Annotated in this window: 55 protein-coding genes and 2 pseudogenes (2 of these 57 cut by a window edge); 28 read left to right on the plus strand and 29 right to left on the minus strand. The window is 70.9% G+C overall.

The window, feature by feature from the left end:
* Positions 1–294, plus strand: the 3' portion of a protein-coding gene (locus OHA65_RS23885; protein WP_327285163.1) for an A24 family peptidase. It extends 432 nt beyond the left edge of the window; 294 of the gene's 726 nt are visible here — the last part of the coding sequence; its start codon lies beyond the left edge, outside the window; its stop codon occupies positions 292–294.
* Between the two features lie 132 nt (positions 295–426).
* Here the strand turns inward: OHA65_RS23885 and mgrA are convergent, their stop codons facing one another.
* The gene (mgrA, locus tag OHA65_RS23890; RefSeq protein WP_327285164.1) at positions 427–1464 is read right to left on the minus strand and encodes an L-glyceraldehyde 3-phosphate reductase; all 1038 of its coding nucleotides are present in this window, start codon (positions 1462–1464) and stop codon (positions 427–429) included.
* Between the two features lie 129 nt (positions 1465–1593).
* Between mgrA and OHA65_RS23895 the strand changes: the two genes are divergently transcribed.
* The 5 genes from OHA65_RS23895 (at position 1594) to OHA65_RS23915 (ending at position 7359) form a co-directional block, all read left to right on the plus strand.
* Positions 1594–2355, plus strand: a complete 762-nt coding sequence (locus OHA65_RS23895) for an isoprenyl transferase (RefSeq protein WP_327285165.1) — start codon at positions 1594–1596, stop codon at positions 2353–2355.
* A 425-nt stretch (positions 2356–2780) separates the two neighbouring features.
* Positions 2781–4097, plus strand: a complete 1317-nt coding sequence (locus tag OHA65_RS23900; RefSeq protein ID WP_327285166.1) for a PhoH family protein — start codon at positions 2781–2783, stop codon at positions 4095–4097.
* Between the two features lie 415 nt (positions 4098–4512).
* Positions 4513–5211: a transglycosylase SLT domain-containing protein gene (locus tag OHA65_RS23905; RefSeq protein WP_327285167.1), complete on the plus strand. Its 699-nt coding sequence runs from the start codon at positions 4513–4515 to the stop codon at positions 5209–5211.
* A 107-nt stretch (positions 5212–5318) separates the two neighbouring features.
* Entirely contained in the window at positions 5319–6692 is a 1374-nt protein-coding gene (locus tag OHA65_RS23910) for an AI-2E family transporter (protein ID WP_328763509.1), read from the plus strand.
* Positions 6676–7359: a hypothetical protein gene (locus tag OHA65_RS23915; protein WP_328763511.1), complete on the plus strand. Its 684-nt coding sequence runs from the start codon at positions 6676–6678 to the stop codon at positions 7357–7359. The genes OHA65_RS23910 and OHA65_RS23915 overlap by 17 nt, the downstream gene beginning before the upstream one ends.
* Before the next feature lie 72 nt (positions 7360–7431).
* Here the strand turns inward: OHA65_RS23915 and OHA65_RS23920 are convergent, their stop codons facing one another.
* The 3 genes from OHA65_RS23920 to OHA65_RS23930 all read right to left on the minus strand — a co-directional run bounded on the left by OHA65_RS23920 (position 7432) and on the right by OHA65_RS23930 (position 9170).
* On the minus strand, positions 7432–7971 hold the full coding sequence (locus OHA65_RS23920) for an alkyl hydroperoxide reductase (protein ID WP_327285171.1): 540 nt from the start codon (positions 7969–7971) through the stop codon (positions 7432–7434).
* A 3-nt stretch (positions 7972–7974) separates the two neighbouring features.
* Positions 7975–8529 (minus strand): peroxiredoxin, encoded by a 555-nt coding sequence (locus tag OHA65_RS23925; RefSeq protein WP_030159560.1) that lies wholly within the window; start codon positions 8527–8529, stop codon positions 7975–7977.
* Positions 8530–8714: 185 nt separating this feature from the next.
* Positions 8715–9170 (minus strand): hypothetical protein, encoded by a 456-nt coding sequence (locus OHA65_RS23930; RefSeq protein WP_327285172.1) that lies wholly within the window; start codon positions 9168–9170, stop codon positions 8715–8717.
* 295 nt (positions 9171–9465) lie between these two features.
* On the opposite strand from OHA65_RS23930, the gene OHA65_RS23935 reads away from it, so the two are divergent.
* Positions 9466–10413 carry a hydrogen peroxide-inducible genes activator gene (locus OHA65_RS23935; protein ID WP_327285173.1) on the plus strand — a complete coding sequence of 316 codons (948 nt, stop codon included), beginning with the start codon at positions 9466–9468 and terminating at the stop codon, positions 10411–10413.
* 139 nt (positions 10414–10552) lie between these two features.
* Here the strand turns inward: OHA65_RS23935 and OHA65_RS23940 are convergent, their stop codons facing one another.
* Together OHA65_RS23940 and OHA65_RS23945 are read right to left on the minus strand one after the other, a co-directional pair.
* Positions 10553–10828: a hypothetical protein gene (locus OHA65_RS23940; protein ID WP_405762384.1), complete on the minus strand. Its 276-nt coding sequence runs from the start codon at positions 10826–10828 to the stop codon at positions 10553–10555.
* Positions 10825–11733 carry an SPFH domain-containing protein gene (locus tag OHA65_RS23945; protein WP_327285175.1) on the minus strand — a complete coding sequence of 303 codons (909 nt, stop codon included), beginning with the start codon at positions 11731–11733 and terminating at the stop codon, positions 10825–10827. The genes OHA65_RS23940 and OHA65_RS23945 overlap by 4 nt, the downstream gene beginning before the upstream one ends.
* Before the next feature lie 233 nt (positions 11734–11966).
* Between OHA65_RS23945 and OHA65_RS23950 the strand changes: the two genes are divergently transcribed.
* On the plus strand, positions 11967–14201 hold the full coding sequence (locus OHA65_RS23950) for a transglycosylase domain-containing protein (protein ID WP_327285176.1): 2235 nt from the start codon (positions 11967–11969) through the stop codon (positions 14199–14201).
* Positions 14202–14287: 86 nt separating this feature from the next.
* Here the strand turns inward: OHA65_RS23950 and OHA65_RS23955 are convergent, their stop codons facing one another.
* From OHA65_RS23955 to OHA65_RS23965, 3 genes are all read right to left on the minus strand, one after another.
* The gene (locus OHA65_RS23955; RefSeq protein WP_329316408.1) at positions 14288–16378 is read right to left on the minus strand and encodes a SpoIIE family protein phosphatase; all 2091 of its coding nucleotides are present in this window, start codon (positions 16376–16378) and stop codon (positions 14288–14290) included.
* Positions 16379–17112: 734 nt separating this feature from the next.
* Entirely contained in the window at positions 17113–17811 is a 699-nt protein-coding gene (locus tag OHA65_RS23960; RefSeq protein WP_328763515.1) for a DUF402 domain-containing protein, read from the minus strand.
* A gap of 103 nt (positions 17812–17914) precedes the next feature.
* Positions 17915–19318: a class II fumarate hydratase gene (locus OHA65_RS23965; RefSeq protein ID WP_327285178.1), complete on the minus strand. Its 1404-nt coding sequence runs from the start codon at positions 19316–19318 to the stop codon at positions 17915–17917.
* A 105-nt stretch (positions 19319–19423) separates the two neighbouring features.
* Here OHA65_RS23965 and OHA65_RS23970 point away from each other — a divergent pair, with 105 nt between their 5' ends.
* Positions 19424–20953, plus strand: coding sequence for a ricin-type beta-trefoil lectin domain protein (locus OHA65_RS23970; protein ID WP_328763518.1), 1530 nt, complete (start codon positions 19424–19426; stop codon positions 20951–20953).
* Between the two features lie 132 nt (positions 20954–21085).
* Here OHA65_RS23970 and OHA65_RS23975 read toward each other — a convergent pair whose 3' ends face one another.
* The 4 genes from OHA65_RS23975 to OHA65_RS23990 all read right to left on the minus strand — a co-directional run bounded on the left by OHA65_RS23975 (position 21086) and on the right by OHA65_RS23990 (position 25405).
* Positions 21086–22960: a DUF4153 domain-containing protein gene (locus OHA65_RS23975; RefSeq protein ID WP_405762386.1), complete on the minus strand. Its 1875-nt coding sequence runs from the start codon at positions 22958–22960 to the stop codon at positions 21086–21088.
* Positions 22961–23081: 121 nt separating this feature from the next.
* Positions 23082–23876, minus strand: coding sequence for a glycerophosphodiester phosphodiesterase (locus tag OHA65_RS23980; RefSeq protein ID WP_405762388.1), 795 nt, complete (start codon positions 23874–23876; stop codon positions 23082–23084).
* Between the two features lie 324 nt (positions 23877–24200).
* Positions 24201–25250, minus strand: coding sequence for a protein-L-isoaspartate(D-aspartate) O-methyltransferase (locus OHA65_RS23985; RefSeq protein WP_329314422.1), 1050 nt, complete (start codon positions 25248–25250; stop codon positions 24201–24203).
* Between the two features lie 5 nt (positions 25251–25255).
* On the minus strand, positions 25256–25405 hold the full coding sequence (locus OHA65_RS23990; protein WP_327285183.1) for a hypothetical protein: 150 nt from the start codon (positions 25403–25405) through the stop codon (positions 25256–25258).
* 793 nt (positions 25406–26198) lie between these two features.
* On the opposite strand from OHA65_RS23990, the gene OHA65_RS23995 reads away from it, so the two are divergent.
* The 3 genes from OHA65_RS23995 to OHA65_RS24005 are packed head-to-tail and all read left to right on the plus strand — an operon-like array spanning position 26199 to position 27803.
* Positions 26199–26453 (plus strand): hypothetical protein, encoded by a 255-nt coding sequence (locus OHA65_RS23995; RefSeq protein WP_327285184.1) that lies wholly within the window; start codon positions 26199–26201, stop codon positions 26451–26453.
* The gene (locus tag OHA65_RS24000; protein ID WP_328763523.1) at positions 26425–26940 is read left to right on the plus strand and encodes a DUF6879 family protein; all 516 of its coding nucleotides are present in this window, start codon (positions 26425–26427) and stop codon (positions 26938–26940) included. The genes OHA65_RS23995 and OHA65_RS24000 overlap by 29 nt, the downstream gene beginning before the upstream one ends.
* 14 nt (positions 26941–26954) lie before the next feature.
* The gene (locus tag OHA65_RS24005; protein WP_327285186.1) at positions 26955–27803 is read left to right on the plus strand and encodes a helix-turn-helix transcriptional regulator; all 849 of its coding nucleotides are present in this window, start codon (positions 26955–26957) and stop codon (positions 27801–27803) included.
* A 92-nt stretch (positions 27804–27895) separates the two neighbouring features.
* Here OHA65_RS24005 and OHA65_RS24010 read toward each other — a convergent pair whose 3' ends face one another.
* Complete coding sequence (locus OHA65_RS24010) at positions 27896–29566, minus strand: fumarate hydratase (protein WP_327285187.1); 1671 nt, start codon at positions 29564–29566, stop codon at positions 27896–27898.
* A gap of 150 nt (positions 29567–29716) precedes the next feature.
* Between OHA65_RS24010 and OHA65_RS24015 the strand changes: the two genes are divergently transcribed.
* The 3 genes from OHA65_RS24015 (at position 29717) to OHA65_RS24025 (ending at position 31669) form a co-directional block, all read left to right on the plus strand.
* A complete protein-coding gene (locus tag OHA65_RS24015; protein ID WP_405762390.1) occupies positions 29717–30403 on the plus strand; it encodes a DUF1707 domain-containing protein in 687 nt (228 codons plus the stop codon).
* A 65-nt stretch (positions 30404–30468) separates the two neighbouring features.
* Positions 30469–31068 carry a TIGR03086 family metal-binding protein gene (locus OHA65_RS24020; protein ID WP_405762392.1) on the plus strand — a complete coding sequence of 200 codons (600 nt, stop codon included), beginning with the start codon at positions 30469–30471 and terminating at the stop codon, positions 31066–31068.
* 202 nt (positions 31069–31270) lie between these two features.
* Entirely contained in the window at positions 31271–31669 is a 399-nt protein-coding gene (locus OHA65_RS24025) for a WhiB family transcriptional regulator (protein WP_371644670.1), read from the plus strand.
* Between the two features lie 86 nt (positions 31670–31755).
* Here OHA65_RS24025 and glpX read toward each other — a convergent pair whose 3' ends face one another.
* Positions 31756–32787, minus strand: coding sequence for a class II fructose-bisphosphatase (gene glpX, locus OHA65_RS24030; protein WP_327285190.1), 1032 nt, complete (start codon positions 32785–32787; stop codon positions 31756–31758).
* A gap of 212 nt (positions 32788–32999) precedes the next feature.
* Between glpX and OHA65_RS24035 the strand changes: the two genes are divergently transcribed.
* On the plus strand, positions 33000–33524 hold the full coding sequence (locus tag OHA65_RS24035; protein WP_327285763.1) for a DUF4245 domain-containing protein: 525 nt from the start codon (positions 33000–33002) through the stop codon (positions 33522–33524).
* Positions 33525–33646: 122 nt separating this feature from the next.
* On the opposite strand, the gene OHA65_RS24040 is transcribed toward OHA65_RS24035, so the two are convergent.
* The 4 genes from OHA65_RS24040 to OHA65_RS24055 form a co-directional block, all read right to left on the minus strand.
* On the minus strand, positions 33647–34237 hold the full coding sequence (locus OHA65_RS24040) for a malonic semialdehyde reductase (protein ID WP_327285191.1): 591 nt from the start codon (positions 34235–34237) through the stop codon (positions 33647–33649).
* 115 nt (positions 34238–34352) lie between these two features.
* Positions 34353–34607: an exodeoxyribonuclease VII small subunit gene (locus OHA65_RS24045; RefSeq protein ID WP_405762394.1), complete on the minus strand. Its 255-nt coding sequence runs from the start codon at positions 34605–34607 to the stop codon at positions 34353–34355.
* A 45-nt stretch (positions 34608–34652) separates the two neighbouring features.
* The gene (gene xseA, locus OHA65_RS24050) at positions 34653–35912 is read right to left on the minus strand and encodes an exodeoxyribonuclease VII large subunit (protein WP_328763528.1); all 1260 of its coding nucleotides are present in this window, start codon (positions 35910–35912) and stop codon (positions 34653–34655) included.
* A 79-nt stretch (positions 35913–35991) separates the two neighbouring features.
* Positions 35992–37440: an APC family permease gene (locus OHA65_RS24055; protein ID WP_328763529.1), complete on the minus strand. Its 1449-nt coding sequence runs from the start codon at positions 37438–37440 to the stop codon at positions 35992–35994.
* 86 nt (positions 37441–37526) lie between these two features.
* On the opposite strand from OHA65_RS24055, the gene OHA65_RS24060 reads away from it, so the two are divergent.
* Complete coding sequence (locus tag OHA65_RS24060) at positions 37527–38531, plus strand: 4-hydroxy-3-methylbut-2-enyl diphosphate reductase (RefSeq protein ID WP_405762396.1); 1005 nt, start codon at positions 37527–37529, stop codon at positions 38529–38531.
* A gap of 33 nt (positions 38532–38564) precedes the next feature.
* Entirely contained in the window at positions 38565–39311 is a 747-nt protein-coding gene (gene ppgK / locus OHA65_RS24065; RefSeq protein WP_327285196.1) for a polyphosphate--glucose phosphotransferase, read from the plus strand.
* 22 nt (positions 39312–39333) lie between these two features.
* Here the strand turns inward: ppgK and OHA65_RS24070 are convergent, their stop codons facing one another.
* Positions 39334–39861, minus strand: a complete 528-nt coding sequence (locus OHA65_RS24070; RefSeq protein WP_327285197.1) for a DUF6542 domain-containing protein — start codon at positions 39859–39861, stop codon at positions 39334–39336.
* Positions 39862–39996: 135 nt separating this feature from the next.
* Between OHA65_RS24070 and ychF the strand changes: the two genes are divergently transcribed.
* Positions 39997–41085 carry a redox-regulated ATPase YchF gene (ychF, locus tag OHA65_RS24075; RefSeq protein WP_327285198.1) on the plus strand — a complete coding sequence of 363 codons (1089 nt, stop codon included), beginning with the start codon at positions 39997–39999 and terminating at the stop codon, positions 41083–41085.
* A gap of 122 nt (positions 41086–41207) precedes the next feature.
* Here ychF and OHA65_RS24080 read toward each other — a convergent pair whose 3' ends face one another.
* The 3 genes from OHA65_RS24080 to OHA65_RS24090 all read right to left on the minus strand — a co-directional run bounded on the left by OHA65_RS24080 (position 41208) and on the right by OHA65_RS24090 (position 42422).
* The gene (locus OHA65_RS24080) at positions 41208–41471 is read right to left on the minus strand and encodes a type II toxin-antitoxin system RelE/ParE family toxin (RefSeq protein ID WP_405762398.1); all 264 of its coding nucleotides are present in this window, start codon (positions 41469–41471) and stop codon (positions 41208–41210) included.
* Positions 41464–41733 carry a type II toxin-antitoxin system Phd/YefM family antitoxin gene (locus OHA65_RS24085; protein ID WP_007266282.1) on the minus strand — a complete coding sequence of 90 codons (270 nt, stop codon included), beginning with the start codon at positions 41731–41733 and terminating at the stop codon, positions 41464–41466. Before OHA65_RS24085 ends, OHA65_RS24080 begins: the two co-directional genes overlap by 8 nt.
* Before the next feature lie 107 nt (positions 41734–41840).
* The gene (locus OHA65_RS24090; protein WP_327285200.1) at positions 41841–42422 is read right to left on the minus strand and encodes a Uma2 family endonuclease; all 582 of its coding nucleotides are present in this window, start codon (positions 42420–42422) and stop codon (positions 41841–41843) included.
* Positions 42423–42529: 107 nt separating this feature from the next.
* Between OHA65_RS24090 and OHA65_RS24095 the strand changes: the two are divergent.
* Positions 42530–42721, plus strand: a pseudogene (locus OHA65_RS24095) (Txe/YoeB family addiction module toxin); the annotation flags it as partial.
* Positions 42722–42890: 169 nt separating this feature from the next.
* Here the strand turns inward: OHA65_RS24095 and OHA65_RS24100 are convergent.
* Positions 42891–43019, minus strand: a pseudogene (locus tag OHA65_RS24100) (type II toxin-antitoxin system prevent-host-death family antitoxin); the annotation flags it as partial.
* A gap of 376 nt (positions 43020–43395) precedes the next feature.
* Between OHA65_RS24100 and OHA65_RS24105 the strand changes: the two are divergent.
* Both OHA65_RS24105 and OHA65_RS24110 read left to right on the plus strand, forming a co-directional pair.
* Positions 43396–43518 (plus strand): hypothetical protein, encoded by a 123-nt coding sequence (locus tag OHA65_RS24105; RefSeq protein WP_327285201.1) that lies wholly within the window; start codon positions 43396–43398, stop codon positions 43516–43518.
* 6 nt (positions 43519–43524) lie between these two features.
* Positions 43525–44091, plus strand: a complete 567-nt coding sequence (locus OHA65_RS24110) for a hypothetical protein (protein ID WP_327285202.1) — start codon at positions 43525–43527, stop codon at positions 44089–44091.
* A 210-nt stretch (positions 44092–44301) separates the two neighbouring features.
* Here the strand turns inward: OHA65_RS24110 and OHA65_RS24115 are convergent, their stop codons facing one another.
* Positions 44302–44916, minus strand: coding sequence for an antibiotic biosynthesis monooxygenase (locus OHA65_RS24115; protein WP_405762400.1), 615 nt, complete (start codon positions 44914–44916; stop codon positions 44302–44304).
* Between the two features lie 485 nt (positions 44917–45401).
* Between OHA65_RS24115 and OHA65_RS24120 the strand changes: the two genes are divergently transcribed.
* Both OHA65_RS24120 and OHA65_RS24125 read left to right on the plus strand, forming a co-directional pair.
* Positions 45402–47840 carry a M36 family metallopeptidase gene (locus tag OHA65_RS24120; protein WP_405762401.1) on the plus strand — a complete coding sequence of 813 codons (2439 nt, stop codon included), beginning with the start codon at positions 45402–45404 and terminating at the stop codon, positions 47838–47840.
* Positions 47833–48246 carry a hypothetical protein gene (locus tag OHA65_RS24125; RefSeq protein ID WP_327285208.1) on the plus strand — a complete coding sequence of 138 codons (414 nt, stop codon included), beginning with the start codon at positions 47833–47835 and terminating at the stop codon, positions 48244–48246. Before OHA65_RS24120 ends, OHA65_RS24125 begins: the two co-directional genes overlap by 8 nt.
* 63 nt (positions 48247–48309) lie before the next feature.
* Here OHA65_RS24125 and OHA65_RS24130 read toward each other — a convergent pair whose 3' ends face one another.
* The 3 genes from OHA65_RS24130 to OHA65_RS24140 form a co-directional block, all read right to left on the minus strand.
* Positions 48310–48489 carry a hypothetical protein gene (locus OHA65_RS24130; RefSeq protein WP_327285209.1) on the minus strand — a complete coding sequence of 60 codons (180 nt, stop codon included), beginning with the start codon at positions 48487–48489 and terminating at the stop codon, positions 48310–48312.
* Between the two features lie 83 nt (positions 48490–48572).
* Complete coding sequence (locus tag OHA65_RS24135; protein ID WP_328763537.1) at positions 48573–49286, minus strand: zf-HC2 domain-containing protein; 714 nt, start codon at positions 49284–49286, stop codon at positions 48573–48575.
* A complete protein-coding gene (locus tag OHA65_RS24140) occupies positions 49283–49852 on the minus strand; it encodes a sigma-70 family RNA polymerase sigma factor (protein WP_327285211.1) in 570 nt (189 codons plus the stop codon). The genes OHA65_RS24135 and OHA65_RS24140 overlap by 4 nt, the downstream gene beginning before the upstream one ends.
* A gap of 161 nt (positions 49853–50013) precedes the next feature.
* On the opposite strand from OHA65_RS24140, the gene OHA65_RS24145 reads away from it, so the two are divergent.
* Positions 50014–50469 (plus strand): cupredoxin domain-containing protein, encoded by a 456-nt coding sequence (locus OHA65_RS24145; protein WP_328763538.1) that lies wholly within the window; start codon positions 50014–50016, stop codon positions 50467–50469.
* Between the two features lie 80 nt (positions 50470–50549).
* A complete protein-coding gene (locus tag OHA65_RS24150) occupies positions 50550–52715 on the plus strand; it encodes a DEAD/DEAH box helicase (RefSeq protein ID WP_328763540.1) in 2166 nt (721 codons plus the stop codon).
* 30 nt (positions 52716–52745) lie between these two features.
* On the opposite strand, the gene OHA65_RS24155 is transcribed toward OHA65_RS24150, so the two are convergent.
* On the minus strand, positions 52746–53732 hold the full coding sequence (locus tag OHA65_RS24155; RefSeq protein ID WP_327285214.1) for an SMP-30/gluconolactonase/LRE family protein: 987 nt from the start codon (positions 53730–53732) through the stop codon (positions 52746–52748).
* A gap of 79 nt (positions 53733–53811) precedes the next feature.
* Between OHA65_RS24155 and OHA65_RS24160 the strand changes: the two genes are divergently transcribed.
* Both OHA65_RS24160 and OHA65_RS24165 read left to right on the plus strand, forming a co-directional pair.
* Positions 53812–54249, plus strand: a complete 438-nt coding sequence (locus OHA65_RS24160) for a MarR family transcriptional regulator (RefSeq protein ID WP_327285215.1) — start codon at positions 53812–53814, stop codon at positions 54247–54249.
* A 164-nt stretch (positions 54250–54413) separates the two neighbouring features.
* On the plus strand, positions 54414–55480 hold the 5' portion of the coding sequence (locus tag OHA65_RS24165) for an alpha/beta hydrolase-fold protein (protein WP_328763542.1). Its footprint extends 37 nt past the window's final position; only the first 1067 of its 1104 coding nucleotides appear in the window; it begins with the start codon at positions 54414–54416; its stop codon lies beyond the right edge, outside the window.

Below are 55480 nucleotides of genomic sequence, written 5' to 3' on the forward strand. Positions count from 1 at the left end.
GCGCTGCTGGGCGGGGTCGCGCTCGGGGCCGCGTACCTGGTGCTCTTCCTGATCAACCCCGCCGGCATGGGCCTCGGGGACGTCAAGCTGGCGCTCGCCCTCGGGGTCACTCTTGGGTGGTACGGATGGGGGGTATGGGCGGTCGGAGCCTTCCTCGGGTTCCTCTACGGGGCCCTGTACGGGCTCGCCCTTGTGCTGCGGGGCCCCGCAGGCGGCCGGACGGCGTTCGCGTTCGGGCCCTTCATGGCGGCCGGAGCCCTCACCGGAGTGCTGCTGGGCGGTTTCGGAGCGTAATCATCTTGCGCCAATGCACGCATCTCGCTTTACGAAGGGTTATGGTGGAACCCCCCCCTCGGGCCGGTCCGTATCCCCCCCCACGGACCGGCCCGTTTTTTGTTTCCACCATCCGCCGGGCAAAGCCGCAGGTCAGCCCCGCTGGGCCCAGATGTTGGTGCCGGGGGTGGACACGGCGAAGGAGTCGATCTCCTTCAGCTCCTCCTCCGAGAGCGGCGCGCCGGCCAATGCCGCCACGTTTTCCTCCAGCTGGGACACGCTCGAAGCGCCGATCAGCGCCGAGGTCATCCGCTCGTCGCGGAGCACCCAGTTCAGCGCCAGCTGCGCCAGTGACTGCCCGCGCCGTCCCGCGATCTCGTTCAGGCCGTGCAGGCGGCGGACCACGTCGTCCGAGAGCAGCATCGGGTTCAGGGACTTGCCCGCGGCGGCCCGCGAGCCCTCCGGGATGCCCTTCAAGTACTTGCCGGTCAGCAGCCCCTGCGCGAGCGGCGCGAAGGAGATGCAGCCCATGCCGGCGTCCTCCAGGGTGTCCAGCAGGCCGTCCTCCTCCGTCCAGCGGTTGATCATGGAGTACGAGGGCTGGTGGATGAGGGGGCGGACGCCCATCTCGCGCAGGATCCGCGCGGCCTCGGCCGTCTGCTCGGCCGTGTAAGAGGAGACGCCCACGTACAGCGCCTTGCCCTGCTGCACCGCGGACGCGAGCGCGCCCATGGTCTCCTCCAGCGGGGTCTCCGGGTCGAAGCGGTGCGAGTAGAAGACGTCGACGTAGTCCACGCCCATCCGCTTCAGCGATGCGTCGAGCGAACTCATCAGGTACTTGCGGCTGCCCCACTCGCCGTAGGGGCCTTCGTGCATGAAGTAGCCGGCCTTGGTGGAGAGGATCAGCTGGTCGCGGTACGGCGCGAAGTCCTGCGCGAAGATCTTGCCGAAGTTGAGCTCGGCCGAGCCGGGGGGCGGGCCGTAGTTGTTCGCCAGGTCGAAGTGGGTCACGCCGAGGTCGAAGGCGCGGCGCAGGATCGCCCGCTGGGTCTCCAGGGACTTGTCGTCACCGAAGTTGTGCCAGAGGCCGAGAGAGATGGCGGGAAGCTTGAGGCCGCTGTGGCCGGTGCGTCGGTACTGCATGGAGTCGTAGCGCGAGGGCTCTGCCCGATAGGGATTGTTATCAGTCACGTTGTCCTCCCTATCACGGACTTGTGACAGACCGAGTTGGGTACCCGATCCCGCCGCGCAGTAATGTGGCGGACTCGGGGGTGGGACCGCATTTCGCACGGGGGCATTGCACGGAGGGGCTGGAAGATCGTGAAGCTGCGCGACCTGGTGTACAGGCTCTACGCACGCCGGGTGGAAGGCCGCCTCGACCATGACGCGGCGCCCAAGCACATCGGCGTGATCCTGGACGGGAACAGGCGCTGGGCGAAGGCGTCCGGCGGCACGACGGAGCAGGGCCACCAGGCGGGGGCCGACAAGATCTCCGAGATGCTGGGCTGGTGCACCGAGACGGACGTCGAGGTCGTCACCCTGTGGATGCTGTCCACGGACAACCTGGACCGGCCGGAAGTCGAGCTCCGCCCGCTGCTCAACATCATCGAGAACACGGTCCGGGGCCTCGCCGCGGACGGCCGCTGGCGCGTCCACCACGTGGGCAACCTCGACATCCTGCCCGCGCAGACCCAGTCCGTGCTCAAGGAGGCCGAGCAGGCCACCCACGACGTGAACGGGATACTGGTCAACGTCGCCGTCGGCTACGGCGGCCGCCAGGAGATCGCCGACGCGGTCCGCTCGCTGCTGCTGGAGCACGCGGAGAAGGGCACGTCCTTCGAGGAGCTCGCCGAGATCCTCGACATCGACCACATCGCCGAGCACCTCTACACGCGCGGCCAGCCCGACCCGGACCTGGTGATCCGCACCAGCGGCGAGCAGCGGCTGTCGGGATTCATGCTGTGGCAGAGCGCCCACTCCGAGTACTACTTCTGCGAAGTGTTCTGGCCGGCCTTCCGCAAGGTCGACTTCCTGCGCGCGCTGCGCGACTACGCGGCGCGCCACCGGCGGTACGGGACCTGATCCCGGGCGGCCCGGCCCCGCCCGCGGGATCCGCCCCCGTCCCCGGGGCCGGCCCCGGACCCCGTCCCCGGGATCTGGCCATGCCCTGACGCCCCCTCGGGAGCCCCCGGGCGTCGCCCCGGGAGCCCCACGGACACCTCTAGCCCTCCGCGCAAGGCCTTCACCAGGGATTCACCGAGCGTCCGTCATATGCCATGGCATGGCCGGGCCTGATCGGGGAATATCCCTTTCAGGTCGATGCCCGATCCACGGGTGTCGAGTCTCAGCGGACGGCATGGGGTCGTCCGCCCGGGAGGCCCTTTGCACCAGGACGCACGTGCCATCGCACGGACGGAGTGGGAGGGCCGGAAATCGGCCCTGGCATGGGTGCCGATGACCGGTCCGGTCTTCATGGCCCGACCTCTTCCGAGGGGGTACGTCCTTCCGTGGTGACCAGCACAAAGCGCCGCCTGCCCGACAGGCGGACCTACGTCCTCGACACCAGCGTCCTGCTGGCAGACCCCAACGCGATCTCCCGCTTCGACGAGCACGAGGTCGTGCTCCCGATCGTGGTGATCACCGAGCTGGAGGCAAAGAGGCACCATCCCGAACTCGGCTACTTCGCCCGCCAGGCCCTGCGCCTGCTCGACGACTTCCGGGTTCGCTACGGTCGCCTCGACGCCCCCATCCCGCTGGGCGATCTGGGCGGCACCCTGCGCGTCGAGCTCAACCACTCCGACCCCGGTGTCCTGCCGGCCGGCTTCCGACTGGGGGACAACGACTCGCGGATCCTCGCGGTCGCCCGCAACCTCCAGGCCGAGGGCTACGACGTCACGGTCGTCTCGAAGGATCTCCCGCTGCGCATCAAGGCCTCCTCCGTGGGGCTGCTCGCCGAGGAGTACCGGGCGGAGCTCGCGATCACCGATGCCGGCTGGACCGGCATGAGCGAGCTCGCGCTGTCCGGAGAGCAGGTCGACCTGCTCTACTCCGAGGAGCGGCTGTACGTACCGGAGGCCGCCGAACTGCCCGTGCACACCGGACTGGTCCTCCAGTCCGAACGCGGCAAGGCCCTGGGCCGGGTCACGCCGGACGGCAACGTGAGGCTCGTTCGGGGCGACCGCGAGGCCTTCGGGCTGCACGGCCGCAGCGCCGAGCAGCGCATCGCCCTCGACCTGCTGCTCGACCCGGAGATCGGCATCATCTCCATGGGCGGCCGGGCCGGCACCGGAAAGTCGGCGCTGGCGTTGTGCGCGGGCCTGGAGGCGGTGCTGGAGCGCAGGCAGCACCAGAAGGTGATGGTCTTCCGGCCGCTGTACGCGGTGGGCGGCCAGGACCTCGGTTACCTGCCCGGGGACGCCAACGAGAAGATGAGCCCCTGGGCGCAGGCGGTCTTCGACACCCTCTCGGCGGTCGCCGGGCGCGAGGTCATCGAGGAGGTGCTGACCCGGGGGATGCTGGAGGTCCTGCCGCTCACGCACATCCGCGGGCGCTCGCTGCACGACGCCTTCGTGATCGTGGACGAGGCGCAGTCGCTGGAGCGCAATGTCCTGCTGACCGTTCTGTCCCGAATCGGGGCCAATTCGAGGGTCGTTCTGACCCACGACGTCGCCCAGCGGGACAACCTGCGGGTCGGCCGGTACGACGGAGTGGTCGCGGTCGTTGAGAAGCTGAAGGGGCATCCGCTCTTCGCCCACGTCACGCTCACCCGCTCCGAGCGCTCCCCGATCGCCGCCCTGGTCACCGAGATGCTCGAATCCCTGTAACCGCGAACGGGGTAAAACCCCCATAGCGGGAAAGTGAGTTGGCGCCGCCCGGCAAAGGCCCGAGAGCTTAGCCGGGCGGCGTCGTGCTGCACAGGGCTTTGGCGAAACCGACCGCGACATGCCAGGTGTGACCTTTCCCACGTAGCGGAGAATTGCCTTGCGGTGTCGGGGTCCGGCAGAGTCTGTTTTCCGTCAGGCCCCGCATACGGCACACCTGTATCTCCCGTGAGGTACGACCGCAGCACCACAACTCCACAGTCGTTCGCCGTATGCCGCCCGAGCACCACGCGGCAACCCCCGCAAGGGAGTTGCCCACGGGCCCGCGCCTCCAGTGATCGCAGTACCACGGAGGCCAGTGTCGAGGGGCACTATTGCGCCCGCCCGGTCACTGCGGACGCTGCTGGAAGGACACCGTGTGAGCCGGATCTCGGTCCGGGGATTCGCAGTGGCTTCGGCCACCGCAGTCACCACCGTTGGCGCAGTCGTGGGCGTTGCCACTGGCGACCCCGCCTCGAACGATCTCGAGACCACCGCGTCCGGGGCGACCCTCCTCACCGACATCCCGGTCGGCGAGCAGGCGCAGGTCCAGAACGCGTCCCTGACGCAGCAGGCCGACGCCATCGCCCAGGGCGCCGACACGGACGCCAAGCGCGTCGCCGAGGAAGCCGCCCGCATCCAGGCCGCCGAGGACGCCAAGTCCAAGAAGGCCGAGGCGCAGAAGGCCGCCGACGAGAAGGCGAAGAAGGACCGCGAGGAGAAGGAGCAGATCGCCAGCCGCTCCGCCACCCGCAGCGCCGGAGACTTCGCCCCCCAGAGCTCCTACACGGTCGCCCAGGTCAAGGACATCGCCCGCCAGATCGTTCCGGCCGGGCAGTTCCAGTGCTTCTCGAACATCATCAACGAGGAGTCCACCTGGAACTACAAGGCCGTCAACTCGTCCTCGGGCGCGTACGGTCTGGTCCAGGCGCTCCCGGGTTCGAAGATGTCCTCGGTCGCCGACGACTGGCGCACCAACCCGGCCACCCAGATCCAGTGGGGCCTCAACTACATGAACAGCCGCTACGGCAGTGCGTGTAGCGCATGGAGCTACCACCAGGCCAACGGCTGGTACTAGGCCAGGCCACCGCTCAACCTCCGGGAGCCCCGCACCGTCATACGGTGCGGGGCTCCTCGCGTGTACGGTCTTTCGAGGTGTGTCCACGGGCGGGGGAGAGGAAAGACATGGCGAAGAGGGCAGGCTGGCTCGGCCGGCTCGGGAACAGGCTGAGCCGCATGGAGGCACGGCTCAACGAGCGGCGTGCCGAGGTCGAGGCGGAGAACGCCGGCGCAGCCCCCGTCCCGGTGACGGCCCCGACCGCGCCGGCGCCCCCGGCGGCCGGCCCTGCGCCCCGCATCTCCGCCGAGCACCCGGACCACCTCCCGTACCCGCCCGCGCCGCGCGGGCGCCCCGACCCGGTGAGCGTCGTCCCGTGGGGGATGCGGGTCGCTGCCGAGGTCAGCTGGCGGCTCCTGCTGCTCGCCGGGATGCTCTGGGTGGTGATGAAGGTGATCAGCGAAGTCCGCCTGGTCGTCCTCGCCTTCGCCGCCGCCCTGCTCGTCACCGCGCTGCTCCAGCCCTTCGTGGTGCGGCTGCGCCGCCTCGGCCTGCCGCGCGGGCTCGCCACCGCCGTCACCGCGATCCTCGGGTTCGTGATCATCGGCCTGGTCGGCTGGTTCGTGGTCTGGCAGGTCATGGAGAACCTCGACGACCTCTCCGCGCGCGTCCGCGACGGCATCAACGAGCTCAAACTCTGGGCACTGGACAGTCCGTTCCACGTGACCGAGAAGCAGATCAACGACATCGCGAAGAACCTCAGCGAGACCATCGGCACCAACACCGAGCAGATCACCTCCGCCGGCCTCCAGGGCGTGACGGTCCTCGTCGAGGTGCTCACCGGGATACTGCTCGCGATGTTCTCGACGCTGTTCCTGCTCTACGACGGCAAGCGCATCTGGACCTGGGTGCAGGGCCTCGTCCCGGCCGCCGCGCGCCCCGGCGTCGCGGGCGCCGGTCCGCGCGCCTGGCGCACGCTGACGGCGTACGTGCGCGGCACGGTGCTCGTCGCGCTCATCGACGCCATCTTCATCGGCCTCGGCATCTACTTCCTCAAGGTGCCGATGGCGGTGCCGCTGGCGGTCTTCATCTTCCTGTTCGCGTTCATCCCGCTCGTCGGCGCGGTGGTCTCCGGCGCCCTCGCGGTGGTCGTCGCCCTGGTGACGCAGGGGCCGTGGACCGCGCTGATGGTGCTGGCCGTGGTGCTGGCGGTGCAGCAGATCGAGGGGCACGTGCTCCAGCCCTTCATCCTGGGCCGGGCGGTACGGGTGCACCCGCTCGCGGTGGTGCTGTCGGTGGCCGCGGGCGGCATGGTCGCGGGCATCGGCGGAGCGGTGGTCGCCGTGCCGCTGGTGGCCGTCACCAACACCGTGGTCGTCTACCTGAGGGCGTACTCGCGGGAGCAGCTCCTCCAGGGCGCCACACCGATCGGGCCCGGCCCGCACGGATCGACGGCGGTCGAGGATGCCTACCGCGAGGCCGGACGTGATCAGCGAGCCTGAGCTCGCAGGGGAGTGGGGCGCCGACCGGCCGTACATGCCGGCGCAGGAGCCCGACGCCCCGCGCGAGCGGCTACGGGGGCCTCGTAGGGCCTGGTTATGGGCGCTCGGCGGGGCCGTACTGGCCTCGGCCGTGTGGGCCGGTGTCCTGACGGTGCAGGATCGTTTCAGCGACCCCGCGCCGCGGATCGCGTACCGGCACGTCGAGGACCTGTGCAAGGTGAAGCTGACCGCGGTGTCCGGGTCCACCGCGCAGCTCACCGGGGACTACGCCCGCCACGAGGAGCACCCCGCGCTCGACTGGGCGTACTGCGCGTACGGCACGCCGTACGTCGACGGCCGCCTGTCGTACGGGGCCGAGGTGTTGGTCCAGCTGCACAAGAAGGCCGATCCCCGCACGGAGTTCGGCGCGGGGCCCACCGGCCTCGGGGGCATCGGCGCCATGGCGAGTTCGGGCGGCGAGGTGGAGCAGGTCCCCGGGCTCGGCGAGCGGGCGTTGCTCACCCACCGGGTCGGCGGTTCACGGCTCGAAGTACTCGACGGGGGCGCCGTCTTCAGCCTCACCGTCCAGTGGTACGGGGGGCCGGAGGCCGCGGACCCGGACGAGGCCGCCGTCCAGGCGGCGATGATCGAAGACGTGCGGGTCCTGATGGCGGCCCTGCGCAAGTGAACGACAGGACCCCCGCGGCTGCGTGGGGCCGCGGGGGTCCTGAGCTCGTACGGCTCTGCGTACGAGGGGGTGCTACTCGGCGGCGAGGGCGGCCTCGGCGTCGAGGGTGACCGCCACGGCCTGGATCACCGAGGCGATCTTGAAGGCCTCCTGGACCGTCTCGCGGTCGACGCCGGCCTTGCGCAGGACCTGCTCGTGCGAGTCCAGGCACTGGCCGCAGCCGTTGATCGCGGAGACGGCGAGCGACCACAGCTCGAAGTCGACCTTCTCCACGCCCGGGTTGCCGATGACGTTCATCCGCAGACCGGCCCGCAGCGTGCCGTACTCCGGGTCGGAGAGCAGGTGGCGGGTGCGGTAGAAGACGTTGTTCATCGCCATGATCGCGGCGGCGGACTTGGCGGCGGCGTACGCCTCCGGCGACAGGGCCGCCTTCGCCTCGGGCTCCAGCTCACGCAGGACGCGCGGGGAGCGGGCGGCGATCGCGCAGGACAGGACGGTGCCCCACAGCTGCTGCTGCGAGAGGGTGTCCTGGTTGCCGATGACCGAGCCGAGGTTCAGCTTCAGGTCCTTGGCGAAGTCCGGTATGGCGGACTTGAGGGAGTCGAGGGACATCCGTCACTCACCGGCCAGCAGCGCGCCGGCGTCCAGGGTGCCCTCGCCCTTGTTCCAGTTGCAGGGGCACAGCTCGTCGGTCTGCAGGGCGTCGAGGACCCGCAGGACCTCCTTGGGGTTACGGCCCACGGAACCGGCGGTCACCATCGTGAACTGGATCTCGTTGTTCTGGTCGACGATGAACACCGCGCGCTGCGCGAAGCCGTCCTCGCCCTGCACGCCACAGGCCTGCATGAGCTCGTGCTTGGAGTCGGCCAGCATCGGGAAGGGCAGGTCACGCAGGTCGGCGTGGTCCTTGCGCCAGGCGTGGTGGACGAACTCGGAGTCGCCGGAGACGCCGAGGATCTGGGCGTCGCGGTCCTGGAACTCCTCGTTCAGCTTGCCGAAGGCGGCGATCTCGGTCGGGCAGACGAAGGTGAAGTCCTTCGGCCAGAAGAACACCACGCGCCACTTGCCCTCGTAGGTCTTGTGGTCGATCTGGGCGAACTCGCTGCCGGCTTCGAGCGAGACGCAAGCGGTCAGATCGTAGGTGGGGAACTTGTCACCGACAGTGAGCACGTGCTCTCCTTGCGAATCGGGAAAGTGGCCCTTTTGGGGCTTTCCTTGAGGGGTTGGACGGTCTCACATGCTGACACAGCCAGCATTGATCGCGGAAATCGCAAAGAGTGGTCGTGCTGATCAGGCTTGCCTATCAATGGGTCGGCGCGTGCAAAGAGCGACGGAGAACGATCTTCGATCGCCAGCTACTTGCAGAACTCCGCCACGGCCTTCGCGGCGCCCTCGTTGTAGCCGTTGAGCCATTCGGGGTCGGGCTGGACGGCGGTCTGCGGTGGAGTGGTCTTGCAGGTGGCCTTGGCGGATTCGTAGCCGAGCTTGTAGCCCTTGTCGTGCTCGGAGGTACCCGACTGTCCCTCCGTCTTGCCGCCGCAGAACGTCTTGGCGCTGCAGACCCCCCTGATCGCTTGGAACCCCTTCTGGAAGCCCTTGTCGTACTGGACCTTCGCGTCCGCACCCGTGTCCGTACCCTCCTTCGCGGGCTCCTTCCCACCCGTGCACGCGACGCCCCGACCGTGTAGTGGCCCTGTGGGAGGCTGGCGACCCGGACGCTGCCGCCGGTGACCTTGGCGGTGCTGCTGTAGCCGCTGTCGCCCGTGACCGCGAGCGTGTCCCCGGTGAACCCACTGCCGTTGATCGCCCAATTGTTCGGTGGGGGGCGTGGCCCTGCACGACCTGGCAGGTGCCGGCCGCGGGTGCCGCTGCCGCGGGGTGGGCCAGCACGGTCGGGCCCAGGACCAGCGGCGAGGCCGCCAGCGGGGCCAGGACGGCGATCCGAACGAGCTTGTTCCTCATGGTCGCCGCCCGGGGCGAAGGCCGTGACCGGGCCTTCCTTGCCCTACCTCCGCTCTCACGCACCGTCCCGAGGCCCGCAGGGCACGGAGGTCGGGGGGAGCCGCCGGAGCTAGTCTGGTGGCGGGTGATCGGAGGTACCTATCAGTGGCTGTCGGCAACAGGGGAGCGAAGCAGGCGACGCTCGCGCAGCTGCGCGCGTTCGCCGCCGTCGCCGAACACCTGCACTTCCGGGACGCCGCCGCGGCCATCGGAATGAGCCAGCCCGCGCTCTCGGGCGCCGTCTCCGCGCTGGAGGAGGCCCTCGGCGTCCAACTGCTGGAGCGCACCACCCGCAAGGTGCTGCTCTCCCCTGCCGGCGAGCGGATCGCCGCCCGGGCCCGGGTGGTCCTCGACGCCATGGGCGGGCTGCTGGAGGAGGCCGAGGCGGTGCGGGCGCCCTTCACCGGGGCCCTGCGGCTCGGAGTGATCCCCACGGTGGCCCCCTACCTGCTGCCGACCGTCCTCGGCCTGTTCCACCGCCGCTACCCTCGGATGGACCTCCAGGTGCACGAGGAACAGACCTCCTCGCTGCTGGACGGGCTGGCCGGCGGCCGGCTCGACCTGCTGCTGCTCGCGGTGCCCCTCGGCGTCCCCGGCGTCACTGAACTACCCGTCTTCGACGAGGACTTCGTACTCCTCGCCCCCCGGGAGCACCCGCTGGCCGGTCGCAAGGACATCCCGCGCGAGGAACTGCGGGGCCTGCAACTGCTGTTGCTCGACGAGGGGCACTGTCTGCGCGACCAGGCCCTGGACATCTGCCGCGAGGCGGGCCGCAGCGACGGGGCGGACGTCACCACGACCGCCGCCGGACTGTCCACCCTCGTACAACTGGTCGCCGGGGGACTGGGGGTGACCCTGTTGCCGCGCACCGCGCTGCGGCTGGAGACCGCCCGCAACGAGTACCTGGCCACCGGGTACTTCGCCGAGCCCGCGCCCTCGCGGCGGATCGCGCTGGCCATGCGGACGGGGACGGCCCGCCAGGAGGAGTTCCGGGCCATCGCCCGCTCACTGCGCGAAGCCGTGCGCCCGCTCCCGGTGTGGCCGGCCGAGTAGGGCGCTCCCGCAGGGGCGGGCGTACGGGCCTGCGCGCACCCGGCGTCACGGCGTAGCAGACCACCCGGTCGCATCAGCAGCCGCCGCCGCAGTAGCGGCAGCGGCAGGCCGAGCGGGCTCACTGCCAGGGCCCGGGCCGTCAGGACTCGGCGGGCGGGACGCGGGGCCGGCCGCGCGGCGGGATCGGGGCGGCCCCGCCCGGCAGGCGGCCGGTCTCGGCCAGGGCCCGCCGCAGCAGGAACTCGATCTGCGCGTTGGCGCTGCGCAGTTCCTCGCCCGCCCAGCGCGCGAGGGCGTCGTACACCTGCGGGTCGAGCCGCAGCAGCACCTGCTTGCGCGCCTGCCGCCCCGCCCGCGGGGCCTTCTCCTGGCCCCGGCCCGGTTGCAGGTCCTGCGGCTCGCCGGCGGGGCTCACTGGTAGAGCGTGCCCGTGTTGACGACCGGCTGGGCGGCCCGGTCCCCGCAGAGGACCACCATCAGGTTCGAGACCATGGCGGCCTTGCGCTCCGGGTCCAGGTCCACGATGTCCTCCTCCGCCAGCCGGGTCAGGGCCAGTTCGACCATGCCGACCGCACCTTCGACGATCTGCTTGCGGGCCGCCACGACCGCGCCCGCCTGCTGGCGCTGGAGCATCGCGGAGGCGATCTCCGGAGCGTACGCCAGGTGCGTGAAGCGGGACTCGATGATCTGGACTCCTGCGGCTTCCACCCGCACGTGCAGTTCGAGCGCGAGCTTCTCGGTGATCTCCTCGGCGTTGCCGCGCAGGGACAGCCCGCCCTCCTCGTGCGCGTCGTACGGGTACTCGATCGCGATGTGCCGGACCGCCGCTTCGGTCTGGGTCTCGACGAACTCGGTGAAGTCCTCCACCTCGAACGTGGCCCGCGCGGTGTCCTCCACCCGCCACACCACGACGGCGGCCAGCTCGATGGGGTTGCCGTACGCGTCGTTGACCTTCAGGACGGCCGTCTCGTGGTTGCGGACCCGGGTGGAGATCTTCTCCCGCGAGGTCAGCGGGTTGACCCAGCGCAGGCCGTCCGTGCGGATCGTCCCCCGGTAGCGGCCGAACAGCTGGACCACGCGGGCCTCGCCCGGGGCCACCGTGTTCAGCCCGCTCATCGAGACCACCGCGAGGACGATCAGCAGGACGCCGGGCGGTATCAGGGACGCGTGCATCACGTCTCCGCCGGCCGTCACGCCGAGGGCGATCAGCGCGGCGCCCACCACCGCCCCCAACAGCCCCAGCAGCAGGGCGAGTCCACCGCCCACGCTGCGCGCGGTGAACTCCCGTACCTCTCCAGAGGGTGCCGCCAGATTCGTCATCTTATGCCCCGATTCGCTTGGTCGCGGCTGGTCGAGCCGCCTAGCAAAGTGATATCACTTTTTCAGGCCGCCGCAACCCTATGGGGCTGCCGCGCGTCGGTTCCCTTGATGTGGGTGCTGATTCTCACGTCCGAAATGACCAGTATTGGCCATGGTTGGCTGACCTTTGTCACAACCTGCGGTGTTAGCTTTCTGAGCTGACGTCGGGGGGGAAATCGAGCGGAGCGGGAGCGATGGGCCGAGCAGAAGCGCGTAAGGCGCAGCAGCGCAGTGCGCGACGGGCGCCGCGCGGGAGCGCCGGAGGGAAGGGGCGCACCGGCAAACGGACCGGCATACGTCGCTTCTTCACCTGGAAGAAGATCCTCGGGGCGTTCTTCGGAATGGTCCTGCTCGGCATGGGCGCACTCGTCGCCCTCTACTTCTACGTGGACGAGCCCGACCCGAACGTCGACGCCCTCACGCAGAGCAACGTCTACAAGTACGCCGACGGCTCGATCATGGCGCGCGACGGCAAGATGAACCGCGAGATCGTCCCGATCGGCCGGGTCCCCAAGGAAGTCCAGACCGGCTTCATCGCCATCGAGAACAAGTCCTTCTACCAGGACCAGGGCGTCGACTTCCTGGGCATCGCGCGCGGCCTGTTCAACACGGTCACCGGCAAGGGCAAGGCCGGCGGTTCGACGATCACCCAGCAGTACGTCAAGAACTTCTACCTGAACCAGGACCAGACGCCGACCCGCAAGCTCAAGGAGCTGGTGATCTCCCTGAAGGTCGACCAGCGCATGGAGAAGCCGGACATCCTCGCGGGTTACCTGAACACCAGCTACTTCGGTCGCGGCGCCTACGGCATCCAGGCCGCCGCGCAGGCCTACTACGGCGTCGACGTCGACAAGCTGACGCTGGAACAGGGCGCGTACCTCGCGGCCGTCCTCCAGGCCCCCAGCGACTACGACTGGGCGACCGCAGGCCCGAACGGCAAGCGGCTGGTCATGGTCCGCTTCAACGGCGTCCTCGACAACATGGTCGAGATGGGTGCTCTGGACCCCGCCAAGCGCAAGGAACTGAAGTTCCAGGAGCCGATCAAGCCCAAGGCGGCCCCCGGAATGGAGGGCCAGAAGGGCTACCTGAAGCAGGCGGCCGACGCCGAGCTGCGCAGGCAGACCGGTATGACCGCCCAGATGCTCCAGGCCGGTGGCTGGGAGATCACCCTCAACATCGACCCCAAGAAGCAGGCCGCGCTGGAGAAGGCCGTCCAGGACGAGCTGGAGTCCAAGCTCGACCGCAAGGACCGGCCCGTCGACGCCGCCGTGCAGGCCGGCGCCACCTCCGTGGACCCGAAGACCGGTGCGGTCGTCGCGATGTACGGCGGCACCGGCCTCGGAGACCACTGGTCGAGCAACGCCCTGCGCCAGGACTTCCAGCCCGGCTCGACGTTCAAGCCGATCGTGCTCGCCTCCGCCCTGGAGACCAAGGCCAAGACGCACGACGGCAAGGCGATCACCCCGAACGCCCTCTACGACGGCACCAGCAAGCGCCCGGTCGTCGGTAGCGACACCCCGTTCGCCCCGCAGAACCAGGACAACGCGAACTACGGCGACCCGCTGCTCACGGTCCAGGCGGCCACCAACTCCTCCGTGAACTCGGTGTACGCCCAGATGATCGTGGACGTGGGCCCGCCGAAGGTGAAGAAGACCGCCCTCCAGCTCGGCATGAAGGACCGCCCGGGTTGGCCGGAGGACAAGCCGGCCATGTCGCTCGGCACGATGAGCGCCAACACCCTGGAGATGGCCGGCGTCTACGCGACCTTCGACGCCCACGGCAAGAGGATCACCCCGACGGTCATCAAGAGCGCCAAGCACGCCGACCGCAGCTTCACCCCCGTCGAGTCCGTCGGCAGCCAGGCCATCACCCGCGAGACCGCCGACACGGTGACCAAGGTGCTCACCGGCGTCGTCCAGGACGGCTCCGGCAAGGCCGTGCGGAGCTCCGCCTACGAGGCCGCCGGCAAGACCGGTACGACCGAGTCCAACGTGGCCGCCTGGTTCACCGCGTACACCCCGGAACTCGTCACCGTCGTCGCGATGTTCGGCGAGGAGCCCGGCACGGCCAAGCAGACCACCCTGACCGGTACCGCGGGTGGTGGCCGAGCGGGTGGTTCCAGCTTCCCGGCCGAGATCTGGAAGGCGTACACGCTGGCAGCGCTGAAGGGCGCGGACACCGGCGAGTTCGACCTCTCCGAGGCGGACATGGGCCCCACGATCGCGCCGAGCCGCAGCAGCTCCCCGTCGAGCTCCCCGTCCTCCAGCGCGCCGTCCACGCCCGTCTCGCCGTCGCAGAACAGCCCGGACCCCGGCAAGAGTTCGCCGAACCCGAGCAAGAGCCCGGACCCGAGCAAGAGCCCTTCGAAGAGCCCGGACCCGAGCAAGAGCCCGGACCCGAGCAAGAGCCCGCCGATCACCCTCCCGTAGGACGATCGAACGGCCCCTGACACACCGCCGCCCCGCAGCATCCGTGCTGCGGGGCGGCGGTGTTGGCGGGCGGGTACCGCGCGGGTTCAGCGCCGGTCGTTCGCCCCCGGCAGCGGGAGCTCGAACCAGACCACCTTGCCGCTGCTCAGTCGGGTGGCGCCCCAGCGGCGGGCCAGCCGGTTGACCAGGAACAGCCCGCGGCCGCCCTCGTCGGTCTCCCGGGCCCGGCGCTGGCGCGGCAGCTGCGGCGAGTCGTCGCCGACCTCGCAGCGCAGTACGTCCGTACGCAGCAGGCGCAGCGTCACGGGCCGCTCCGCGTACCGGACGGCATTGGTGACCACCTCGCTGACCAGGAGCTCCAGCGAGTCCTGGAGCTCCTCCAGGCCCCACCGGGTCAGCGCGCGACGGGCGAACCGGCGGGCCCGGCCCGGAGCGGTCTCCTCCGGGTCCAGGAACCAGTACGCGACGTCACTGGGCGCGATCCCGTCGAAGCGGGCCGCGAGCAGCGCGATGTCGTCGTCCCGGTCACCGGGGCCGAGCATGTCCAGGACGTCGTCGCAGAGCGCCTCCAGCGGCGGCGGGTGGTCCAGGCCGGTCAGCTGGGCGGTGGTGGCGAGCCGCTCGCGCAGCTGCTCGATGCCGGTCCACACGTCGCGCAGCCGGGACTCCACCAGGCCGTCGGTGTACAGCAGCAGGGTGGCCCCGGCGGGGGCGTCCAGCTCGACGGCCTCGAAGTCCACGCCGCCGACGCCGATGGGGGCGCCGGGCGGCACGCGCAGCACCTCGGCCCGGCCGCCCAGGTGCAGGAGCACGGGCGGCGGGTGGCCGGCGTTGGCGATGGTGATCCGGTGCGAGACCGGGTCGTACACCGCGTAAAGGCAGGTGGCCATCCGGTCGGAGCCCAGGCGCTGCGCCTGCTCGTCCAGGTGGTGCAGCACCTCGGCGGGCGGCAGGTCCAGCTGGGCCAGGGTCTGTGCCGTGGTGCGGAGCTGGCCCATGATCGCGGCAGAGGTCATGGAATGGCCCATGACGTCGCCGACGACGAGCGCGACGCGGCTGCCGGGCAGCGGTATCGCGTCGTACCAGTCGCCTCCGACCCGGGCCGTCTCGGCGGCGGGCAGGTAGCGCGAGGCCAGCCTGACCCCTGTGGGTTGGGGCAGGCCGTCGGGCAGCATGGTGCGCTGGAGCTCGTCGGCGATGTACGCCTCGCGGCCGTACAGGACCGCCTTGTCGATGCCGAGGGCGGTGTGCGTGGCCAGCTGGGCGGCGACCAGCAGGTCGTTCTGCTCGAACGCGGGCCGCTCGGGGCTGCGCAGGAACACCGCGGCGCCGATGACGCGGCGGCGGCCCCTCAGCGGCGCGAGGATGGCCCGCTGGCCGCGCGGTACGGGGTGCTCCGAGCCGAGCAGCTCCGGCAGCGCGTCCTTGGCCCCGGCGGCGGACCCGAACACGGGCCGTACGCCGCGCAGCACCTCGGCGAGCGCCCCGCCGGGGCGGATCTCGCACAGCTCGGCCGCGGGCAGGTCACCCTGCGGGCCGACCATCGGCAGCTGGCTGAAGTCGAGCTCGCCGGCGGCCCCCGCGGCCCCGGCGCCCTCCGCTCCGGTCAGGTCGTCGATCGGGCGGAGCCGGTCGGTGCGGCGCAGCCTTAAAACGACCGGACCGACGGGACGCTCGTCGCCCACCGGCAGCGGATCGCGAAGGTAGACGAGGATGGCGTCCGAGAAGGTCGGCACGGTGGCCCGGCACAGGCCGAGCACGATCTCGTCGAGGTCGATGCCGCGGGCGATCCGCCGGGTCGCGGCCCCGACGAACCGCAGCCGGTCGCCCTCGCGCCGGGCCACTCCGCCGTCCGGCGCCGGCCCGCCGGCGCTGCCGGGCGTCGCGTCGGCCGTCCCGGTGTCGATGTCGGTGTCAGTGTCGGCCGTGTCCGGCGCGGCGTCGCGGGTCCGGACCTCGGGCCCGTCCCCATCGGCAGCGGGCGTGGCGGCGGGACCGCTGGGCGCGGCGGTGGGCGCGGCGGCTTCGCCCCGGGCGTCGCGGGTGCGCGCCGTGGGGACCTGCGCTTCGGCCTCGGCCTGTGCGGAGGCGCCGGCCCCGGCCGCGCGGGGGCGTGTCGTGGGGGTGGTCCCGTCCGGGGCGGGCTGCGCGGCGCGGGGGTGTGAGCCGCCCGGTATCGCGGTCGCCTGCCGGTCCTGGCCCTCGGCCGGGCGGTCCTTGCCGCCCCGGGCCTCGTGGGGCCGCCCGGCGGCCGGGTCCTCGTCGGGGGCAGCCGCCGTGTGCGCGGCGTTCCGGGCGGCTTCGCCGTCGCGCCAACGGGACCCGCCCGCCGCGGTGTTACGGGCCGACTCGGCGTCGCGGCCGCGGCGGCCGGCCGAGCCCTGGCTGGCGGCGCGGGAGCGGCCGCGGGCCGGCCGGGGGCTCCCCTCCTGCGGGGCGGGGACGCCCTCGGCGCGCGGGCGCGGCACGTCCGAGCGGACGGGGTCGTCGCCGGGCACGGCCGAACCGCGTACGGCCTCGGCCGCGGGGACGGGGGCCTTGCCGTGGCCCAGCTCGTCCGCACCGCCGCCGTGAGCGGGCACGGCGGGGCCGCCCGGGGCCGGTGTCGCGGCGGCCGCGGTAGGCTGCGGGCCCTCCTGCGAGGTGGGGTACTCCGTCACGCGTGGAATTCCGTCCGTTTGCGCTCGATGTGCGCTGCACTCAACTCGGTCAGTCGCGGTATACCCGCTCAGCGGCGGGGGCACCATCGCCCGCGGTTCCGCGTCCCGCTCGTTACCTCTCGCTCTGCGTTGACCTCCGGTCAAGTCCTGCGTACGGCACGACATTTACGGATGTGCGGTCTGGCGCACCTCCCGCGCGCGACCTGCGGAGGCAGATCTTACGTTTGAACCCCGGGGGCGCATCAAGGGTCTCATGAGGTCATATGCGCCGGAGTGCGGTCCCAGTCCTCCGGCAGGGCCGGAACTCCCCAGGCGGGATCCGGCCGCCAGTCCTGCCAACCGTCGGAGAACGGCGCCCCCCACGCCTTGATCACGTCCACCGCCGCCCGCCCCGCGACCTGCACCCGGTGGGCCTGTTCGGCGTCCATCAGACCGGACCGCTGGGCCTGTGCGAACTCGTCCTCGTCGCGCCACTCCCAGGTGCGGTCCGGGTAGACGGAGATGTCCAGGAAGTGGTCCACCGAGTCGACCCCGCCGGACCACCGGGTCCGCGGCTCCTCAAGGTTCACGTACCAGCTCTTGAACCGCCAGCCGTGCTCCCAGAACAGCCATACCGACCACGGGTCCCCGGGCCGGGCCAGCTTCAGCACGCCGGCGCCGAACCACCGCGCCCGCACGGTGGTGCGCGGCGCGGTGTACCGGGTGGCCAGGGGTTCCTCGTGGACGGGGGTGCCGTCGGCCAGCACCGGCTTGACGCACTCGGTGCCGGGGGCCATCCACACCGCCAGCAGCTCGTCGGTGTCCCGCACCACGGTCACCGGGCGGCAGATGTGGACCGCGCCCTTCAGGTCCGGGGCGTGGTCGCGGTAGCGCCAGAGGACCTGCTCCCCGGGCCGCCAGCGGGTGCCCTGCGCGTCGTCGCCGCCCCCGCGGCCTCCGGTACCTGTCATGCGCAGATCTTAGGGCTGGGGCCCCTGCGCCCGCTGCGGTGCAGGTCACGGAGGTGTGCGGGGACGGGAAACGACCGAATCCGGCCCCTGACCAGAAACGTTTTCAGGGCCTGGTCATCCGCAGGACGTCCAGCGCCTCGTCCAGTTGTTCCAGGGTCAGGTCGCCGCGGTCGACGTAGCCGGACTCCAGCACGACCTCCCTGATCGTCTTCCGCTCGGCGAGGGCCCTCTTGGCGACCTTGGCCGCTTCCTCGTAGCCGATGTACCGGTTCAGCGGGGTCACCACGGAGGGGGAGGACTCGGCGAACTCCCTGGCCCGCGCCTCGTTGGCGGTGATCCCGTCGATGGTGCGGTCGGCCAGCAGGCGGCTCGCGTTACCGAGCAGCCGGATCGATTCCAGCAGGTTCCTGGCCATGACCGGGAGCATCACATTGAGCTCGAAATTGCCTGCCGCGCCCGCGACGGCGACGGTCGTGTCGTTGCCGGTCACCTGTGCGGCGACCATGAGTACGGCCTCCGGGACCACCGGGTTGACCTTCCCGGGCATGATCGAGGAGCCCGGCTGGAGGTCGGGCAGATTGATTTCGGCCAATCCCGTGCGTGGTCCCGAGGCCATCCAGCGCAGATCGTTGGAGATCTTGGTCAGCGAGACGGCGATCGTACGGAGCATCCCCGAGGTCTCCACCAGCGCGTCCCGCGCCCCCTGGGCCTCGAAGTGGTTGCGGGCCTCGGTCAGCGGCAGCCCGGTCGCGGCGGCCACCTCGGCGATCACGGCGGCGGAGAACCCGGGCGGGGTGTTGATCCCGGTGCCCACCGCGGTCCCGCCCAGCGGCAGTTCGGCGAGCCGGGGCAGGGCCGCCCGCAGCCGCTCGATGCCGTAGCGCACCTGGGCGGCGTATCCGCCGAACTCCTGGCCCAGGGTCACCGGAGTGGCGTCCATCAGGTGGGTCCGGCCCGCCTTCACCACCTCCGCGAACTCGGCGGCCTTGCGCTCCAGGGCGGCGGCCAGGTGTTCCAGGGCCGGGATCAGCTCGCGCGTGACGGCGGCGGTCGCGGCGATGTGGATGGAGGACGGGAACACGTCGTTGGAGCTCTGCGAGGCGTTGACGTGGTCGTTGGGGTGGACGCCGCGGCCGAGGCGTTCGCTCGCCAGGGTGGCGATCACCTCGTTGGTGTTCATGTTGGACGAGGTCCCGGACCCGGTCTGGAACACGTCGACGGGGAAGTGCTCGTCCCAGCGGCCCCCGGCCACCTCCGCGGCGGCGGACCGGATCGCTTCGGCCACGTCCTCATCCACCACCCCGAGCTTCGCGTTCACCGTGGCGGCCGCCGCCTTGACGAGTGCGAGCGCTTCGATGTGGGCGCGCTCCAGGCGCTGCCCGGAGACGGGGAAGTTCTCCACCGCGCGCTGGGTCTGAGCTCGCCATTTGGCGTGCGCGGGCACCCGTACCTCGCCCATCGAATCGTGCTCGGTCCGGTAGGGGCCCTGGTTCTGATCATCGGTCATGTTCGTTGCCTCCTCAAAAAGTTGAGCAATTGTCTTGTTCGAAGTGTTCCCAAGTCCCCTACCGGCCAGTAAATACCGTGGGTAACACCGACAGGGGAGGCGTTCATGGCACGTGTACGTACGAGACCCGGACTCAGATCTTCCTTCGCCGCCGTCGCGGCCGTCGCGGCCGCCCTCGGGGGCGTCACCGCCATCACCCCCATGGCCCACGCGGCCACCGGCCCCGCCGCCGCGGCGACCCCGCTCTCGCCCGAGCTGGAGGCCATCCGCGCGGCGGAGGCCGTCAAGATCTACGGCGACGCGGCGATCCGCCCGCTGAACGAGCGCAAGACCGGCCTGATCTCGCTCGGCGACAGCGAGATTTCGGGCGAGGGCGTGGGCAACTACGACCCGGCCACCAACACCCCGAACAACCAGTGCCACCGCTCGCCGGACTCCGCGATCCACCGCACCGGCATCCCGGCGGACCTGACCTTCAACGTCGCGTGCTCCGGCGGCTACACCGGCAACATCCGGATCGGCGGCAGCAAGCAGTACGCCGACGAGCTGGTGCAGAGCGACAGCCTCGCCGTCAAGGCCCGCAACACGAAGATCAAGATGGTGCTGCTCGTCGCCGGCGCCAACGACGACCTCCAGTTCGGCCCGGTCATGACCGACTGCGTGACCCGCTGGGTGCTCAGCCAGGGCACCTGCGAGCCCAAGTACGGTCCGGGCTGGCAGGCGCGCGTCGACGGCCTCAAGCCCAAGGTCGAGTCCACCGTCGCCGACCTCAAGACGGTGATGCGCGACGCGGGCTACGCCGACTCCGACTACAAGCTCGTCGTGATGGGCTACCCCAGCCCCATCGGGCCCGACTTCTACGACAACCCGAACTTCCCCGGCAAGCTCCCCGGAGGCTGCGCCGGCTACGACTCCGACGCCGCCTGGGGCCGCAACTACGCGGTGCCCACCTTCGAGAAGGGCATGCGCGCGGCCGCCCTCGCCTCGGGCGCGACGTACCTGGACAACTCGCGTCTCTTCCAGGGCCACGAGGTGTGCATGGAGGACACCTGGGCCCGCGGCCTCTACCTGGACCTCGGCGACCACTTCCCGTGGGACGAGAACACCGCCCGCCAGTCCTTCCACCCCAACTACCGCGGCCACGGCGCGTTCGCTTCCTGCCTGACCCAGCTCTACAACTCGGGCCTGCGCGAGGGTTCCTGCGCCGACCCGGCGAGCACCGGCACGCCCGTACTCCAAGCCGGCGCCTGGGACGACCTGTACCGGCCCCTGAAGAACGAGGCGACCGGCAACTGCCTCGACGCCAAAGGAGGTTCCAGCGCCAACGAGACGGCCGTCCTGGGCTGGGACTGCCACGGCGGACGCAACCAGGGCTGGTGGTACGACTCGGCGAACAAGTCCGTCCACATCGAGCTCACCCACGACCGCTGCCTGGACGCCCCGGGCGCCAACTACGGGGCCGGCACCGGCCTGATCCTCTGGAACTGTCACGGCGGCGCGAACCAGCAATGGGTCCGCGACGGCGCCACCCTGCGCCCCGCGGCCTCCCCCGGCATGTGCCTGACCGTGGCCGCCGCCCACGACCGGCTGCGCCTGCAGACCTGCAACGGCACGGCGAACCAGCGCTTCGTGTAGCGCGCGCAGCACCTGACGGCGCGGCGCGCAGCGGGCGCAGCGTGCAACCCCGCCCCGCACCACCCCATCCCCCCACACCCGGCCGGCGTACCCCGGCCGGGTGTCTTTGCATCCGGGTGTCCTTGCGCCCGGCTACTCGGAGCGGGCGCCGAACCCGCCGAGCCGACCGCACTCCTTGAGGGCCGACGGCGCGAGCGGGCGTTCGCGCAGCACCTCGCGGGCGCGGCGCTCGCCGAGGCTCGTGGCGTACCAGGGCGCCTCGCCCGCGGAGCGCAGGTCGTCGCGGATCCCGAGCAGGGCGCAGGACCTCTGGGGTTCCGGAAGCCGGTCCAGGGCGGGCGCAGCGTCCGCCGACAGGTAGCGGAAGTAGGCCAGGTCGATCTTCCCGTCCTGCTCGAACCGGGCCACGTTGCGCTCGGCGACCATCCCGTCCGGGGACAGCAGTCCGAAGGCCAACACCGTCAGCGCGGCGCTGCCGACCACGGCGCGGGCCAGCCAGCGGCTTCCGGCGACCCCGGCCGCCATGAGCAGCACGATCACCAGACCGAGCCACAGCTCCATGGTGACCACCGACAGCCGCAGCCTGGTCAGCCCGTACGCGGCGACGTACAGGTCCATGCGGCGCACCGCCGAGGCGACCACGACCAGCGTCAGCAGGCACAGGGTGCCCAGGACGGACCGGACGAAGCGGCGGTCGGCCGCGGTGCCGCGCGGCGCCCATCGCAGGGCGAGCCCGATCACCGCCAGGACGAACACGGTGGCCCAGAGGAGCTGCCAGAACCCCTGGCGGGCGTACTCGGAGTAGGTGAGTCCGGTGCTCTCCAGAACCTTGCGGTAGCCGCCGAACAGCACGGCCAGTTGCACGGAGTTGAAGCCGGCGAAGAGCAGGTTGAGCACGATCAGCGGCAGACCCCACTCGACCCGCGAGCGCGCCTTGCCGGGGGCCACCTCGACCCGGTCCCAGCGGTGCGGAGCCGCGGCGGTGCGGGCGACGGCGAGCGCGAGGACCACGCCGAGCAGGAAGAGCAGGACCCGCAGCGGCGCGTACGGGAGCGAGACGTTCGGGGCCAGGTCGCCCAGCAGGTCGGCGAAGGCGGCGTCGGCGGAGGCGAACAGCGCCCCGAAGACGAGGAGCAGGCCGGCCGCCACCACGGTCGCCTTGGCGACGGGCAGCCATTGGTCGCGGCGCAGGCCGCCACCGCGCGTACGCAGGCCCTGCCAGGCCCAGCGGATCCCGGTGACCGCGGTGAGGGCGAACCCGGCCGGGCTGAGCAGCACCCCCGGCCACCGCCTGCTGCCGTGCAGGGCCAGTGCGGCCAGCACGATGACGGCGAGGATCGCCAGCGTGGCCGGCCAGGCGGAGTCGCGCAGGGCCGGAACGCCGAGCAGGGCCACGCAGCCGAGGACCCACACGAGCGTCCAGGGCCGGGCCGTGCGGCCGGCCGCCCGGGCCGAGACGTACGCGGCCACCATGGCCGGCAGCGCCGCCAACAGCAGCCCGGGGCCGAGGCCGTCGCCGAGGAGGACGGCGCAGGCGAGACCGCCGACGAGCACGGCCACGAGGGCGGCGGTGCGGATCGGAGCGGCCTCGGCGGGGCGGACCCGGTTACCGATCGAGGACGCGGCCTTCTCGGCGGCCCGGGCCTGGGCCTGCTGGTGGCGCAGCTGGTGCTGCCACATCAGCCAGGCGTGCCAGGCGGCCGGGTCGTGCCCGGGCAGGCCGGGTGCGGGCGGCTGCGGCGGAGCCGGTGCCGCTGCCTCTGTCGCTACGGGTGCGGCTGCCGCTGCGGGCGTAGCTGCTGGTGCCGGTGTGGCTGCCGGTGCCTCTGTCGCTGCGGGTGCTGCTGGTGCCGGCGCCGGCGCCGGTGTGGTGGCTGGGGGGCCGTCACCCGGGGGGCCGTCCCCCGGCGGCCCTTCGGACCCCTTCGTGGTCTGTGGCACCACCGGTTCGGCGGCGGCACCGTTCCCGGCAGCCTCGTGTTCCGGCTGGTCGGCGTTCTCGGACATCAGGTCCCTCCCCTGTAGGCCGCCCCGAGACACGGGTGAGGGGCGGCGCGGCCGACAGGGTAGGCCGATGGCACACAGTTTTGAACAGATTCAAGAAGCTCTTGTGGCAGGACGGTGACAATCAGGCGCGGGACGCTCCGCCGGCCGTCCGGAGCGATTCCAGTTGCTCACGGACCTGACGCGGGCGGTTGGTGATGATCGTGTCCACCCCGAGCCGCAGGCACAGTTCGACGTCCTCCGGCTCGTCCACGGTCCACACCCGCACCCGCAGCCCCTTCGCCCGCAACCGCCCCACCAGCCCGGGATCGCGGCGTACGAGGTCGATCCCCGGGCCCGCATGGGTCGCGAACGGCGGCCGGACCGGCCGGAGCCTGCGCTCGATCAAGTACACGGAGGGCAGCCCGGGCGCGAGCCGGTGCAAACGGGTCAGGGCGTTCCGGGAGAAGCTCATCACCTCGACGCGGCCGCCGCAGCCGTCGGCGAGCCCGTGCTCCTTGAGCATGCGCACGAGCGCGGCCTCCAGCCGGCCGCCGGCCCGGGTGGGGTGCTTGGTCTCGACGGCCAGCCCGACGGGCCGGTCGGCGGCCAGCGCCTCCTTGAGCAGGTCCTCGAAGAGGAGCACCCGTGCCCCGCGGTGCTCCTCGCCCTTCCAGCCGCCGAAGTCGAGCGCGGCCAGCTGCTCGTAGGTCATCTCGGAGACCACGCCGCGTCCGTCGGAGGTCCGCTCCACCCGCCGGTCGTGCACACAGACGAGCCGCTGGTCGGCGGTCAGCCGCACGTCGCACTCCAGCGCGTCCGCGCCGTCGGCGATGGCCTGCCGGTACGCGGCGAGGGTGTGTTCGGGGTGCTCGTGGGAAGCCCCGCGATGGGCGATGACCCGCACGTCGCGCGGGGCGGGGGAGAACAGCTCAGTCATGCCCCAGACGTTAGCCGGATGCGGTGACCACCCCGGTACGGGACGCTCCCGGGTGGCTGAACGGCCGGGGCCGCCGTGACGCGTTCATGCCCTCGGCGTTTAAACGGCCTTCTTGAGTCCGCCACCCTGGCGGAAGAACGTTGTGAAGCAAGTGCCCCGCTGGCAAGCGCGAGGCTAAACGGCGAGTGAGGGGAGCGAATGTCTTGAAGCTTTCTTGGGGAAAGCCCATGAAGCGTGGAGCGGAGAATGCGACATCGTCCGCTTCTCTCGGTGCAGACAACCCCCCAGTTTCCGCTGGGGGGTTCTTCTTGCGTTTGTCCACCGCTATGCGGAGTGGTGAACCGTTACGAGGTTGTTCGGGGAGTCGAGCCACGTCCGTCCGCCGTTGCTGTCTGCGGTCAGGCCGAAGCGATCGAATCCGGGTCGCCCTTGCTGCACCCACCAGCGGTAGGCGGCTTCGGTCTCGTCCCACAGCCTGCGGAGGCCGCACTGAACTACGTCGTACTCCTGTCGCTCCGGTTCATAGTCGGCCGAGGCCCACGACTTCGTGTCGGTGCTGTACGTCCACAGCGTGTACGCGCCATCGGCGTAGCGCTCTACCGTCCAGAACGCCCCCGGCATGCAGAGCCCGATCACGAACTGTTCGAGCCACCCACCGACCTCGGCGGGAGAGAGCGTCGTCGTGCTCCTGTCGCCGTCTGCGGGCCATTCCTGGTCCTTGAGGTACTCGTTGTGCGGGGGCTGGTTCTGGCGCTGCTGTCGCAGGCGCATGAAGGCGCTGGAGCGGGTGAAGTGGCCGCTCGCCGTGCCGTCGTCGTTCACGGTCAGGCGACCTCCCGCGTAGCCCAGCCGGCCGTCTCCCACGATCACCAGGGGGGACAGGAGTGCACCCCGAAGGTTCTCGCCCGCACCCTTGGCCACCTCGGGGTCGAACTCGATGGAGACCACGTTCCCCGACCCGAGTCGGTGTGAGAGGAGACCCGCGTTCCAGCCCGTACCCGTACCGATCTCAAGGACCCGATGGCCGTCCCTCACATCGAGATCGGCCAGCATCGAAAACACCATGTGTGGTTGGGAACTGGAACTGCTCGGGGTCGTGCCGAGGCCGTCACCCGCATGGTTGCCGTCGTCCCACTGCGTCGTGAGAGGGATGTCGGAGAACACCGCGCGGAGCCAGGCGTCGGGGGCCGTGGTGCGGTCCACCAACGGGTTCTGTCGGGTGCCGTCAGGGATGCCCGGCCAAATGCGGTCGGGCACGAACCGGTCTCGAAGGACTGCCTTGTATGTCGGCAGCCAATCGGAGTGCAGAGCGCCCGACTGGACGAGCGCGGAGGCGAGCCCCTGGGGGCCCGCCTCTTCTGTGCGCGCGGCCATCTGACCTACTTCTTCGCGGGGCCGGAGCCGTCGGAGGAGTTGCCGCCGCTACCGGTGTCGGTGCCGCCGCCTCCGTGTCCGTGCCCGCTGCTGCCGTCGTCCTGCTGACTGCCGCCCTGGCCGCTGCCCGTACCGCCGCCGTGCTTTCCGCTCACTGGTTCCTCCTGGGTAGTCGGTTTGACGAACGTGCACCCGCCCCGTGAGGAGCGGGGGTCTGTGCTGGACTGTGCGCCATCAGGCGCGTGCTCCTCGGGCGACCATCAGCGCCACGGTGAGGGTCCACGCGACCGCCCCGAGGGTGACCAGGACGGCACGCAAGCGTGAGGGCTGCGCACCGCCGTCCTTCACTCGTCCACCCGCAGGACGAGTGCCACGTCCGTGAACTTCCGGGTGAATGCGTCGTGCCCGTCAGTCCGGTGTGGGCCATGCACTGACGGTCGACGTCGGCCACATCGGAACTCTCGGACGACTGCCAGCAGCATTCACGCTGCTGGCAGGACGCAGCCACGTTCACCTTGGCTTCGGGGTGCCTGATGATCCGGTGCTGCGCGTACCGGAGAACGCGTCTCACCGGCGGGCCCCCTCGGGCGCGCAGCTGGTGTGCCAGTAGGCAACGGCGGGATTCCCGTCCGACCGCCCGAGCATCCCCCGTCGGGCAGGCCGATCGAGCCGGATGGGCTTCTTGCATGCGGGGCACATCTCACGCTTCTCCGTGTAGGTCACGTACTCCCACGCCTGTTCCACCGTATGCACGGTGCCCGCCATGGCGTCCTCCCGATCGCTCCCGAAGTCGACGGAACGAACTTAGGGAGCGGCTGGCTTGAGGCTCCACAAACTTGCATGACCTTGCACACCAATTCGCATGGCCGATAGCGCTATTGACGCCGTATCTGCTGTTCGGAGAGCCTCATGTAAGCCCGAGCAAGCACCTAGACCAGGGAGCCAGCCATGGCCGTACAGTTCGTCGGCATCGACCCGAACACGGACCGGGACCACTGCCCCACCGTGTGGGCGGACGCGGAAGCTCAGGAGATCCTGTTGCAGGGATGGAAGCCGAGCGTCGAGACTCAGGCGGAGTGCGAGGCGAACAGCCCCGCGAACGGGCCGGTCCCCGACAGCGAAGCCATCGTGAGGATTCCGGCCCGGATGATCCCGGTGATCAGGGAGGCGTGTGATGCCGTCGAGCGTGCCCAGCTTCGCTGAGCTGCTTGGCCAGTGCGAGCGATCTGCTGTCCACCTGGAGCTGCGCGACTCCTACGCCCCGACTGATCGGTTCGAGGCGTGGAAGCGCGGTGAGCGGATCAACTGGGATGACCGCGAGTCCTGGTGGCATCCCTACGATCAGTTGATCAAGGACACTGTGGCCCGTGGCGTAACTGTCCGCCGAGCCCGGGTGGTCTCCGAGCCGGTATCGGATTACATCCGCTGGGAGCACTACGTCACCCACGCCAACGTCACGGCGGGTGAGGCAGTCCGGTGGCTGCCACGCCGCCGGGCAACGAGCATCCCCCTGCCGGGCAATGACTTCTGGCTGTTCGACGGCGCTCTCCTCCGTGTGCACCACTTCTCCGGCGACGGAGCAGTGGTCGAGGACGAGATCACGTCCGACCCGGAGACCGTAAAGCTGTGCTCCGCTGCCTTCGAAGCAGTCTGGGAGCGAGCGATTCCGCACGACCAGTACGAGATCTGACGAAAGCCAGCTCCATGCCCCCGCACCCGTCCTCAAGCGTGCAGAAGGCCCGCGAAGACCTTGCCGGCCGTCTGCGCGAGATACGAAGGGATGCGTGCATCAGCGGGCGGGAGCTGGCCGTCAGATGCGGTTGGTCGGAGTCGAAGTCGTCCCGGATCGAGAATGCCAAGACACCTCCCTCCGACGCTGACATCAGGGCGTGGTGCCGAGCTTGCTCCGCTGACGATCAGGTCCTCGACCTGATCGCGGCAAACAGGCAATCAGCCGATGCGCACGTTCAGTGGAGACGACTTCAGCGGAGCGGTCTCCGCCGCCTGCAAGAGTCCACGGGGGACCTGTACCAGCAGACCAAGATGTTTCGGGTCTACGTCTCGGACGTGATCCCCGGATTCCTCCAGACACCTGGATACGCCGGTGCTCTGCTGTCGTCCATCGCGGGCTTCCGGGGGACCCCGGACGATGTGAGTGACGCCGTGGCGGCCCGCATACGACGAAACGCGGTGCTGAACAATGGCGCCCGACGGTTCTCTTTCGTGTTGGAGGAAGCCGTACTGCGGTACCGGATGTGCAGTCCGGAAACCATGGCAGCCCAACTTGGTCACCTGCTCGGGGTGATGGATCTCCAGAACGTCGCCGTGGGCGTCATCCCGTTCTCGGCGCAACGGACCGTATGGCCCATGCCAACCTTCACGATCTTCGATGACACCAGGGTGCACGCGGACACGCTGGACGCCGCTTCCACGCTCACTCAGCCGAGTCAGGTCGAGCTGTACGCCCGGGCCTTCGACCGGCTCTCACAAGGGGCTGTGCGGGGCGCTGCGGCACGTTCCCTCGTAGCGGGTGCGTTGGCGGCCCTGGACTGAGAGCGGTCGCATCCAGCCGGACATGAGACCTCAGATCAAGCAGAGAGCCCCCGGCGGATGCCAGGGGCTCTCAACAGGTGCTGCTACCGGGCTCAGCCGAGGCCGGGGCCGCGCACCGGGATGCTGGTGAACGTCGGCTGCTCGGGTTCACGCGAAGTGAAGAAGTCGTTGCCCTTGTCGTCCACCACGATGAACGCCGGGAAGTCCTCGACCTCGATCTTCCAGACCGCCTCCATGCCGAGCTCCTCGTACTCCAGGACCTCGACCTTCTTGATGCAGTCCTGGGCCAGGCGCGCCGCCGGGCCGCCGATCGAGCCGAGGTAGAAGCCGCCGTGCGTGCCGCAGGCGTCCGTCACCTGCTGGGAGCGGTTGCCCTTGGCCAGCATGACCTTCGAGCCGCCCGCCGCCTGGAACTGCTCGACGTACGAGTCCATGCGGCCGGCCGTGGTCGGGCCGAAGGAGCCCGAGGCGTAGCCCTCGGGGGTCTTCGCCGGGCCCGCGTAGTACACCGGGTGGTCCTTCAGGTACTGCGGCATCTCCGCGCCCGAGTCCAGCAGTTCCTTGATCTTGGCGTGCGCGATGTCGCGCGCCACGACCAGCGGGCCGGTCAGCGAGAGGCGGGTCTTCACCGGGTGCTGCGTGAGGGTCGCCAGGATGTCGTCCATCGGCTGGTTCAGGTCGATGGCGACGACGTCCGAGGACTCGGACAGGTGCTCGTCCGTGGTGTCCGGCAGGAAGCGGGCCGGGTCGCGCTCCAGCTGCTCCAGGAAGACGCCCTCGGCGGTGATCTTCGCGGTGGCCTGGCGGTCCGCCGAGCAGGACACGGCGATGGCCACCGGCAGCGACGCGCCGTGGCGGGGCAGGCGGACGACGCGGACGTCGTGGCAGAAGTACTTGCCGCCGAACTGCGCGCCGATGCCGATCTTCTGGGTCAGCTCGAAGACCTGCTGCTCCAGGGCCTCGTCGCGGAAGCCGTGGCCCAGCGGGGAGCCCTCGGTCGGCAGCTCGTCCAGGTAGTGCGCGGAGGCGTACTTCGCGGTCTTCAGCGCGTGCTCGGCGGAGGTGCCGCCGACGACGATCGCCAGGTGGTAGGGCGGGCAGGCCGCCGTACCGAGCGAGCGGATCTTCTCTTCCAGGAACTTCATCATGGAGGCCTCGTTGAGGACCGCCTTGGTCTCCTGGTAGAGGAAGGACTTGTTGGCCGAGCCGCCGCCCTTGGCCATGAAGAGGAACTTGTACGCGCCGCCGTCCGTCGCGTACAGCTCGATCTGCGCGGGCAGGTTGGAGCCGGTGTTCTTCTCCTCCCACATGGTGAGCGGGGCCATCTGCGAGTAGCGCAGGTTCAGGCGGGTGTACGCGTCGTAGATGCCGCGCGAGAGCGCCGCCTCGTCGCCGCCCTCGGTGAGGACGTTCTGGCCGCGCTTGCCCATCACGATCGCCGTGCCCGTGTCCTGGCACATCGGCAGGACGCCGGCCGCCGCGATGTTCGCGTTCTTGAGGAGGTCGAGCGCGACGAACTTGTCGTTCGACGAGGCCTCGGGGTCGTCGATGATCCGGCGCAGCTGCGCGAGGTGCGCGGGGCGCAGGAAGTGCTGGATGTCGTGGATGGCCTCTTCGGCGAGCTTGCGCAGCGCCTCGGGCTCGACCTTGAGGAACGTACGGCCGTCGGCCTCGAAGGTCGAGACGCCCTCCGAGGTCACCAGCCGGTAGGGGGTGGTGTCCTCGCCCAGGGGCAGCAGGTCGGTGTACGCAAACTCTGGCATGACGGCAGTCATTCCTCACTCGGCAGACGGCGCTGGCGACCAATTGGCAGCGCGGCTATCAAGCGTAGGACCTCCGTCCCGGGCTGTGTCTGTGAGGTAAGGCTCACTCTCGACTATCGCGATCTATCGCGTGTCGCTATGCTGGCCGACGTGGACCTGGAAAAGAAGCCCGCCGCGCCTGCCGCCGCCCCCGGAGCCGCCCCCGCCGAACTGCGGGCCTCCGACGCCGACCGCGACCGGATCGCGGCCATCCTGGCCGACGCCCTCGCCGAGGGTCGGCTGACCGCCGAGGAGCACTCCGATCGCCTGGACTCCCTGTACGCCGTGAAGACGGTCGGGGAGCTGGAAGTGCTCGTACGGGATCTCCCCGCGCCCGGCGGCGCCGCCGCGGCGCCCGCGTACGCACAGGCCCCGACGCCGGTGCCGGCCGGCCTGACCCCGGTCTCGGAGACCGTGGTCGCCGTGTGCAGCAGCTCCACCCGCAAGGGCCGCTGGCGCCCGGGCGCGCACACCCGCGTGGTCTCCGTCCTGGGCGACGTGAACATCGACCTCACCGAGGCCGTCTTCGAGCAGCAGGTCACCGAGATCAACGTGACGAGCGTGCTCGGCAACGTCGAGATCCTGGTCCCGGAGAACGTGACGCTCCGCGGCTACGGCAGCGGCGTCCTCGGCAACTTCGAGGTGCACGGCGAGGGCCGCGCCGAGACCACAGACCCGCACGCACCGGTGGTGATCATCCGCGGCTTCGCCCTGCTGGGCAACATCGAGGCCCGACCCAAGCTCGGCGCCCGCCTGGTCGACCTCGCCCTCAAGATACGCAAGCGCCTGGAGAGGTAGGACGCGGGGCAACTGCCCCTCGGGATCAGTCGACTTGGCCGGAGGGCGCCCATGCGATCGGGCCCATGACCGCATTTACGTGGGCCGTGCTCCATCGTGCGCACGAGGCGCTGCGCTCCGCCGTCGACGGCGTGCCCGCCGACGCCTGGGGCCGCCCGACGCCCTGTGACCGGTGGAACGTCGGCCAAGTGCTCCGGCACGCGGCCGGCGACCAGCTCGCCTACGCCGCCCGCCTCACCGGCGGATCCGGCCCGGCCGAGGACCCCTTCGCACCCTCCGCCACCCTGCCCGGCGCCCCCGCGGAGCTGCTGGCTCCGGCGCTCGACGCCGCGGCCGAAGCCTTCGCCGGGGTCGCGCCCGGCACGATCGAGGTCGCCGTACCGTTGCCCCCGTTCGCGGTCCCCGCCGAGACCGCGGTCGGCGCGGCCGCCCTCGACGCCGCCGTCCACGCCTGGGACATCGCCGTCGCCACGGGCAGGCCCTCCCCGCTGACCCCCGCCCTCGCCGCGGCCCTGCGCCCGACCGCGGAGGCGCTCGCGGAGCCCCTGCGCGGCTTCGCCCGCGCCGCGGCGCTCGTGCCCGCCCCCGATCCCGCCGCCGACCCGGTCGGCTCGCTGCTCGCCCACCTCGGCCGGCGCCCCGACTGGACTCCGCCGCGGGCATGAGGGGCCGTACGGGCGAGGAAGCGTTCGGGCGCGGGCGGGGACGTGCCCGTGCACGACGGTGTGCCCGTGCACGACGGCGTCGCGTTTCGGTCGAATTTCGTCCGGGGGGCGCCCTTGCTCCACGCAGTGCATAGGGGCGCGCACAGCGGGTAGGGACAGGTGCATCGTCTCTCGCTTGCGTATACGTCGTCAGGAGTAGACCGTGCAGCATCCGCCGCATCAGTCCCTGCAGGTAGCAGCCGTACAGAGCCTTCAGGCGCGTCCGGCCGCCGTGCCGAAGCCGCGGGTGCCGGCGAGGGAAGACGACGGACCATGGCACGCGGAGGCGGTGTGCCGCCGGGACGAGGCGGGGCTGTTCTTCGCCCCCTCCAAGGAGCCGACCGCGGCCAGGCTCTCCCGCGAGGAGGCCGCCAAGCGCGTATGCGCCCGCTGCCCGGTGATGGTCGCCTGCCGCGAGCACGCACTCCTCCAACCCGAGCCGTACGGGGTCTGGGGCGGGCTCACCGCTGCCGAGCGCCGCGTGGTGCTGGCCCGCCGCAGGCGCCGGGCGGCGGAACTGCGCCAGGCGCCGGGAGCCGGGCCGATAGCCGCCGCGGGCTGAAACCCGTACGCAGGCAAACGGGAGGGGCGCCACCGCCGCACGCGGTGACGCCCCTCTCGTCGTGCCGGCCGCCGGCCGGCCCGCTCCTACTGGGCGCGGTCGAAGTCGATCGCGCTGTAGGCGCGCAGCTTCGACAGGCGGTGGGTCGAGTCGATCTGCCGGATCGTGCCCGACTTCGAGCGCATGACCAGCGAGGACGTGGTCGCGGTCTCCGCGCGGTAGTGCACGCCGCGCAGCAGCTCGCCGTCCGTGATGCCGGTGGCGACGAAGAAGACGTTCTCGCCCGACACCAGGTCGTTGGTGTGCAGGACCCGGTCCAGGTCGTGGCCCGCGTCGATGGCCTTCTGGCGTTCGGCCTCGTCCTTCGGCCACAGCTTGCCCTGGATCGTGCCGCCGAGGCACTTGATGGCGCAGGCCGAGATGATGCCCTCGGGGGTGCCGCCGATGCCGAGGAGCAGGTCCACACCGGTGCCCTCGCGGACGGCCATGACCGACCCGGCGACGTCGCCGTCCGAGATGAACTTGATGCGGGCGCCGGTCTCGCGGATCTCCTTGACGATGCCCTCGTGGCGGGGGCGGTCCAGGATGACCACGGTGACGTCCTCCACGGCCATGCCCTTGGCCTTGGCGACGCGCCGGATGTTGACGGACACCGGGGCGTTGATGTCGACGAAGTCGGCGGCCTCCGGCCCGGTGACCAGCTTCTCCATGTAGAAGACCGCGGACGGGTCGAACATGGTGCCCCGGTCGGCGGCGGCGAGCACGGCGATGGCGTTCGGCATGCCCTTGGCGTTCAGGGTGGTGCCGTCGATCGGGTCCACGGCGATGTCGACCTCGGCGCCGGTGCCGTCGCCGACCCGCTCGCCGTTGAACAGCATGGGGGCTTCGTCCTTCTCGCCCTCGCCGATGACGACCACGCCGTTCATCGAGACGGTGGAGATCAGGGTCCGCATCGCGTTGACCGCGGCGCCGTCGGCGCCGAGCTTGTCGCCGCGCCCGACCCACCGGCCCGCGGCCAGGGCGGCGGCCTCGGTCACTCGGACGAGTTCCAGGGCCAGGTTGCGGTCGGGGGCCTCCGGAGAGACTTCGAGCTGGGGCGGCAGGTTGTGCTCGGTCATCGGAGCGCACCTTTCTGTACGGCGACGGCCGGGAAGTGAGGGTGCTGGAACTCTATCGTCACGTCGACAAATTGAGCAGACCGGGTCACGTATGAGCGGCATATCGGTCAGGCGGTTGGCGTGAGGGGGCATCTTGCGGACCGGCGCGGTCGCCGCGCCGACCCCGCCGGAGATCGCTCCCGGCCATGGGGGACGATGGTGGCGTGGCAGGTATGAAGGGCAAGCAGACGGTCTGGGACATGGTCCGGTCGCTGGCGGTGATCGGTGTCGTCGTCGCTGGGATCTACATCTTCGTCCCACATGACGAGAACGCCGATCCGACACGAGTGGTCGACTACCGGGTGGAGACGCTCACGGCGCGGCGCGCGGCGCCGTATCCGGTGGCCGCACCCGTGGGGCTCCCGGCCGAGTGGCGGGCGACCTCGGTGACGTTCGACCGCAAGGCCGCGAACGCCTGGCACCTGGGCTTCCTGGACCCGCAGGAGCAGTACGTCGCGATCGAGCAGTCCAGCGACGCCTCGGGCAAGCACCTGGCGGCCGTCACCCGTCAGGCCAAGGCCACGGGGCAGACGCAGCAGGTCGGAGACCTGGCATGGGAGCGCTGGGAGGGCGAGAAGTACGACGCCCTCGTCCGCCAGGAGCAGGGCTACGCCACGGTGGTGACCGGCACGGCCACGTTCGAGGACCTGGGCAAGATGGCGGCGGCGCTGGAGTTCAAGCAGGGCGCGCAGCAGTGAGCCGGCGCTGACGCACGCGACGTGCGCCGACGGTGACATACGACGGTGACATACGAGAAGGCCGCTCCCCGGGATCCCGGGGAGCGGCCTTCTCGCATGTCTGTCCGGACTCGGACGCGGACTCAGACGGTGGTGATGACCTCGTCGAAGCTCAGGCGCGGGCCGCGGGGGAACCACGCGTCCTCGCCCGGCTTGCCGATGTTGACGACCATCAGCGGGGTGTGGTCGTCGTCCAGGAACTCCTTCTGGACGCCCGCGAAGTCCAGGCCGCCCATCGGGCCCGCGGCCAGACCGGCGGCGCGGACGCCGACGATGAAGTACGCGGCCTGCAGGGCGGCGTTCATCAGCGCCGCCTGCTCGCGGACCGGGCGCTCGCTGAAGAAGGCGTCCTTGGCCTGCGGGAAGTGCGGGAGCAGGGCCGGGAGCTCCTCGTGGAACTCGTTGTCCGCGGAGAGGATCGCGACGAGCGGCGCGGAGGCGGTCTTGGTCTGGTTGCCCTCGGCCATGAGCTTCACGAGGCGCTCGCGGGCCTCGGGGGAGCGGACCAGCGTGATGCGCAGCGGCGTCGAGTTGAAGGCGGTGGGGCCGTACTTGACCAGGTCGTAGATCGCCTGGACCTGCTCCTCGGTCACCGGCTCGTCGGAGAACGAGTTGGCGGTGCGGGCCTCGCGGAACAGCAGGTCCTGGGCGGCGGAGTCAAGAACGAGAGACATCGGAAAGCCTTCTTCCATACGGAGGTGAAGCGATGGCTCGACTTTAACCCCAAAGTCGTAGAATATTCAACTAAATCGGCTTGAGGGTGACTCGGATCACGCGCGGCCCGTCCGCTCAGGCGTCCGGCGCGCCACCCCTGCCGCCCCCGTCGCCCGCGTCGGCCCCCGCTTCGCGGGCCGCCAGCGCGGAGTCGAGCCGCGCGCGGGCACCTTCCAGCCAGTGCCGGCAGACCTGGGCGAGCTCCTCGCCGCGCTCCCAGAGCGCGAGGGAGTCCTCAAGGGAGGTACCGCCGGCCTCCAGCTTGCGGACGACCTCGATGAGTTCGTCCCGGGCCTGCTCGTACCCCAACGAGGTATCGGTCTCCGCCATTCCCGTCCCACCTTGTGTGTGCAGTTCATCGAATGTGTGTGCGGCTCACTCGCCGTCGCGCTGCGCGGTGTCCGGCCCGGTGTGCGGGCGGGTGTCCGGCCCGGTGACCCGTACGGAGAACTCGCCCTCCGCCACCCGTGCCCGCAGCACTTCGTCCGCCGAGACGTCCTCCGGCGAGCGCACCACGTGCCCGTCCGCCCGCTGGAGCACGGCGTACCCCCGCTCCAGCGTCGCCGCCGGGGACAGCGCCACCACCCGGGCCAGGGTGTGGTCCAGCTCCGAATCGGCCCGGTCCAACAGGTGCCCCAGCGTCCGCCGGGTACGGCCCATCAGGGCCTCCAGCTCGGCCTCGCGGGTCTCCACCATCCGCTGCGGATGGACGAAGACCGGCCGTGCGAGGGCGTGCGCCAGACCGCGCTCCTCCCGGTCGAGCAGCCCGCGTACCGCCCGCAGCCCCCTGCCCTGCAGTTGGCGCACCCGCTCCAGCTCCTCGCCGACGTCCGGGACCACCTTCTTCGCCGCGTCCGTCGGCGTGGAGGCCCGCACGTCCGCGACCAGGTCCAGCAGCGGGGAGTCCGGCTCGTGCCCGATCGCCGACACGACCGGCGTACGGGCCGCCGCGACCGTCCGTACGACCTCCTCGTCGGAGAACGGCAGCAGGTCCTCCACGCTGCCGCCGCCGCGCGCCACGATGATCACGTCGACCTCGTCGAGGGCGTCGAGCTCCTTGACCGCCTGGATCACCTGGGGCACCGCGTGCACCCCCTGGACCGCGACGTTCCGTACCTCGAAGCGGACCGCCGGCCAGCGTCGCCGGGCGTTCTCCAGCACGTCGCGTTCGGCGGCCGAGGCCCGCCCCACCACCAGCCCGATCAGCTGCGGCAGGAACGGCAGCGGCTTCTTGCGGTCCAGCGCGAACAGCCCCTCGGAGGCGAGCGACCGCTTGAGCTTCTCCAGCCGCGCGAGGAGCTCGCCGATGCCGACGGGCCGTATCTCGGTCGCCCGCAGCGACAGCTGCCCGCGCGGGGCGTACCACTCCGGCTTGGCCAGCACGACGACCCGCGCGCCCTCCGTCACTGCGTCCGCGACCTCGTCGAAGACCTGGCGGTAGCAGGTCACGCTGAGCGAGATGTCGTGCGACGGATCGCGCAGCGTCAGGAAGACCACCCCCGCCCCCGGCCGCCGCGAGAGCTGCGTGATCTGCCCCTCCACCCACACCTGGCCGAGCCTGTCGACCCAGCCCCCGATGAGCCGGGACACCTGGCCGACCGGCAGCGGCGCGTCAGCCGACGTATTCAGACCCATGTGCGCAGGCTATCCGCCCGCGCTGACAGCGTCTCAGGGTGCGGCGATGGTGTCGCAATCGCGGTGGGCGGATCGGAGGCTACGCGGTGGGCGGGCCGCTGGGGCTGCCGGGGTCGCTGGGGCTGCCGGGGTCGCCGGGGTCGCTGGTGATGCCGGGGGTGCCGGGGTCGCCGGGGCCGGGGTGGCGGCTCCGCTGGGCGTACAGGACGCACAGGCCCACCGCCAGCCAGACCGCGCCGACCACCTGCGCCGCGGGGGCCGCCTCCACGATCACCGCGACCGTCACCGCTGCCCCCAGCAGCGGGAGCAGCAGGTGCTTCCACCAGATCGGCTCGCCCGCCCCGCGCTTCACCACGAACCAGCCGACCACCGAGGCGTGCAGCAGCGTGAACGCCACGAGCGCGCCGACGTCCACCACCGAGACCAGCTGGTCGAGCCCGTCGTCGCGGCGGGCCGCCCACACCGCCGCGATCAGCGTGATCGTCGCCGCCACCAGCAGCGCCGGCCGCGGGGTCCCGTCCGAGGTGCGCGCGAGCGCCCCCGGCAGCCGCCGCTCCCGGGCCATCGCGAACACCAGCCGGCCCGCCGCCGCCTGCCCGGCCAGTGCCGCGAAGGCCGCCCCGACCGCCTTGCTGACCGCGACCAGGTCGTGCAGCCAAGGACCGACCGAGGACTCCACCGCGTCGTAGAAGGCCGGCCCCTGCTGCGCCGGATCGGCCGCCAGCTCCGCCGAGGACACCGGCATCAGCAGCGCCGCCAGGTAGCTCTGCGCGATGAACAGGACCCCGGCCAGCGCCAGGCACAACAGCACCGCGCGCGCCACCCGCGCCGAGCCCCCCGTCACCTCCTCCGCGAAGGAGGCGATCGCGTCGAAGCCGAGGTACGACAGGACCGCCACAGACACCGCGCCCAGGACGGCCGCGAGGGAGAAGCCCAGGGAGCCGTCCCCAGTCAGCGGTGAGAGCCAGCCGCGCTGCGCCCCGCCTTGGACGAGCACCGTCACCGCGGCCGCCACGAACACGAGCAGCACCGCGATCTCCATGGCCAGCACGGCGAAGCCCACGCGCGCGGCCGCCCGTACGCCCCACAGGTTCAAGGCGGTGGTCACCAGCACGGCCAGCGCCGTCCACACCCACCGGGAGACCTCCGGGACCAGCGCGTTCATCGCGATTCCGGAGAACAGGTACGCGACCGCAGGGATCAGCAGGTAGTCGAGCATCGCCATCCAGCCGGCGATCAGGCCGGCGCCCTCGCCGAGCCCCTTGCGCGCGTACGTGAAGACCGACCCGGCCTGCGGGGCCACCTGGACCATCTGCGCGTACGAGAACGCCGTGAAGGCCATCGCGATGGTCGCGAAGAGGTAGACGAGCGCGACGGCGCCGTGCGATTTCGCGTCGAGGGTGCCGAAGACGCCGACCGGGGCCATGGGAGCGATGAAGAGGAGCCCGTACACGACCAGGTCCCGGAAGCCGAGGCTCCGCCGGAGGGCGGGCCCCGGCGTCGTACCGGGGTCCGTCACGGACGCCATCGTTCCTCCGGGGGGCGGTCGGTTCGCACGTTCGACCCAGTCTGTGCCGAACGGGCGACGCCCGGCCTCCTGGAGACCCCCGTACGATGGACCGCATGACTGCTGCCGCCCCTGCTCCCGCTTCCCGACGCGTCCTGCTCGCCGCCCCGCGCGGCTACTGCGCAGGCGTTGACCGAGCCGTGATCGCCGTCGAGAAGGCTCTTGAGCAGTACGGTGCGCCGGTCTACGTCCGGCACGAGATCGTGCACAACAAGTACGTCGTCCAGACGCTGGAGAAGAAGGGCGCCATCTTCGTCGAGCGGACGGAAGAGGTGCCCGAGGGCTCCATCGTGATGTTCTCCGCGCACGGCGTGGCGCCCGTGGTGCACGAGGAGGCGGCGGCCGGCAAGCTCGCGACGATCGACGCGACCTGCCCGCTGGTCACGAAGGTGCACAAGGAAGCCATCCGGTACGCGAACGAGGACTTCGACATCCTCCTCATCGGCCACGAGGGCCACGAGGAGGTCATCGGCACCTCCGGCGAGGCCCCGGACCACATCACGATCGTGGACGGCCCCGAGGACGTCGCGAAGGTCGAGGTCCGCGACGAGTCGAAGGTCGTCTGGCTCTCCCAGACCACCCTCTCGGTCGACGAGACCATGGAGACCGTCGACGCGCTGAAGACCAAGTTCCCGCTGCTGGTCTCCCCGCCGAGCGACGACATCTGCTACGCCACCTCGAACCGCCAGGCCGCGGTCAAGGTCATGGGCTCCGACTCCGACCTGGTCATCGTCGTCGGCTCCAAGAACTCCTCGAACTCGATCCGGCTGGTCGAGGTCGCCCTCGACGCCGGTGCCCGCGCCGCGTACCTCGTCGACTTCGCGAGCGAGATCGACGAGGCCTGGCTGGAGGGCGTCACCACGGTCGGCCTGACCTCGGGCGCCTCCGTGCCGGAGGTCCTGGTCGAAGAGGTCCTGGAGTGGCTGGCGGCCCGCGGCTACGCGGACGTGGAGATCGTCAAGACCGCCGAGGAGTCGATCGTCTTCTCCCTGCCGAAGGAGCTGCGCCGCGACCTGCGCGCGGAAGCGGCCGCCCTCGTCGCCGAGAAGTAGGCCCGAGCCCGCGAAGTTCCCTACGGTGTTTCCATGCAGATCTTCGGCGTGGACATCGGTGGTTCCGGGATCAAGGGCGCTCCCGCGGACCTGGACCGTGGCGAGCTGGCGCAGGAGCGCCACAAGGTACTGACACCGCAGCCGGCCACCCCCGACGGGGTGGCCGGCTGCGTCGTCGAGGTGGTGAACCACTTCGACTGGGACGGGCCGGTGGGAGTGACGTTCCCCGGAGTCGTCACAGGCGGCGTCACCCGCACGGCGGCCAACATGGACAAGGGCTGGATCGGCGTCGACACCGCGACCCTGCTGTCGAAGCGGCTCGGCGGCCGGCCCGTCACCGTCCTCAACGACGCGGACGCCGCCGGCATCGCGGAGATGACCTACGGCGCAGGCCGGGGCCGCGGCGGAACGGTGATCATGCTGACGCTGGGCACGGGCATCGGCAGCGCCCTGTTCACGGACGGCCACCTGGTCCCGAACTCGGAGCTCGGCCACCTGGAGCTGAAGGGCCACGACGCGGAGAAGCGGGCGTCGGTCAAGGCCAAGGAGGACGGGGAACTCACCTGGGAGCGCTGGGCGCACCGGGTGCAGAGGTACCTGGAGCACGTGGAGATGCTCTTCTCCCCGGACCTCTTCATCATCGGCGGCGGGGTCAGCCGCAAGCCGGAGAAGTTCCTCCCGCTCATCGAGGGCGTCCGGGCCGAGATCGTCCCGGCGAAGCTCCAGAACAACGCGGGCATCGTGGGGGCGGCGATGGCGGCGCGGGGTCCGGCGCGTTAGGCGGTCCGGCCAAGCGGTCCGGCTAGGCGGTCCGGCGGGGGAGCCTGCGCCGGGAGATCAGCACGGCCTTCCGTACGACGACGATCAGCGCCGAGACGAGGGTTCCTCCGTACAGCCAGCCGGCGTGCAGCGACAGGGCGGACACGATGCCCATGAGCTGCGCGCCGAAGCCGCCGGAGCCGCCCGCAACGGGCCAGACTCCGGCGGCGAAGGCGATCGGGGCGGAGATCGGCGCGGTGATCAGGTCGGCGGGGCGCACCCAGAGGGCCGTGGCGGCCGCGACCGGCAGGAAGAGCAGCCCGTACGCGAGCAGCGAGCCGCTGAAGAGGAGCCAGGCGATCCCGCCGGCCAGGGTCATCGCGACGCTGGCGAACAGCCCGCCGCCGAGCCCGGTCAGCCGGGGCCGCGGCATCCGGCGGGCCGGCACGGGCCGTGGCCGCCCGCCCTGGGCGGGCACACCGCCGATGGGCTGGGCCGGGCGCCGCTGCTGCGCCCGCTCCGGCTGCTGTCGCTGCGGGTGATCCACCGAACGCGTCTTGTGTTGCTCCACCCCACAAAGCTAGGCGGGCCGAGCGCGGTATCGGTGTGGGGACACGCGTACAACGACTGCCACTCATCGGAAAGTAAACTGTCCGGTGGCCCACTCCCGGGCCGCCGCCCCCTCCAGCTACGGGAAGTCGCCAACGTGTCGCTCACGATCGGAATCGTCGGCCTGCCGAATGTCGGCAAGTCGACCCTGTTCAACGCCCTGACCAAGAACGACGTGCTGGCGGCCAACTACCCGTTCGCCACCATCGAGCCGAACGTCGGCGTCGTCGGCGTCCCGGACTCGCGCCTGGCCGTCCTCGCCGGAATCTTCGGCTCGCAGCGCGTCCTCCCGGCGACGGTCGACTTCGTCGACATCGCGGGCATCGTGCGCGGCGCCTCGGAGGGCGAGGGCCTGGGCAACAAGTTCCTCGCGAACATCCGCGAGTCGGACGCGATCTGCCAGGTCATCCGCGCCTTCAAGGACGAGAACGTCGTACACGTCGACGGCAAGGTCTCGCCGAAGGACGACATCGAGACGATCAACACCGAGCTGATCCTCGCCGACCTCCAGTCCATCGAGAAGGCCGAACCGCGCCTGACGAAGGAGTCCCGCCTCCAGAAGGAGAAGGTCGCGGTCCTCGCGGCCGTCGTCGAGGCCAAGAAGATCCTCGAAGCGGGCGACACCCTCTTCTCGAAGGGCATCACCAAGGGCACGGAGCAGGGCGACCTCCTCCACGAGCTGCACCTGCTGACCACCAAGCCGTTCCTCTACGTCTTCAACGTGGACGAGGACGAGCTCGTCGACGACGCCTTCAAGGCGGAGCAGAGCGCCCTGGTCGCCCCGGCCGAGGCCATCTTCCTGAACGCCAAGCTGGAGCAGGACCTCTCCGAGCTGGACGACGAGGAAGCCCTCGAACTCCTCCAGTCGGTCGGTCAGGACGAGCCCGGCCTGGCGACCCTCGGCCGCGTCGGCTTCGCCACCCTGGGCCTCCAGACCTACCTGACGGCAGGCCCGAAGGAAACCCGCGCGTGGACCATCAAGCAGGGCGCCACGGCCCCCGAGGCGGCCGGCGTGATCCACACCGACTTCCAGCGCGGCTTCATCAAGGCCGAGGTCATCTCCTTCGCGGACCTGGTCGCCTGCGGCTCGGTCGCCGAAGCCCGCGCCAAGGGCAAGGCCCGCATGGAGGGCAAGGACTACGTGATGCAGGACGGCGACGTGGTCGAGTTCCGCTTCAATGTGTAGCCGTACGCTTGCTGCATGTTAGGCGTTGAGTCAAACGTGCACGTCAGAAGGGGTCGGGCTCTGTCGAGTCCGACCCCTTCGTCGTCGCCGTGCTGGATGTTCTGACGTGTGGTCAGCGGTGGTCAGGTGTCGTAAACGGTGGACCGGTGCCCCACGTGAACGACCCAGACCACCAGTTCCCCGTTGTCGATCGTGTAGACGACGCGGTAGTCGCCAACCCGTAGCCGCCGGCGGTCCGGCTGGGACGCGAGTGCGGTGGTGTTGAAGCCGAGCGGATCGCTTTCCAGCTCGGTCAGCTTGGCCAGGATGCGCAGCGCCGTCTCGCGCGGGATCTTCCGAAGCTCGGCCTGCGCCTCGGGGCGGAAGACGGTTCGGTACTCACTCACTGCGCGCCAGCGTCTCCCTCATGATGTCCTCGATCGGGATGCCGGGTGCGGGGTTGGCCATGCGCTCGTCGATGATCCGATTGATCTCGCGCTCTTCCCACTCCTGGTACTTGCGCAGTACCTCGATGGAGACGACGGCGGCGACTTCCTTGCCGCGGCGCGTGATCACGGTGGGTACGTCGTCGCGGTCGGCGCGCTCCACGACCTCAGCCAAATGCGCGCGCACGTCGCGGATGGACTCTATGGGCAGCGGCTGCGTCATACGCCCAAGGGTACCGAGTGTCCCATGTGTACACAATGGCTGGAATCCCTGGTGGCGCCCCGCGCGTGCTGGATGAACTCGTACCGTGCTGGATTGGTGCTGACTTTTCAGCTTCTTCGGGGCGGTGTCAGCTTGTCGAGGTCCAGGCTGACCTCGAAGGGCACGGAGCGCTGGAGGGTGCCTCGGAAGATCCCGGCGGGCGCGTATGCGCCGGTGGGTTCGTCGAGCTCGTAGACGTGGACGACGGGTGCCCCGTCTTCGTCCTCGATGCACCAGTAGTGCGGGATGCCGGCCTCCGCGTACTTGCGGAGCTTTACTGTGCGATCGCGATGGGCGGACTCGGGGGAGACGACTTCGATGACGAGTTGGACGTCCTCTGGTGCGAACCAGGTGCGGTCACCGTCGAAGTCGGCCGTCGTCACCAGCAGGTCCGGTTCGGGACGGTTGCGCGGGTCGAGCTTGATGGTCATCTCGCGGCCGACTCTGGTGTCGGCGGGCACCTGCTCCATGAGTGCGACCGTGAGCATCGTGACGAGGTGGCCATGCCACCACCTCTGGGGCGCCTTCATGAAGACGAGGGCCCCGTCGATCAGCTCGGTGTGGCGGGGCGCCTCGGGGAGGCGGTCGAGGTCCTCCGCGAACCAGCCTTCCGCGCGCGGCGGGCGCATCCAGTCGGGCAGTGCGGTCATGGATTCACGGTAGCGGCCCGAAGCTCAGGCTGGAGAGCCAACGATCTCAGCCGGATGATTTTCGGCAACTTTCCACCCTGTAACCAGCTACCTGCCTAGCGTCCGGCAAGATGCTCGCCCGGATCAACAAGCTCATCGAGGACGTCAGGCGTGACCCGTTCTCAGGGATCGGCAAGCCCGAACCCTTGAAGTACCACCTGCCCGGGGCGTGGTCGCGGCGGATCGACGACGAGCACCGCCTCGCCTACCTGGTGACGGACAAGGAGATCGTCGTCCTCGCTGCCCGATATCGCTACTGATCGCTGAGTGCTCGGTATGTGCTGGGATGCCCTCCCGTGCTGGGATGGTGCTGGGATGACCTCCTCGAAAAGGCCGTTTCCGCAGGCGGGAGCTCTGCACTCGACGTTCCGCTTCAAGGTCTGATCGGACATGGGTAAACGGCCTGACCTGCGAGAAAGCAGGTCAGGCCACGGCGGCGACCTGCTTGCCGCGACGGGTGATGACAGTGGGCACGTCGTCGCGGTCGGCCCGTTCGACGACCTCGGCCAAGTGGGCGCGTACGTCGCGGATGGACTCCATGGGCAGCGGCTGAGTCATGCCTCAAGGGTGCCGAGTGTGCCATGTGCACACAACAGCTTCGGGCCACGGTCGGCGCCGGGGGTGGGGCTCAACATGCAGGCCGCCTCCGTCGTGATCAAGACCCGACCGTCCGACGCGTACGCACGCCGCAGCGCGGTCGCCGAGTCGACGCCGGACGCGGCCGACGTTTCGGACACGGCGATGGCCCGCCAGATGGCCAAGGCGATGATCGCGACGGACGTCGACCCCACCACCTGGGACACTTCAAAGGGACTCGGCCGAAGGTGTACGCCTCGCCCCTCCAACGGGAACCAGGATCTCCTCGCACGGGAGCAGAAGACCATCCTGCCCGCCCTGTTGCACCGACGACCGCTGGGATTGGATTTCGGACGACATGCTGCCTGCCTATCAACTTCTTCTCCGCGACAATCCGGCGGAAGCGAAGCGGCTCATCGCCCTGCCGTTGAACGAGCGCGCCAAGGAGTTCCGGCGCATCACGCTCAACGGCGAGGGCTGATCCAGGATGCCGTACCGCGCCCGGCCCCTCGTCATCACCTTCGCGGCCGTCTCGGCCGCACTGCTTCTTCCCGGTTACCTGTACATGGCCCGGGAGGAGCCCAGTTCCGTGAAATGGGACCTGAGTCACAGCCATACCGAATCGGACGTCAACTGGTCCGGCAGGAGCCGGAGTACCTGGGAAATCTCCTCGGCCGAGTACGACATCACGTTCTCCGGCGGAATTCACCTCACCGGAAAGCGCATGCTCCGGCTCGACGCGGACCCGGACACCGGCACTGTCGAGTCGGTGCACATCATTTATCCGAAGATGAGCACCGATGACGCCTACCGGGCCGCGAAGGAGCTGGCCAAGGAGCTGTCGATGGACACCGTGAACGTGGACCGCTGGTACAAGCAGCGGACCGGCGGCCGCGAGGCCGGGCACGAGGAGGTGGTGTCCACCAGCGGCATGTCTCCCGCGAAGCACACGCCGGGAACGCCGTACATCGACGCATCCCTGCTGTACTCCTTCGACGAGGAGAAGCCGACGTTCATCGACCTCTCCTTCTACTGGCCGAAGACGGAGAAGTGAGCCTCTGAGGCAACGTCATCCCGTCCAGGTCAGCCGCCTCGCCCCGTTTCGTTGTCCGCGAGGGTCCTCAGCCGCGTACGCCGGCCCTCGATCTCCGGACGGGTCAGGTGACCCGGATCTCCAGGACGTAGTCCTCGTTTCCGGGCCGCTCTCGAACCGTGGACGGGCCGCGGGCTCCTTGTCCGGTGGGGGCTTGCGAGGGGCGCCGGGTCAGGCGTGGGGGACCGCCGTGGCGAGGACCACCTCGAATTCCTCGACGCTGCTGGTGCTCACGCGGGCCTTCGCCGTGATCTCTCCGCGGACCGCCGCGACGGCGCCACGGGACGCCGTGAGTGCGTCGCGGTCGGTGTAGAGCGCGCCGATCGCGGCCCTGCCCCGGCCGCGGTCGATGAGCAGGGAGAGGCCGGCCAGTCCGGGGATCTTCTGGACCCCGGGGAGCGAGGTGTCTCGGAACGTGTCCACCAGCAGGTCGATGCCGGACGGCTCGACGTCGATGCGGACCAGCCGGAACACTGCGCCGGGCCCGAGGGTGTCCGCACGCCGGGCGACCGCCGCTTCCCAGTTGTCGACCGTCATGGTCTGCGCGAACGGTGCCATCATCTCGGCCCGCCGCTCGCTCAGGTTCTCGTAGCTCGCCTGCCGGGAGGCCTCGTCCTCCCACCACGACCCCACCAGGAGCTTGCCGATCTCGCGGTCGACGAACACCCCCATCCCGCGAAAGCCCGGCTGTGCCGACAGCAGCTCGCGGCCCTCGGTCCGGAGCTCCTCGGCGACCCCGTCGAGCTCGGCCGGATCACCCGTTGCATAGATGCTGCGAACGTACATAGCGCCCTTTCCTGCCTGCCGGTGGCCCGTGCGGGCCCGTGTTCCCCACTCCATGCGATGGTCAGGGCGGACGGGGGGCAACGCGGCGGGGGCAATCAGGTGAAGGGGCGGGCCGTCGCCGGGAGCTCGTGGCTTCCCGCGGAGCCGCTGGACGAGGAGCCCGCGGAGCACCCGGCTCCGGGCTCCGGGCCCGGGCCGGGGCCGGGTTGTGGGGGCACGGTGCGCGGGGTCCGTCCAGTGGCCACGTCGACCACGGCGGCGATCCGCGCGAAGGGCATGGTGGTGCGCCAGCCCGATGTGTGGTGAGCGGAGTTCAGGAAGCGTCGAGGCCCTGCGCGTCGCGCCGGGCGTAGCCCGGTGCGGGCGATCCGGGCGGGGCGGGCGGAGAGCCTCGTTGACGTGTGGATCTCGCTGAGTATGTTCACGGAGCGCACGCGGTCTCAACAGCAGGCTCGGGGGAGCGTGGGCGTTTGGAGGCTCAGGCCGTGACCAGATGGCGATTCCGCACGCAGTTGTGGACCGCGGTGACCACCACCAGCCTGTTGCTGGCTCTGGCCCCGGGACTGGCCGCCGCCGCGCCGCCGGGCGCCGCCGATCCCGCGGATCCGACCGTACGACGTGATCCCGCGACGGGTCACGCCCGGATGATCTTCAACTCCGGCGGGTACCTGACCCCGCCCTCCAAGCAGGCCCCCGAGTACGTCGCGCTCGCGTACGTACGCGAGCACCGCGGGGAGTTCGGCCTGACCGCCGCGCAGGCCGCACAGCTCGTCGTCGTCTCCTCCTACCCCACGAAGCACAACGGCGCCCGGCAGGTGACGCTCGGTCAGAGCATCGACGGCATGCGCGTCCACGGCGGGCTGCTCACCGCCACCGTCGACGAGCGCGGCCGCCTGGTCATCCTCGGCGGCGCCGTCGTGACCGCCGAACCGGCCGGCAGCGTCGAGCTGACGGCCAAGCAGGCCCTCGACCACGCCGCCGAGGCCCAGGGCGCGCGGGCCCAGCGCGAGATGACCGGCACGGACAACCGTGACAAGGGCCGGCAGAAGTTCAAGAACGTCTACGCGAAACGGCTGACGAAGCCCAACGACGTGACCGCGGAGCTGGTGTGGTTCCCCACCGACAGCGGGCGTGAGCTGCGCCCGGCGTGGCTCACCGACATCGAGGTCTCGGGCACCTCCTGGTACGAGACGGTGGTCGACGCCGCCGACGGCCGGCTGCTGAGCCGCGAGAGCCGGTACCACCACGCCGGTCCGGAGGGGACCGTCTTCACGGCGCAGCACCCGGAGATCAGCGGCGCCACCCGTATGGTCACGCCGTTCACCGGCCGTGACGGCTCCTGGGTGACTGACCGGCTGACGCAGGGCAACAACGCCAACGCGTACCGGGACGAGGACGGCGACAACACGGTCCCGGACACCGGGAACGACGCCCTGCGGCCGCAGTCCCCGGCCAGCGGCGACCCGAACTACCAGCACTTCACCTACACGTTCGGCGACGCCTGGCGCACCAATGCCAGCGGGACGCAGGCCAACCTCGACGCGGACGTGAACCCCGTCATCACGCAGCTCTTCTACTACACCAACGTGATGCACGACTACCTCTACGGCCTGGGCTTCGACGAGGCGTCGCGCAACTTCCAGGTCAACAACTTCGGCCGCGGAGGCACGGGCAACGACCCCGTGCTGGCTGAGGCCCAGGACGGCTGGGACCTCGGCTGCCTGGACGGCGCCATGCCGCCGAACGCGGTCCGGTGTGAGAACAACGCGAACTTCGGCACGCCCACCGACGGCGCCAGCCCCCGCATGCAGATGTACATGTGGGAGCCGCCGGACCGGCCGTGGCGCGACGGGTCGCTCGACGGCGACGTGATCGCGCACGAGTACGGCCACGGGGTCTCCAGTCGCCTCGTCGGCGGCGGCCACCTCGGCGGCGGCGCCCAGACCGGCGCCCTCGGAGAGGGGTGGAGCGACACGATCTCTTTCCTCAAGTGGGGCGACGCGGTGGTCGGCGAGTACGTCACCGGCAACGCCTCCACCGGCATCCGCACGCAGGCCTACGACACGTCCACCGAGAAGTGGGGCGCCTTCCGGCCGGCCCGCGGCGTGCACCGCAACGGTGAGGTCTGGGCCGCGACGATGTACGACATCCGAGAGGCGAAGGGGGTCGCGTTCACCGAGCAGCTCGTCATCGACGGCATGAAGAACACCGTCGCCGCGCCGAGCTACCTCGATGCGCGCGACGGCATCCTGGCCGCCGACATGACCGACAGCGGCGGCGCCAACCAGTGCCTGCTGTGGCGGATCTTCGCCGGTCGCGGCATGGGAGCCAACGCCGCGTCGAGCGCCGACCAGAACACCGTGACGGCCGACGAGACCGCCCCGGCAGCCTGCCTCCCGACCGCGAATGCGGGCGGCTCGTACACGATGGACGAGGGCAAGAACCTCACGCTCGACGCCTCCGGCTCCGCCCGAGGGACCGCGGGGTCGTCGGGGAGCCTGTCGGCGTACGAGTGGGACCTCGACAACGACGGCGAGTACGACGACGCCACCGGGGTCACCACCACCTTCGACGCGGTGGGCCAGGACGGCGTCTCCACCGTCGGGTTGCGGGTGACGGACACCGCCGGCAACACCGACACCGACACGACGACGGTCACCGTCGCGAAGGCCGCACCGGCCGTCACCCTCCAGCCGGTCCCCCCGGCCGGCGAGAACGGCCCGGTCACCGTCACGGGCAAGATCAGCGACCCGGGCTGGCTCGACCCGCTGACCGCCACGGTCGACCGGGGCGACGGGGCCGGCCCCTTCGGGGCGGCGCTGGCCAACGCCGAGGCGGTCTACAACAACCCGGCGTCGACGCGGAACCAGCTGCTGAACCAGGTCGACGTACTGCTGCGGTTCAACGTGCGTGACGGTGGCTGACCGACGCCTGGTGTGCCTCGCCGCCCTCGCGCTCTTCACCGGGTGCGGGGGCGGGGTGGCGCATCCGCCGCAGAACGGATCCCGCGACCCGGGCGGTACGGGAGCCACGGGTGCCACGGGGGTCGGGGCGCCGACGTCGGCGCAGGGCCGCGTACTCACCGCCGCCGACGACGGCTTCACGGGGCGGCTCGCGGTCGGACAGACGGCCCGCCTGCGCCTGCCCCTCCCGGAGGGAGGGCCCGAACCCACAGCCCGGGGCGACTCGGTGCTGCTGATCCGCATCGACAACGTGACGGGCACGGGCCACCGTGAATGGGAGCTCCGCGCGGTCCGCCCGGGCACCACCCGCATCTCGGCCCCCCGCCCCACCGGCCCCCCGGCCACCCTGACCCTCACCGTCCCCTGACCACCACCCCCCGACCGGCGACCGGCCCTGCCGGGCCGGTCGGGGCAGGTGGCGGGGCCGGGGCTAGGAGCTGCGCGGGGAGCGCGACGGGCGGGGGCGGTCCTCGGGCATCTCCATGCCCATGTCCTCCCGGTCCATGTCCTCGGACATGGGGTCCATCGGCTGCCTGGCTTCCTGCGACTTCTGCTTGGCCTGCTCCTTGAGCTTGTTGGCCTTGTCCTGGGGCGGTTGCTTCTTGGCCATGCCGGTTCGCTCCTCGAAGAGGGTGAGGGGGACGAGCACCACCCTGGCACCAGGCCGTCACTCACGCACGTCGGAACGTCACCCTAGGTGATCGGCTGGGTGAAGTGGGCCGCCGCGAGGACCGAGCCCTCCGGGGTGAGGAGCCGGGCGCCCGCGAGGGTCGTGGCGTTCACGTCGGTCGTCGCGACCCAGTAGCCGTAGCCGTCCTGGAGCGAGAACGTCCCGAGGCGGGTCATCGTGCCGTCCGTGTGGTCGAGGACGCAGCTGACCTCGGGCATCGGCTTCTCCAGGTCCACCGACATGTACACCCAGCCCTGCGTGCCCGGATGGGCGAAGACCCGGCCCACCTCCCGGCCGTTCGTGATCAGCGGCGCCTGGAGCAGCTGGGCGTTCGCGCGGGCCGTCGGGGACAGGGGCGCCGCGGCCTGCTCGATCGCCGTACCCGCTGCCCAGCCGCCGAACCCGCAGGCCACGGCCAGGGCAGCCGCCACGGCCGCGACCTTGGGCCGCAGCAGCCACCGCCGGCCGGGCGCCCGCGTCGGCGCGGCCTCCGGGGCGGGGGGCGGGGTCGGCTGGAGGGCGGCGGTGACCCGGCTCTCGAAGCCGACTGGGGGCTCCGTGCCCGGCAGCAGGGCGAGCAGCCCGTCGCCGACCAGGGCCAGCTGCTCGACGTGTCCCCGGCAGCCGGGGCAGTGGTCCAGGTGGGCGACCGCACGGGCGCGCTCCCGGGCCGGAAGGATGCCCAACGCCAGCTCGGCGTCGACCTCCTTCAGCTGCTCGCAGGTCATCTCGCTCATCGCCGGCTCTCCTCGGCCCCCAAGGTCCTGCGCAGCTTGTGCATCGCAGTCCGGATCCGTGTCTTGGCCGTCCCCAGCGGTATCTGCTCCATGTCGGCGATCTGCTGCGCGGTCAGCCCGTAGATGCCCGCCATCACCAGGGCGCGGGCCTGCTCCCGGGGCAGGGCCGCCACGGCCGCCCGGATCCCGGCCGACGTCTCGGCGGCGACCGCGTGCTGTTCGGGGGTCTCCGTCACGATGTCGAGGAGGGCCTCCAGGTCCTCGGGTGCGACCGGATTGGCCCGGCGGGCCCGGACGGCGTCGATCGCCAGGTGGTGCGCGATCGCCGTGAGCCAGGTCCGTACCGATCCGCGCCGCGAGTCGTAGACCTGCGCGTGCTGCCACGCCCGCTCGAACGTTTGTTGTGCGATGTCCTCGGCGAGCTGCGCATCGCCGACCACGGCGATGGCCACGCCGAAGACCGTGCGCTGGAAGCGGCGCACGAATGCGACGGCGATCTCGGGATCACCCGTCGCCAGGCCCGACAGCAATGCCTCGTCCGGTGCACGCCCGAGCGGGAGGCCCATTCTCTGCACGTCAGAGGATACGGTCGGCCTCCCCGAATGGATTGGTCCCGGTTCATGGGGAAACACCCCTTCATTCTCCTCCCGTCCTGCGACCCCGTCCTCAATCCCCCGGCGCCGTTCGGCCGTATCCCGTCGGTACGGACACACCGGAGGGCCGAGTCATGACAGGAACACTCACCCGGACCGGCCGCGCAGGACTGGGGTTGGCGGCCGGAGCACTGGCGGGACTGCTCGCCGCCTGCGGGGGCGGCACCTACGGAACCGGGAACGGCGCCGCGGCGCCCCCCGCGCCCGCCGCCACACCCGCCGCACCCACACCGGCCGCGACCCAGGTCACGGCGGACCTGAGCGACTTCCACATCGCCCTGTCCCGGACGACGTTCACGGCCGGGCCCTACACGTTCACCATCAGGAACACCGGCCACCACGACCACGCCCTGGAGATCGAAGGACCGGGCGGAGAACACCGCTCCAAGACCCTGGCGCCGGGAGCGAGCGGGACCCTCGGCGTCACCCTCAAGGACGGTAAGTACGAGGTCTACTGCCCCGTCGACGGGCACAAGGACCTCGGCATGAAGACGGAGATCACCGTCGGAGGCGCCATGAACGGCTACTGAGCGTCCCGCCCCGGGCGGTAGGTTGCGGTTGCGTGCAGTCGTTACCCGGTGCTGCCGCGAGCAGTCGAGGGGTGAGGGGCATGCGGCGCAGGGCGGCCGAGGTGATCGACGCGGGCGAGACGCTGCACACGGCGGCCGCCGCGCTGCTGGCCGACCACCGGCGGGCCGTCGACGCGGTACGGGAGGCCTGGGCTCCGCTCCACGCGGAACTCGCCCGCTCCGAGCTGCGTCGGATCCCCGTCGACCGGCTGACCCACGTCACCGAGGGGCGGCTGCGCGTGGCCGCCATCGAGGCGGCCGGCCTCGACACCGTGCAGCGGGTACTGGACGCGGGGCGCCACGGGCTCCGGCAGATCCCCGGGGTCGGGCAGCAGACCGCCGACCAGGCGCTCGGCGCGGCGCGGCAGCTCGCGGAGGCGGTCGGGGAGACCGTCGCCGTGCACCTGGACGTGGACCACCCGCAGCCCCGGACCACCGCCCTGGTGGCCGCCCTCCAACTGCTCGTCGAGGCCGGGCCCGACGCCCGCCGGGCCGTCGAGGCGGCCACGGTGCTGGACACCGGACTCGGGCCGCTGCTCGACGACGCCAGGCCCGCCGCCGGCCGGCTGCGGATGTGGTTCGCGGGACGGGAGCGGCGGGAGCGGGCGCTGGCCGCCCTCACCGGGATCGGCCGGCAGACCGAGCGGGCCGCGGCCGACGGGGTGCCCGTCCTGCTCGGGCAGGCCTCGGTCGACCTGCTGCGCGGCCCCGCCGACGAGGCGGCGGCCTGGGTCGACTTCGAGCTGCGCTCCGCCGAGTACTACGGCCTGCTCGCGGAGATCACCGAGCGGGCCGGGGGCGGCCCCGACCCGGCCGCCGCCCAGGGGTTCCTGCCCGACGCACTCGCCGAACGGGTCCGCGCCCAGGCCCTCGACGGCACGCACAGCCGGGTCTCGCTGCGCGGCTACCAGTCCTTCGGCGCCCGCTTCGCGCTCGCGCAGCGGCGGGTGATCCTCGGTGACGAGATGGGGCTCGGCAAGACGATCCAGGCGCTGGCCGTGCTCGCGCACCTGGCCGCGCAGGGCCGACGCCACTTCCTCGTGGTCTGCCCGGCCGGCGTCCTGATCAACTGGACCCGGGAGATCGAGGCGCGCAGCACCCTGCGCGCGGTCGCCCTCCACGGACCCGGCCGGCACGACGCCTTCGCGGACTGGCGGGGTGGGGGCGGAGTGGCCGTGACGACCTTCCAGGCGCTGACCGGGTTCCCCGAACTCGCCGCCGACGAGCTGGGGATGCTCGTCGTGGACGAGGCGCACCACGTCAAGAACCCGCAGGCGCAGCGCTCCCTGGCGGTCGCGGCCTGGGCCGCCCGATGTGCGTACGTCCTCTTCCTCACCGGCACCCCGATGGAGAACCGGGTCTCGGAGTTCCGCAGTCTCGTACGGATCCTGCAGCCCGAGGCGGCCTCCGGCATCGGCGACGTCGACACGGTCGCCGGCTCCAGGGCGTTCCGCAAGGCGGTGGCCCCCGCGTACCTGCGGCGCAACCAGCGCGACGTGCTCGCCGAACTCCCCGAGCTCCAGTGGACCGACGAGTGGGAGGAGCTCAGTGCGGCCGACCGGGACGCCTACCGGGCGGCGGTACGGGCCGGGAACTTCATGGCGATGCGCAGGGCCGCGTACGCGGAGCCGAAGCGGTCGGCGAAGCTGCACCGGCTGTGCGAGTTGGTGGCGGAGGCCGCCGCCAACGGGCTGAAGGTCGTGGTGTTCTCCGCCTTCCGCGAGGTGCTCGGGGTGGTCGGGGAGGCGCTCGGCCCGCAGCAGCCCGGAGGCCGCCTCTTCGGGCCGATCTCCGGGAGCGTGCCGCCCGCCCGCCGCCAGCGGCTGATCGACGGCTTCGGCGCGGCGGCCGGGCACGCGGTGCTGCTCGCCCAGATCGAGGCGGGCGGGACGGGGATCAACCTCCAGGCGGCGTCCGTGGTGATCCTCTGCGAGCCACAGGTCAAACCGACGATGGAGCAGCAGGCGGTGGCCCGTGCGCACCGGATGGGGCAGGTGCGCGCGGTACGGGTGCACCGGCTGCTGGCCACCGACGGGGTGGACCAGCGGATGCTGGAGGTGCTGGAGCGCAAGGCGCGGCTCTTCGACGCGTACGCCCGGCGCAGCGCGGTGGCGGAGGCGGCTCCCGAGGCGGTCGACGTCTCGGACACCTCGCTGGCCCGGCGCATCGTCGAGGAGGAGCAGGCGCGGCTCGGCGCCGCCCGCTGAACCCGAGCCGTGCGAGCGGCGCGTGAAAGGTCAGAGCCCGCGGACCGAGGCGACCGTGAAGGTCGTCGGCGTACCCGGGCCCATGGGGCCGCCCTTGTCGAACTGGGAGCGGACCACGAGCGTGCGGCCCGGGGTGTGGCTCAGCGTGGTCGGGATCTGCAGGGACGGGTCCGTGATCGTCCGGGTCAGCCGGGCCCGGGTGCCGTCGGGGCTGAGGTGCCAGCGGGTCAGGGTGTTGGTGATGTTGTGGGCCACCCGCAGGGTGCCGTCGGGAGCGAGGTCGAGGCCGTCGGCGTGGGTGAGGTCGCCGCCCTGGAGGGCGACGCGGGAGATCGCGCCGGTGCGCAGGTCGATGCGGTGGAGGTCGCCCGCGATCATGTCCACGGCCAGGAGGAAGCGGCCCGCCGGGTCCGAGGCGATCCCGTTGAGGCTGACGGTGCGCCCCGGGTACGGGGTGAGGTGCTCGTGCAGGTCGTACGCGGCGGTCAGCGGGCCCGAGCCGGCCGCGAGCTGGGCCGGGGTGACGCGGTAGACGAGCGCGCCGAGGCTGTCCGTCAGGTAGGCGGTGCCGTCCGGGGTGATGGTCAGGTCGTTGACGAAGAACGGGGCGGCCCCCGGGACCTCGAAGTGGGCCAGGCGCTTGCCGGACGCGGTGTCGTAGACGGCGACCCCGGAGGTGGAGTCGGTGACCCACAGCCGGCCGCGGGCGTCGACGCGCAGGCCGTTCGCGGTGTGGCGGCCGTCGGTCCCGGCGGGCAGGAACACCTCGGCGGTGTGCCGGCCGGGGCGGGCCCGGTAGACGGTGCCGTCCGCGTACGAGCCGACGTAGACGGTCTGGTTGCGGGGGTCGGTGGCTATGCCCTCCGGATAGACCTTTGCGCCGGGGAGCGTGAAGGCCGTGGAAAAGTGCCCGTCGGAACCCTGGGCGGCCTGGGCGGCCTGCGCCGCCGGGGCCGTGCCCAGGGTGAGTGCGGTGGCCAGGGTCAGGAGCGTGACGGGCAGGAGCTTCTTCAGCACAGCAGGTGTCCTCTTTCGTGTAGGTGAGCACGAATGTAAGTTAGAGCTCTAATGCATGCAAGGGCCTTAGGATGCAGGGATGACCTCCATGCCTCCCGAGGAGCGCATCGGCTCGCACGTCAAGCGCGCCGAGCAGGCGCTCCTCGCGGCCAAGAACGCCGCCCTCAAGCCCGCCGCAGTGACGGTTCCCCAGTACGCCGCGCTGCTCTGGCTCGCCGAGAAGCCGGGCATCTCCGCGGCCGCGCTCGCCCGCCTGTGCGGGGTGACGCCGCCGACCATGAACACCGTGCTGAAAAACCTCCAGGAGCGCGGGCTCATCGAGCGGACCGCGCACGAATGGCACCGCAACGTGCTCGAAACCCGACTGACGGAGGAGGGCCGGGCCGCCATGGAGCTCGCCGACTCCGGCGCCGTACGGGTGGAGCGGGCGCTGGCCGCCGCGTTCTCGCAGGCGGAGCGCGAGCAGCTGATCAGCCTGCTCGGGCGGTGCGCGGAGGCGCTCGACGCCCAGCGGTGAGCCGCCGGAGGCGGATCCTGTCGTCGGCGTTTTCGGACGCGTGAGATCCCGGCCATGTTTTGCCCGGTCTTGGAACTGTCCGCAGGATTCGCACATCAGGACCAAGGAGAAGTCAGCCGTTCTGTCCCCACCGGGGGCGGTCACGACCGTTCGGAGCGAAGTTCGTGCATCAGTACCCGCCCAGGCGCTCCCGGCGCGCGATGTGGATATCCGCCGCCGTCGCCTTCGCGCTCCTGCTCGGCGGCGCCGGCTTCGCCGCCTGGAAACTCGAATGGTTCTCCGGCAACGGCGGCTCCGTGAGCTTCGGTAAGGCTCCCGCCTCCGCCTCCGCCTCCGCGTCAGCCGCACCCGACGCCGGCAAGTCGTCCCCGGGTGCGCCCTCGCCCTCCGCCTCGCCCAGCGGCGATCCGGACGTGGCCCTGCCGACCGGCCCGAAGTCCGACTTCAAGCAGACCGCCAAGCTGGACGACGGCACGGTCATCGCGAAGACCCGGCTCGCGGGCGCGAAGTCCGGTTTCGAGGGCGACGTCTGGGTCTGGACGCCCAAGGAGTACGGCGAGGCGAAGTACGAGAAGAGCGCCTTCCCGGTGCTGATCGCCCTTCCCGGCGGCAACGGCTTCCCGAGCAACTACTGGTCCGACCGCAGCCTCGGACTCCAGAAGGCCATCACCGAGGGCGTCCAGGCCGGCACCAGCCTGCCGTTCATCGTGATCATGCCGGTGCTCAACCCGGACGCCAAGTACTACTACGACGGCGCCGACATCCCCGGCCAGCCGAAGATGGGCACCTGGATCGCGGAGGACGTCCCGGCCTTCACCAAGGCCAACTTCCGTACGTACAAGTCCCGCGACGGCTGGGCCTTCATGGGCTCGTCGTCCGGCGCCTTCGTCGGCATGAAGACCGTCCTGCAGTACCCGGACCGCTTCAAGGCCGTGATCGCCAGCGGCGGCGAGATCGTCCCCGACTCCCCGTTGTGGAAGGGCCACCAGGCGGAGATGGACGCGAACGATCCCGAGAAGCTCGCCAAGAAGCTGATCGACGCCAACGGCCCCGAGGTCTACATCAACTTCCAGGTCGGCACCAAGGAGACCGGGAAGGACCGGATGGTCAAATTCCAACAGCAGTTCGGCAAGGGCCCCGTCAAGATGACCATCCGCGACATCCAGAACGGCGAGCACAACGGCTGGCACTACGTCCGGGGCATGAAGGAAGGCTCCCTGGAGTGGATCAG

Source organism: Streptomyces sp. NBC_00045 (genome assembly GCF_045041095.1).
In the GTDB taxonomy this organism is placed as follows: domain Bacteria; phylum Actinomycetota; class Actinomycetes; order Streptomycetales; family Streptomycetaceae; genus Streptomyces.

Excerpts from the sequence above, each read along its gene's own strand:
- OHA65_RS23910 (WP_328763509.1), top strand. The coding sequence starts at position 5,319 with ATGGCGAAGAGGGCAGGCTGGCTCGGCCGGCTCGGGAACAGGCTGAGC.
- OHA65_RS23920 (WP_327285171.1), bottom strand. The coding sequence starts at position 7,971 with ATGTCCCTCGACTCCCTCAAGTCCGCCATACCGGACTTCGCCAAGGAC.
- OHA65_RS23945 (WP_327285175.1), bottom strand. The coding sequence starts at position 11,733 with ATGACGAATCTGGCGGCACCCTCTGGAGAGGTACGGGAGTTCACCGCG.
- OHA65_RS23950 (WP_327285176.1), top strand. The coding sequence starts at position 11,967 with ATGGGCCGAGCAGAAGCGCGTAAGGCGCAGCAGCGCAGTGCGCGACGG.
- OHA65_RS23960 (WP_328763515.1), bottom strand. The coding sequence starts at position 17,811 with ATGACAGGTACCGGAGGCCGCGGGGGCGGCGACGACGCGCAGGGCACC.
- OHA65_RS23965 (WP_327285178.1), bottom strand. The coding sequence starts at position 19,318 with ATGACCGATGATCAGAACCAGGGCCCCTACCGGACCGAGCACGATTCG.
- OHA65_RS23970 (WP_328763518.1), top strand. The coding sequence starts at position 19,424 with ATGGCACGTGTACGTACGAGACCCGGACTCAGATCTTCCTTCGCCGCC.
- OHA65_RS23975 (WP_405762386.1), bottom strand. The coding sequence starts at position 22,960 with ATGTCCGAGAACGCCGACCAGCCGGAACACGAGGCTGCCGGGAACGGT.
- OHA65_RS23980 (WP_405762388.1), bottom strand. The coding sequence starts at position 23,876 with ATGACTGAGCTGTTCTCCCCCGCCCCGCGCGACGTGCGGGTCATCGCC.
- OHA65_RS23985 (WP_329314422.1), bottom strand. The coding sequence starts at position 25,250 with ATGGCCGCGCGCACAGAAGAGGCGGGCCCCCAGGGGCTCGCCTCCGCG.
- OHA65_RS23995 (WP_327285184.1), top strand. The coding sequence starts at position 26,199 with ATGGCCGTACAGTTCGTCGGCATCGACCCGAACACGGACCGGGACCAC.
- OHA65_RS24000 (WP_328763523.1), top strand. The coding sequence starts at position 26,425 with ATGCCGTCGAGCGTGCCCAGCTTCGCTGAGCTGCTTGGCCAGTGCGAG.
- OHA65_RS24005 (WP_327285186.1), top strand. The coding sequence starts at position 26,955 with ATGCCCCCGCACCCGTCCTCAAGCGTGCAGAAGGCCCGCGAAGACCTT.
- OHA65_RS24010 (WP_327285187.1), bottom strand. The coding sequence starts at position 29,566 with ATGCCAGAGTTTGCGTACACCGACCTGCTGCCCCTGGGCGAGGACACC.
- OHA65_RS24020 (WP_405762392.1), top strand. The coding sequence starts at position 30,469 with ATGACCGCATTTACGTGGGCCGTGCTCCATCGTGCGCACGAGGCGCTG.
- glpX (WP_327285190.1), bottom strand. The coding sequence starts at position 32,787 with ATGACCGAGCACAACCTGCCGCCCCAGCTCGAAGTCTCTCCGGAGGCC.
- OHA65_RS24035 (WP_327285763.1), top strand. The coding sequence starts at position 33,000 with ATGAAGGGCAAGCAGACGGTCTGGGACATGGTCCGGTCGCTGGCGGTG.
- OHA65_RS24040 (WP_327285191.1), bottom strand. The coding sequence starts at position 34,237 with ATGTCTCTCGTTCTTGACTCCGCCGCCCAGGACCTGCTGTTCCGCGAG.
- OHA65_RS24045 (WP_405762394.1), bottom strand. The coding sequence starts at position 34,607 with ATGGCGGAGACCGATACCTCGTTGGGGTACGAGCAGGCCCGGGACGAA.
- xseA (WP_328763528.1), bottom strand. The coding sequence starts at position 35,912 with ATGGGTCTGAATACGTCGGCTGACGCGCCGCTGCCGGTCGGCCAGGTG.
- OHA65_RS24055 (WP_328763529.1), bottom strand. The coding sequence starts at position 37,440 with ATGGCGTCCGTGACGGACCCCGGTACGACGCCGGGGCCCGCCCTCCGG.
- OHA65_RS24060 (WP_405762396.1), top strand. The coding sequence starts at position 37,527 with ATGGACCGCATGACTGCTGCCGCCCCTGCTCCCGCTTCCCGACGCGTC.
- ppgK (WP_327285196.1), top strand. The coding sequence starts at position 38,565 with ATGCAGATCTTCGGCGTGGACATCGGTGGTTCCGGGATCAAGGGCGCT.
- OHA65_RS24085 (WP_007266282.1), bottom strand. The coding sequence starts at position 41,733 with ATGACGCAGCCGCTGCCCATAGAGTCCATCCGCGACGTGCGCGCGCAT.
- OHA65_RS24090 (WP_327285200.1), bottom strand. The coding sequence starts at position 42,422 with ATGACCGCACTGCCCGACTGGATGCGCCCGCCGCGCGCGGAAGGCTGG.
- OHA65_RS24105 (WP_327285201.1), top strand. The coding sequence starts at position 43,396 with ATGCTGCCTGCCTATCAACTTCTTCTCCGCGACAATCCGGCGGAAGCG.
- OHA65_RS24110 (WP_327285202.1), top strand. The coding sequence starts at position 43,525 with ATGCCGTACCGCGCCCGGCCCCTCGTCATCACCTTCGCGGCCGTCTCG.
- OHA65_RS24115 (WP_405762400.1), bottom strand. The coding sequence starts at position 44,916 with ATGTACGTTCGCAGCATCTATGCAACGGGTGATCCGGCCGAGCTCGAC.
- OHA65_RS24130 (WP_327285209.1), bottom strand. The coding sequence starts at position 48,489 with ATGGCCAAGAAGCAACCGCCCCAGGACAAGGCCAACAAGCTCAAGGAG.
- OHA65_RS24135 (WP_328763537.1), bottom strand. The coding sequence starts at position 49,286 with ATGAGCGAGATGACCTGCGAGCAGCTGAAGGAGGTCGACGCCGAGCTG.
- OHA65_RS24140 (WP_327285211.1), bottom strand. The coding sequence starts at position 49,852 with ATGGGCCTCCCGCTCGGGCGTGCACCGGACGAGGCATTGCTGTCGGGC.
- OHA65_RS24145 (WP_328763538.1), top strand. The coding sequence starts at position 50,014 with ATGACAGGAACACTCACCCGGACCGGCCGCGCAGGACTGGGGTTGGCG.
- OHA65_RS24150 (WP_328763540.1), top strand. The coding sequence starts at position 50,550 with ATGCGGCGCAGGGCGGCCGAGGTGATCGACGCGGGCGAGACGCTGCAC.
- OHA65_RS24160 (WP_327285215.1), top strand. The coding sequence starts at position 53,812 with ATGACCTCCATGCCTCCCGAGGAGCGCATCGGCTCGCACGTCAAGCGC.